The sequence below is a fragment of the Nocardioides jensenii JCM 1364 = NBRC 14755 genome, assembly GCF_001552535.1.
In the GTDB taxonomy this organism is placed as follows: Bacteria; Actinomycetota; Actinomycetes; order Propionibacteriales; family Nocardioidaceae; genus Nocardioides; species Nocardioides jensenii.
Map to the genome: position 1 here is coordinate 1 of NZ_BCRJ01000059.1, position 55850 is coordinate 55850.

Annotated in this window: 59 protein-coding genes (1 of these 59 running past the window's edge); 43 read left to right on the forward strand and 16 right to left on the reverse strand. The window is 68.0% G+C overall.

Annotated elements, in window-relative coordinates:
• Window positions 1–128: 128 nt before the first annotated feature.
• Genes NJ4_RS13490 through NJ4_RS13510 form a run of 5 tightly spaced genes read right to left on the reverse strand, consistent with a single transcriptional unit; the run spans window position 129 to window position 3431 of the window.
• On the reverse strand, window positions 129–434 hold the full coding sequence (locus NJ4_RS13490) for an MmcQ/YjbR family DNA-binding protein (RefSeq protein WP_067435878.1): 306 nt from the start codon (window positions 432–434) through the stop codon (window positions 129–131).
• 29 nt (window positions 435–463) lie between these two features.
• Window positions 464–1498 (reverse strand): S-adenosylmethionine:tRNA ribosyltransferase-isomerase, encoded by a 1035-nt coding sequence (locus NJ4_RS13495; protein WP_067435881.1) that lies wholly within the window; start codon window positions 1496–1498, stop codon window positions 464–466.
• The gene (locus NJ4_RS13500) at window positions 1495–2181 is read right to left on the reverse strand and encodes an SDR family NAD(P)-dependent oxidoreductase (RefSeq protein ID WP_067435884.1); all 687 of its coding nucleotides are present in this window, start codon (window positions 2179–2181) and stop codon (window positions 1495–1497) included. Before NJ4_RS13500 ends, NJ4_RS13495 begins: the two co-directional genes overlap by 4 nt.
• Before the next feature lie 57 nt (window positions 2182–2238).
• On the reverse strand, window positions 2239–3198 hold the full coding sequence (locus NJ4_RS13505; protein ID WP_067435887.1) for a hypothetical protein: 960 nt from the start codon (window positions 3196–3198) through the stop codon (window positions 2239–2241).
• On the reverse strand, window positions 3195–3431 hold the full coding sequence (locus NJ4_RS13510; RefSeq protein ID WP_067435890.1) for a hypothetical protein: 237 nt from the start codon (window positions 3429–3431) through the stop codon (window positions 3195–3197). Before NJ4_RS13510 ends, NJ4_RS13505 begins: the two co-directional genes overlap by 4 nt.
• 186 nt (window positions 3432–3617) lie before the next feature.
• Here NJ4_RS13510 and NJ4_RS13515 point away from each other — a divergent pair, with 186 nt between their 5' ends.
• From NJ4_RS13515 to NJ4_RS13535, 5 genes are all read left to right on the forward strand, one after another.
• Window positions 3618–3923, forward strand: a complete 306-nt coding sequence (locus NJ4_RS13515) for a thiamine-binding protein (protein WP_067435894.1) — start codon at window positions 3618–3620, stop codon at window positions 3921–3923.
• Window positions 3923–4543 (forward strand): DUF3105 domain-containing protein, encoded by a 621-nt coding sequence (locus NJ4_RS13520; protein WP_067435897.1) that lies wholly within the window; start codon window positions 3923–3925, stop codon window positions 4541–4543. Before NJ4_RS13515 ends, NJ4_RS13520 begins: the two co-directional genes overlap by 1 nt.
• 76 nt (window positions 4544–4619) lie before the next feature.
• Complete coding sequence (locus NJ4_RS13525) at window positions 4620–4991, forward strand: hypothetical protein (protein WP_067435901.1); 372 nt, start codon at window positions 4620–4622, stop codon at window positions 4989–4991.
• A 78-nt stretch (window positions 4992–5069) separates the two neighbouring features.
• On the forward strand, window positions 5070–5516 hold the full coding sequence (locus tag NJ4_RS13530) for an NUDIX domain-containing protein (RefSeq protein ID WP_067435904.1): 447 nt from the start codon (window positions 5070–5072) through the stop codon (window positions 5514–5516).
• Entirely contained in the window at window positions 5513–6439 is a 927-nt protein-coding gene (locus NJ4_RS13535; protein WP_067435907.1) for an SMP-30/gluconolactonase/LRE family protein, read from the forward strand. The genes NJ4_RS13530 and NJ4_RS13535 overlap by 4 nt, the downstream gene beginning before the upstream one ends.
• Here the strand turns inward: NJ4_RS13535 and NJ4_RS13540 are convergent.
• Window positions 6436–7548 (reverse strand): hypothetical protein, encoded by a 1113-nt coding sequence (locus tag NJ4_RS13540; RefSeq protein WP_067435910.1) that lies wholly within the window; start codon window positions 7546–7548, stop codon window positions 6436–6438. The genes NJ4_RS13535 and NJ4_RS13540 overlap by 4 nt on opposite strands.
• Before the next feature lie 171 nt (window positions 7549–7719).
• On the opposite strand from NJ4_RS13540, the gene dxs reads away from it, so the two are divergent.
• From dxs to NJ4_RS13555, 3 genes are read left to right on the forward strand one after another with little or no spacing between them, the layout of a single operon-like run.
• Window positions 7720–9624, forward strand: a complete 1905-nt coding sequence (gene dxs / locus NJ4_RS13545; protein ID WP_067435913.1) for a 1-deoxy-D-xylulose-5-phosphate synthase — start codon at window positions 7720–7722, stop codon at window positions 9622–9624.
• Between the two features lie 42 nt (window positions 9625–9666).
• Complete coding sequence (locus NJ4_RS13550; RefSeq protein WP_157551127.1) at window positions 9667–10929, forward strand: gluzincin family metallopeptidase; 1263 nt, start codon at window positions 9667–9669, stop codon at window positions 10927–10929.
• Window positions 10930–10975: 46 nt separating this feature from the next.
• Window positions 10976–12478: an amino acid permease gene (locus tag NJ4_RS13555; protein ID WP_067435920.1), complete on the forward strand. Its 1503-nt coding sequence runs from the start codon at window positions 10976–10978 to the stop codon at window positions 12476–12478.
• An 82-nt stretch (window positions 12479–12560) separates the two neighbouring features.
• Here NJ4_RS13555 and NJ4_RS13560 read toward each other — a convergent pair whose 3' ends face one another.
• On the reverse strand, window positions 12561–13307 hold the full coding sequence (locus tag NJ4_RS13560; protein ID WP_082748555.1) for a L,D-transpeptidase family protein: 747 nt from the start codon (window positions 13305–13307) through the stop codon (window positions 12561–12563).
• 358 nt (window positions 13308–13665) lie between these two features.
• On the opposite strand from NJ4_RS13560, the gene NJ4_RS13565 reads away from it, so the two are divergent.
• From NJ4_RS13565 to NJ4_RS13575, 3 genes are all read left to right on the forward strand, one after another.
• Window positions 13666–14577: a PAC2 family protein gene (locus NJ4_RS13565; protein ID WP_245644564.1), complete on the forward strand. Its 912-nt coding sequence runs from the start codon at window positions 13666–13668 to the stop codon at window positions 14575–14577.
• An 18-nt stretch (window positions 14578–14595) separates the two neighbouring features.
• Entirely contained in the window at window positions 14596–15465 is an 870-nt protein-coding gene (locus NJ4_RS13570; RefSeq protein ID WP_067435923.1) for an acyl-CoA thioesterase, read from the forward strand.
• 140 nt (window positions 15466–15605) lie between these two features.
• On the forward strand, window positions 15606–16841 hold the full coding sequence (locus tag NJ4_RS13575) for a M23 family metallopeptidase (protein WP_169799260.1): 1236 nt from the start codon (window positions 15606–15608) through the stop codon (window positions 16839–16841).
• Between the two features lie 63 nt (window positions 16842–16904).
• On the opposite strand, the gene NJ4_RS13580 is transcribed toward NJ4_RS13575, so the two are convergent.
• The gene (locus tag NJ4_RS13580) at window positions 16905–17786 is read right to left on the reverse strand and encodes a MaoC family dehydratase (protein WP_067435935.1); all 882 of its coding nucleotides are present in this window, start codon (window positions 17784–17786) and stop codon (window positions 16905–16907) included.
• Between the two features lies 1 nt (window position 17787).
• Entirely contained in the window at window positions 17788–19116 is a 1329-nt protein-coding gene (locus tag NJ4_RS13585) for a 3-oxoacyl-ACP reductase (protein WP_067435940.1), read from the reverse strand.
• A 176-nt stretch (window positions 19117–19292) separates the two neighbouring features.
• On the opposite strand from NJ4_RS13585, the gene NJ4_RS13590 reads away from it, so the two are divergent.
• Window positions 19293–20576: an acetyl-CoA C-acetyltransferase gene (locus NJ4_RS13590; RefSeq protein ID WP_067435943.1), complete on the forward strand. Its 1284-nt coding sequence runs from the start codon at window positions 19293–19295 to the stop codon at window positions 20574–20576.
• Window positions 20577–20677: 101 nt separating this feature from the next.
• On the opposite strand, the gene NJ4_RS13595 is transcribed toward NJ4_RS13590, so the two are convergent.
• Window positions 20678–21373, reverse strand: a complete 696-nt coding sequence (locus NJ4_RS13595) for a TetR/AcrR family transcriptional regulator (RefSeq protein WP_067435946.1) — start codon at window positions 21371–21373, stop codon at window positions 20678–20680.
• A 113-nt stretch (window positions 21374–21486) separates the two neighbouring features.
• Between NJ4_RS13595 and NJ4_RS13600 the strand changes: the two genes are divergently transcribed.
• The 9 genes from NJ4_RS13600 to NJ4_RS13640 all read left to right on the forward strand — a co-directional run bounded on the left by NJ4_RS13600 (window position 21487) and on the right by NJ4_RS13640 (window position 30359).
• A complete protein-coding gene (locus NJ4_RS13600; protein ID WP_245644565.1) occupies window positions 21487–22392 on the forward strand; it encodes a DNA-3-methyladenine glycosylase family protein in 906 nt (301 codons plus the stop codon).
• 110 nt (window positions 22393–22502) lie between these two features.
• Window positions 22503–23348 carry an MlaE family ABC transporter permease gene (locus NJ4_RS13605; protein ID WP_067435952.1) on the forward strand — a complete coding sequence of 282 codons (846 nt, stop codon included), beginning with the start codon at window positions 22503–22505 and terminating at the stop codon, window positions 23346–23348.
• Window positions 23349–23358: 10 nt separating this feature from the next.
• A complete protein-coding gene (locus tag NJ4_RS13610) occupies window positions 23359–24165 on the forward strand; it encodes an MlaE family ABC transporter permease (protein WP_067435955.1) in 807 nt (268 codons plus the stop codon).
• On the forward strand, window positions 24165–25190 hold the full coding sequence (locus NJ4_RS13615; RefSeq protein ID WP_067435958.1) for an MCE family protein: 1026 nt from the start codon (window positions 24165–24167) through the stop codon (window positions 25188–25190). Before NJ4_RS13610 ends, NJ4_RS13615 begins: the two co-directional genes overlap by 1 nt.
• 1 nt (window position 25191) lies before the next feature.
• Window positions 25192–26199: an MlaD family protein gene (locus tag NJ4_RS13620; RefSeq protein ID WP_067435961.1), complete on the forward strand. Its 1008-nt coding sequence runs from the start codon at window positions 25192–25194 to the stop codon at window positions 26197–26199.
• Window positions 26196–27170 carry an MCE family protein gene (locus tag NJ4_RS13625; RefSeq protein WP_067435965.1) on the forward strand — a complete coding sequence of 325 codons (975 nt, stop codon included), beginning with the start codon at window positions 26196–26198 and terminating at the stop codon, window positions 27168–27170. Before NJ4_RS13620 ends, NJ4_RS13625 begins: the two co-directional genes overlap by 4 nt.
• Window positions 27170–28243 (forward strand): MCE family protein, encoded by a 1074-nt coding sequence (locus tag NJ4_RS13630; protein WP_169799261.1) that lies wholly within the window; start codon window positions 27170–27172, stop codon window positions 28241–28243. Before NJ4_RS13625 ends, NJ4_RS13630 begins: the two co-directional genes overlap by 1 nt.
• Before the next feature lie 23 nt (window positions 28244–28266).
• Window positions 28267–29256, forward strand: a complete 990-nt coding sequence (locus tag NJ4_RS13635) for an MCE family protein (RefSeq protein WP_067435971.1) — start codon at window positions 28267–28269, stop codon at window positions 29254–29256.
• Entirely contained in the window at window positions 29253–30359 is a 1107-nt protein-coding gene (locus NJ4_RS13640; RefSeq protein WP_067435974.1) for an MlaD family protein, read from the forward strand. Before NJ4_RS13635 ends, NJ4_RS13640 begins: the two co-directional genes overlap by 4 nt.
• 13 nt (window positions 30360–30372) lie before the next feature.
• Here the strand turns inward: NJ4_RS13640 and NJ4_RS13645 are convergent, their stop codons facing one another.
• Genes NJ4_RS13645 through NJ4_RS13655 form a run of 3 tightly spaced genes read right to left on the reverse strand, consistent with a single transcriptional unit; the run spans window position 30373 to window position 33087 of the window.
• Entirely contained in the window at window positions 30373–30912 is a 540-nt protein-coding gene (locus NJ4_RS13645) for a carboxymuconolactone decarboxylase family protein (protein ID WP_067435979.1), read from the reverse strand.
• The gene (locus NJ4_RS13650) at window positions 30909–31808 is read right to left on the reverse strand and encodes an SDR family oxidoreductase (RefSeq protein ID WP_067435983.1); all 900 of its coding nucleotides are present in this window, start codon (window positions 31806–31808) and stop codon (window positions 30909–30911) included. Before NJ4_RS13650 ends, NJ4_RS13645 begins: the two co-directional genes overlap by 4 nt.
• Before the next feature lie 19 nt (window positions 31809–31827).
• Window positions 31828–33087, reverse strand: a complete 1260-nt coding sequence (locus NJ4_RS13655; protein WP_245644566.1) for a phospholipase D-like domain-containing protein — start codon at window positions 33085–33087, stop codon at window positions 31828–31830.
• A 63-nt stretch (window positions 33088–33150) separates the two neighbouring features.
• On the opposite strand from NJ4_RS13655, the gene uvrB reads away from it, so the two are divergent.
• The 3 genes from uvrB to NJ4_RS13670 all read left to right on the forward strand — a co-directional run bounded on the left by uvrB (window position 33151) and on the right by NJ4_RS13670 (window position 36190).
• Window positions 33151–35274 (forward strand): excinuclease ABC subunit UvrB, encoded by a 2124-nt coding sequence (gene uvrB, locus NJ4_RS13660; protein WP_067435987.1) that lies wholly within the window; start codon window positions 33151–33153, stop codon window positions 35272–35274.
• Between the two features lie 146 nt (window positions 35275–35420).
• Window positions 35421–35792 carry an MmcQ/YjbR family DNA-binding protein gene (locus tag NJ4_RS13665; protein WP_067435992.1) on the forward strand — a complete coding sequence of 124 codons (372 nt, stop codon included), beginning with the start codon at window positions 35421–35423 and terminating at the stop codon, window positions 35790–35792.
• Window positions 35789–36190: a DivIVA domain-containing protein gene (locus NJ4_RS13670; protein WP_067435999.1), complete on the forward strand. Its 402-nt coding sequence runs from the start codon at window positions 35789–35791 to the stop codon at window positions 36188–36190. Before NJ4_RS13665 ends, NJ4_RS13670 begins: the two co-directional genes overlap by 4 nt.
• Before the next feature lie 9 nt (window positions 36191–36199).
• Here NJ4_RS13670 and NJ4_RS13675 read toward each other — a convergent pair whose 3' ends face one another.
• Window positions 36200–36757, reverse strand: a complete 558-nt coding sequence (locus NJ4_RS13675) for a DUF1707 SHOCT-like domain-containing protein (RefSeq protein ID WP_067436002.1) — start codon at window positions 36755–36757, stop codon at window positions 36200–36202.
• Between the two features lie 190 nt (window positions 36758–36947).
• Here NJ4_RS13675 and NJ4_RS13680 point away from each other — a divergent pair, with 190 nt between their 5' ends.
• The 15 genes from NJ4_RS13680 to NJ4_RS13750 all read left to right on the forward strand — a co-directional run bounded on the left by NJ4_RS13680 (window position 36948) and on the right by NJ4_RS13750 (window position 50740).
• The gene (locus NJ4_RS13680) at window positions 36948–37721 is read left to right on the forward strand and encodes an MlaE family ABC transporter permease (RefSeq protein WP_067436085.1); all 774 of its coding nucleotides are present in this window, start codon (window positions 36948–36950) and stop codon (window positions 37719–37721) included.
• Entirely contained in the window at window positions 37721–38560 is an 840-nt protein-coding gene (locus NJ4_RS13685; RefSeq protein ID WP_067436006.1) for an MlaE family ABC transporter permease, read from the forward strand. The genes NJ4_RS13680 and NJ4_RS13685 overlap by 1 nt, the downstream gene beginning before the upstream one ends.
• Window positions 38561–38564: 4 nt before the next feature.
• The gene (locus NJ4_RS13690; protein ID WP_067436009.1) at window positions 38565–39911 is read left to right on the forward strand and encodes an MCE family protein; all 1347 of its coding nucleotides are present in this window, start codon (window positions 38565–38567) and stop codon (window positions 39909–39911) included.
• A complete protein-coding gene (locus NJ4_RS13695; protein WP_067436011.1) occupies window positions 39908–40978 on the forward strand; it encodes an MCE family protein in 1071 nt (356 codons plus the stop codon). Before NJ4_RS13690 ends, NJ4_RS13695 begins: the two co-directional genes overlap by 4 nt.
• Window positions 40978–41961, forward strand: a complete 984-nt coding sequence (locus NJ4_RS13700; RefSeq protein ID WP_067436014.1) for an MCE family protein — start codon at window positions 40978–40980, stop codon at window positions 41959–41961. Before NJ4_RS13695 ends, NJ4_RS13700 begins: the two co-directional genes overlap by 1 nt.
• An 11-nt stretch (window positions 41962–41972) precedes the next feature.
• Window positions 41973–43148, forward strand: a complete 1176-nt coding sequence (locus NJ4_RS13705) for an MCE family protein (protein ID WP_169799262.1) — start codon at window positions 41973–41975, stop codon at window positions 43146–43148.
• Window positions 43148–44509, forward strand: a complete 1362-nt coding sequence (locus NJ4_RS13710) for an MCE family protein (protein ID WP_067436020.1) — start codon at window positions 43148–43150, stop codon at window positions 44507–44509. The genes NJ4_RS13705 and NJ4_RS13710 overlap by 1 nt, the downstream gene beginning before the upstream one ends.
• The gene (locus NJ4_RS13715) at window positions 44506–45780 is read left to right on the forward strand and encodes an MlaD family protein (RefSeq protein WP_067436023.1); all 1275 of its coding nucleotides are present in this window, start codon (window positions 44506–44508) and stop codon (window positions 45778–45780) included. The genes NJ4_RS13710 and NJ4_RS13715 overlap by 4 nt, the downstream gene beginning before the upstream one ends.
• Complete coding sequence (locus tag NJ4_RS13720) at window positions 45777–46343, forward strand: hypothetical protein (protein ID WP_067436026.1); 567 nt, start codon at window positions 45777–45779, stop codon at window positions 46341–46343. The genes NJ4_RS13715 and NJ4_RS13720 overlap by 4 nt, the downstream gene beginning before the upstream one ends.
• A gap of 5 nt (window positions 46344–46348) precedes the next feature.
• Entirely contained in the window at window positions 46349–47197 is an 849-nt protein-coding gene (locus NJ4_RS13725; RefSeq protein ID WP_067436036.1) for a DUF4864 domain-containing protein, read from the forward strand.
• Window positions 47198–47323: 126 nt separating this feature from the next.
• Entirely contained in the window at window positions 47324–48316 is a 993-nt protein-coding gene (locus tag NJ4_RS13730; RefSeq protein ID WP_067436039.1) for an NAD(P)/FAD-dependent oxidoreductase, read from the forward strand.
• A complete protein-coding gene (locus NJ4_RS13735; protein WP_067436042.1) occupies window positions 48316–48804 on the forward strand; it encodes a pyridoxamine 5'-phosphate oxidase family protein in 489 nt (162 codons plus the stop codon). The genes NJ4_RS13730 and NJ4_RS13735 overlap by 1 nt, the downstream gene beginning before the upstream one ends.
• Window positions 48805–48810: 6 nt before the next feature.
• Entirely contained in the window at window positions 48811–49005 is a 195-nt protein-coding gene (locus NJ4_RS13740; protein ID WP_067436045.1) for a ferredoxin, read from the forward strand.
• A 4-nt stretch (window positions 49006–49009) separates the two neighbouring features.
• Complete coding sequence (locus NJ4_RS13745) at window positions 49010–49912, forward strand: 3-oxoacyl-ACP reductase (RefSeq protein ID WP_067436048.1); 903 nt, start codon at window positions 49010–49012, stop codon at window positions 49910–49912.
• 72 nt (window positions 49913–49984) lie between these two features.
• Window positions 49985–50740 carry an SDR family NAD(P)-dependent oxidoreductase gene (locus tag NJ4_RS13750; protein ID WP_067436051.1) on the forward strand — a complete coding sequence of 252 codons (756 nt, stop codon included), beginning with the start codon at window positions 49985–49987 and terminating at the stop codon, window positions 50738–50740.
• Between the two features lie 118 nt (window positions 50741–50858).
• Here NJ4_RS13750 and kstR read toward each other — a convergent pair whose 3' ends face one another.
• Window positions 50859–51464, reverse strand: coding sequence for a cholesterol catabolism transcriptional regulator KstR (gene kstR / locus NJ4_RS13755; protein ID WP_067436054.1), 606 nt, complete (start codon window positions 51462–51464; stop codon window positions 50859–50861).
• Between the two features lie 199 nt (window positions 51465–51663).
• On the opposite strand from kstR, the gene NJ4_RS13760 reads away from it, so the two are divergent.
• Genes NJ4_RS13760 through NJ4_RS13770 form a run of 3 tightly spaced genes read left to right on the forward strand, consistent with a single transcriptional unit; the run spans window position 51664 to window position 54737 of the window.
• Window positions 51664–52917 (forward strand): glycosyltransferase family 4 protein, encoded by a 1254-nt coding sequence (locus NJ4_RS13760; RefSeq protein ID WP_067436057.1) that lies wholly within the window; start codon window positions 51664–51666, stop codon window positions 52915–52917.
• Window positions 52904–53662: a class I SAM-dependent methyltransferase gene (locus tag NJ4_RS13765; RefSeq protein WP_067436060.1), complete on the forward strand. Its 759-nt coding sequence runs from the start codon at window positions 52904–52906 to the stop codon at window positions 53660–53662. The genes NJ4_RS13760 and NJ4_RS13765 overlap by 14 nt, the downstream gene beginning before the upstream one ends.
• Window positions 53652–54737 (forward strand): prenyltransferase/squalene oxidase repeat-containing protein, encoded by a 1086-nt coding sequence (locus NJ4_RS13770; protein ID WP_067436063.1) that lies wholly within the window; start codon window positions 53652–53654, stop codon window positions 54735–54737. The genes NJ4_RS13765 and NJ4_RS13770 overlap by 11 nt, the downstream gene beginning before the upstream one ends.
• Here NJ4_RS13770 and NJ4_RS13775 read toward each other — a convergent pair.
• The gene (locus NJ4_RS13775) at window positions 54724–55395 is read right to left on the reverse strand and encodes a class I SAM-dependent methyltransferase (RefSeq protein WP_245644567.1); all 672 of its coding nucleotides are present in this window, start codon (window positions 55393–55395) and stop codon (window positions 54724–54726) included. The genes NJ4_RS13770 and NJ4_RS13775 overlap by 14 nt on opposite strands.
• A gap of 93 nt (window positions 55396–55488) precedes the next feature.
• Between NJ4_RS13775 and NJ4_RS13780 the strand changes: the two genes are divergently transcribed.
• On the forward strand, window positions 55489–55850 hold the start of the coding sequence (locus NJ4_RS13780; RefSeq protein WP_067436087.1) for an acyl-CoA dehydrogenase. It continues 1759 nt past the right edge of the window; 362 of the gene's 2121 nt are visible here — the first part of the coding sequence; its start codon is at window positions 55489–55491; the stop codon falls past the right edge of the window.

The following is a 55850-nucleotide window of genomic DNA, read 5'->3' on the forward strand; positions in this document are numbered from 1 at the left end:
CACCGATCTGCGGCATAGCCTGAGTGAACTGGCCGACGAGGCGCCACGCACGTTGGACGCCAGCGAGCTCTGGGCCTACCGGCATGTCGTGACGCCCTTGCGGTGAACGCCTGGGGCTCCTGGGGGAGTCAGGCCTTGCGCTGCATGCGGTACGCCGCCTCGAGGGCGCGCCGCAGCGCCATGTCGTTGCCATGGGTCAGCGAGGCCTGCACCTTGTGGTGCGCCTCCATCGCGGGCGGCACCCCGAACGTCTCCGGGTGTGCGGCCGTCAGCTCCTCGCGCAACGACGGAGCGCACCGGATGGTCAGGGTCGTCCTGTCCTCGAGTCGTGCCACCAATCGGTTGTCGACGTACCACGCCGGCCGTTCAGCGGTGCCCTTGCGCCGGCACCGCGCCAGTGACTCGAGGAACTCCGCGACGGTGTCGGCATTCATGCCGTCGACCGTACGCCGCCCACGCCCCATCAGGGGAGCAGCAGCATCACGTCGCCGAACTCGTGCCAGAGGTAGTCGGGTGAGCCGGTCTCGGTGACGGCGGCGTACCCGGCGTCGACCAAGGGGCGACCGGCGACCGCCTCGAGCAGATCGAGGTGGCTGGCCTCGGGCTCGTGCAACCCGCTGAGCAGGCCGTCGACGACGCGCGCTGGGCGATCGGGTCCGAGCACGAGCGAGGTCCAGCCGTCGGTCGGCACCACGCGTCCGGAGGAGCCGGCCGTCTCCAGCGCTCGTACGACGGTCGTGCCCACCGCGACGATGCGTCGCCCGACGGACCGGGTGCTGTTCACCAGTCGCGCGGTCGCCTCAGGCACCATGAACCGCTCCGGCTGCGGCGGTTCGTGAGCCTCCTGGCTGGACACGCCGGTGTGCAACACGATCGGAGCCACCGCGACGCCGCGGGCCATGAGCCTGACCAACAGCTCGGCGGTCAGTGGTCGACCCGCGCTGGGCATCTCGGCGCTCCCGGGCTGCTCGGCGTACGAGTTCTGCAGCATCGACAGCGGCCATGCGCCCTCGACGTACGGGTAGCGGATCGGCCGTCCCTGCTCCCACAGGTAGTCGGCCCGGTCCAGCCGAGGCGTCGGGGCCGCGCGCCAGAGCCGGGACTGGCCCGCGGGATGCGGCCCCAGGAGCCGCAGACGGACGCCGCCGGGAAGACGCAGCTCCTCGTCGGTGCAGACCAGGTCGGGTCCCAGTTGGTCGGGTCGGCGCACCTCGACCACCCAGGTGCCGTCATCGAGCTCGGTCGAGACGTGGAGGACGGCGTCTCGGCCGCGTCGGTGGAAGTCGACCGCGGCCGGCAGAGTGGCGCTGGTGTTCACCACGAGCAGGTCGCCGGGGTGCAGCAGGTCGGGGAGATCGCTGGCACGTAGGTGCTGCACCCTGGCACTGCTCACGGAGGCCAGCCGTACGGCGTCCCGGGCGATGCCTCGAAGCTCGGGTGGTACGGCGGCCTCGTGGCTGCTCGGAACGTTGAATCGCTCGGTGGGCTGGGCGCTCATGCGACCACCTCCACACTCAGCTGATGCCGGCCGGAGGCGTCGTCGTCGAGGAGGAGGGAGACCAACGCGGGAGCCACCGTCGTGGGCAGGGGGCGATCGCTGATGTCCTCGCCGGGGAACGCCGCCTGGTGCATGGCCGTGCGCATGTCACCGGGATCGACCGTCAGCACCCGGACGTCGGGCTCCTCGACGGCGAGGATCCTGCCCGCATGCTCGAGCCCGGCCTTGGCGCTGGCGTAGCCGCCCCAGCCCTCGTAGACCTCGACGGCGGCGTCCGAGGTGATGTTGAGGACGGTGCCGTGCCGCTCGCGCAGTGAGGGCAGGAGGTCGCGGACGAGGGCCAGGGGCGCGACCAGGTTCACCTCGAGCACGTGGGAGAAGACGGCCGACTCCAGATCGGCGAACCGGGGGAGTGGACTGGCGCCGAGCGTGCTGGCGTTGTTGGCCAGCAGGTCGACGCCGCCCAGTGCTTGGACGGCAGACCGCAACGCCAGGCGGTGTCCCGGGTCTGACACGTCCCCGGCGATGGCCACATGGTCGACGCCGGTCAGGGTCGCCGTGGCTGCCCGGAGGTCGGTGTCGTTGCGTGCGTCGAGGACCAGGGTCCATCCACGGTCGGCGAGTTCGCCGGCCAGGGCGAGACCGAGTCCGCGGGAGGCACCGGTGATGAGTGCGACAGGCATGGTGGTCGGGATCTCCTTGATCGATGTGATCGGACACCACGAGCCTGCAAGTTGAAGTTAAGTTGAAGTCAAGGCCTTGCCGGCAGCTTTCTTGTGCTCGGCGTCAAGGACGCCCGGAAGGCGGTCGACCAAGTCGCTCAAGCCCAGTTCGGTCGCCACCTCGACCATGCGCGGCAACATGCCCGGGCTCAGGGTCGCCTCGCAGTTCGCCAGGGCGCCCAGCGCCGCATCGTCAAGTCCCGCGAGTGCGGGCAACGCCGCATCCCAGGCGTCATAGTCGTGCAGGGAGCGGGCGAAGGCGTTGAGTCCTGACGCGTCGAGGGCGGTGATCAGCGGCACCAGTCGCTCCTGACTGGCCGGCGAGACTGAGGCGACCAAGGTGACGGCGTCGGCGTAGAGCTCGTCGGCATGGGCGGCCCGGATCGCCTCGACGAGGCGTTCGTCCTCGATGCGCTGGACCAAGGTGTCGAGCGCGTCGAGATCCTCGGCGAACAGCGCCACCTGGAGCAGGTCGCGGCCGGTTGCGGCACGCACCACCCCGAGCGCCGTGTCCGCCTCGATGACCGAGACGAACCTGCCCAGGGCGACGTACTCCTTGCGCTCGACGAGTGTGCGGCCGACCTCGAGAACGGTGGCCGACGGAATACGGCCCAGGATCGGCGCGGCGCGGACAGGGTCGAGCGCGGTGGCGAGATCGGCGAGGTAGGTCGAGCTGAGGTGTCCCGCGAGCTTGACCGCAACGTCCGGCTCCATCACGGCAGCGACGCGCGCGCCCAGCAGCGGGGAGAGGGCGAGCTGTGCGATGCGTGCGCTCAGGGGCGCCGGCACGGCGCCGGCGAGCTTGGCGATGCGGCGGAAGCGGGACTCGTGCTGGTGGAAGATCGCCTCGCCGACCGCGACGCGAAGGGTCTTGATGTCAGCGGGCGGCACCTCGACGAGCGCCGAGAGCTCGGCATCGGCGACGTTCAGGACGTCGGCCAGCTTGATGATCTCGACGCGGTTCGCGAGGGACGTCATGCGTCCTCCCCGGGGAAGAGCAGGGCCTTGGCGCGGCCACGCAGGGGCCGGGGGACCGCGGTGAGCGTGGCCCGGAGGCCTGACTCCACGGCCTCCGCCTCGGCGGCGAATACGGCCGCGACCAGCATGTCGAGGTGCGCGACCTCGTCGGGACTGCAGGCGCTGAACGCGGCCAGCTCGTCGACGCTCGTGCCGAGCCGTTCGGCGAGTGCGGAGACATCGGTCGATGCCATGGTGGTCCTCTCCTCGATGACGAAGCCCGCTCACGGTACTCGTTGCCGGGGGGCACGAGCGGTAGATCCGCCGGCACGGGACTCGGTGTCGAGCCCCGCGTCGGCAGGGTTGCCCCGGTCGGGGGACGGCCTCGGGCATCAGGGAGCCAAGGGAGTGGCGGCCGCACGAACGGGTAGGTTGACGTCATGATCGTGGCGTTCAGCATCTCTCCGACGGCGGGCGACGAGACGGGTGGCGTGGCCGAGGCCGTCGCTGCCGCCGTGCGCGTGGTCCGCGAGTCCGGCCTGCCCAACGAGACGAACGCGATGTTCACCAACATCGAGGGTGAGTGGGACGAGGTGATGGCGGTCGTCAAGCGCGCCGTCGACGTCGTCGCCGAGGTGTCGCCTCGCGTCGGTCTCGTGCTCAAGGCCGACATCCGTCCCGGGTACGACGGCCAGCTCACCGCCAAGGTGGAGCGGGTCGAGCGCGCCCTGGCCGAGGACCAGTGATGGCTGGCCGCCTGCTGCTGGCCGCGATCGCTGCCGTTCTGGTGGTCTTCGGCGCCGTCGCGATCCCGCTGGTCCTTGCCGATGACTCCTCCGGATCCGGTGACGATCTGGCCGGAGTGATGGGGCCGGCGAACGGCGTCCACGACCAGGACTTCGACGAGGAGTCCGCGAACCTCTCCGCGGTGAAGACCTTCCAGGCCGAGGGACTGATCCACGAGACTGGTGAGATCGAGTACGACGAGTCGCCGCCGACTGGTGGCCCCCACGACCAGGTGTGGCTCGAGTGCGGCGTCTACGACCGTGAGGTGCGTGAGGAGAACGCCGTGCATGCGCTCGAGCACGGAACCGTCTGGATCACCTACGACCCGGCCCTTTCCGACGACGAGATCGACCAGCTCGCCGACGCGCTTCCGGACGAGGGCATCCTCTCCCCGTACGGCGACCAGGAGGCGCCCGTGGTGGTGACCGTCTGGAACGCCCAACTGGCTCTCGACGGTCCCGACGACCCGCGGCTGGCCCTCTTCATCGAGAAGTACGGCGACGGCAGCACCTCGCCCGAGCCGATGGCGAGCTGTCACGGCGGTGTCGAGATGTTCGAGGACGCCGGCACCGGCGCCTGATCGACGTGACGCATTCGACCGCCACTTTTCCGTCCGATCGTTCGAACAGGTGATCGAACAGGCGTAGTCTGGCGGCATGGCCGCGCACGTTCCACCACCGGGTTGGCCGGCCCGCGTCCGACCACCGGAGGCCCCACTCTGGGAACGCAGTGCGGAGAACTGGCTGCTCGACGTCTGCCCACCCGAATACCGCGGCTACCCCACGTTGCGACGCCACATCGTGGTGCTGGCTCGCTTCGCCGTGCTCCATGTCGCCGGAGCCCAGGTGGCCTGCGACCGCGGCCTCAGTGAGGCCCGCGCCGAGCTTCGCGACGTCACGGATCCCGATGTCGTCGAGGCGGCCATCGAGACCTGGCACCGCGAGTCGGCCCGGTTGCTGCGCTTGCGACGCGAGGTGGCGCTCGTGGAGGACGCGTTGCGCGGTCGGCGATTCGTGGCCCGTCTCTGACCGATCCCCTCACCCGGCCCGACTCGCCGCCTTCGCCCGGGACGCCAGCCGGTCGAGGGGAGCAGTAGCCTCGCCACCATGCATGAGTTCTCGAGCGTCCTGCTGGTCGATGCCCGCGGCTGGATCCTGATGCAGGAGCGCGACGAGCATCCGGTGATCGATCCGGACTGCTGGGGCTTTCCGGGCGGCCACCTGGAAGGTGCCGAGGACCCGCTGGCCGGTGCCCTGCGTGAGTTCGTCGAAGAGACAGGTGTCGCACTCGCCGTCGGCGACGTCGTGGCCTGGCGCGACGTGCACGTGCACCACGAGGCCTACGGAACCGACGACGTGATGCACCTGTTCGTCGGGGCCACCGCCCTCACCGACGCGGACATCACCTGCAACGAGGGCCGGCGGATCGTCTTCGTCGACCCACACGACGTCACTTCTCTTCCCCTGACCGCGGCCACCGGACTCGTGCTGCCCGACTTCCTGGCCTCCCCGGACCACGCCCGACTGAGCACCGCTGCGAAGGAGCTGTCATGAGCATCACCGTGATCCAGGTCCCCGGGCCCGGCGCCGAGGACGTCGTGGTGGGCACCTCCGGCCCCGATGAGGGAGCCGTCTTCACCGGCACCGCGGACGGCATGCTGTTCCGTGTCTCCCACGACGGCCGCCGGATCACCCGGGTGGCCGAGACCGGGGGCCGGCCACTTGGCATCGAGCTGCTCCCGGACGGACGGCTGTTGGTCTGCGATGCCCACGCCGGACTCCTCTGCGTCGACCCACGCACCGGGTCCCTCGAGACCCTGGCCGACTCGGTCGACGGCCTGCCGTTCGTCTTCTGCAACAACGCGGCCGTCACGGTCGACGGAGACATCTGGTTCTCGGACAGCTCGACGCACTTCGGCATCGAGCAGTGGAAGGACGACTTCGTCCAGGACACCCGCACCGGACGCCTGCTGCGACTCGACAGCAGCGGCACGCTCGAGGTGGTGCTCGATGGTCTCGCCTTCGCCAACGGCGTCGCCCTCGCGGCCGACGAGTCGTTCGTCGCGGTCGCGGAGACCGGCGCGCGCACCGTCGTACGCCACTGGCTCACGGGGGAGCGGGCCGGTCGGCGTGACTACCTGGTGCAGGACCTGCCGGGCTACCCGGACAACATCGCCCGCGGCAGCGACGGCCTGATCTGGGTCACCATCGCCTCACCCCTCGACCCGGTCGTCGAGCGCCTGCAGAAGGCCCCGTTGTGGCTGCGGCGGACCGTGACCAAGGTGCCCGTGGCGCTGCAGCCCAAGCCGAAGCGCACCGTCCGCGTCCAGGCGTACGACGACCGCGGGGTGCTCGTGCACGACGTCGACGCGGACACTCCCGACTTCCACATGGTCACCGGAGTCCGTGAGCACGAGGGCCGGGTGTGGATGGGCAGCCTCCACGAACCGGCGATCGCCCACGTCGACCTCCGCTAGGGGGTCGGAGCGCCTGGGATCGGGTTGCAGGCGACGATGCCACCGCTCTCGAACGCCATCTGGGCGCCGAGCCTCTCATCGCGGAACGTCGCCTCGGTGATGACCGCGGAGCCGTCGGCCTCGACCGAGTCCACGTCGACGAAGTCGCTCAGCGGTTCCAACGTCCTGGGGTCTGTGCCGTCGCGCAACCACTTCTCACGCGCCTTCGCGTCGCTCACGGCCGCGTCGCCGGAGGAGAAGAGGAGGACCGACTGTGAGACCACGTCGTCGCCGTCGGGCACGAGGAAGTAGGCGGACGCCTCCGGGGTGCCGAGCTGGTCGGCTCCGGTGTCCTTCATCGGCTGCTCGAGGGCGTCGGGGTCTGTCGTGGTGGCGGCCCTGCCGAGTCGACAGGCCCGGTCGCCGAGGGCCACATGGGCGAACTCGGGGCGGTCGGCTTCGGCGAACAGGTCGGGGACCGTGTCGCTGTCGGCCAGGGAGTCCGCGTCGCCGTCCACCACGTCGACCACGGGCCCGGGGTCACGACTGACCACGAGCAGGTGCTCGTCCTCGATGACGGTGACGTCCAGGAAGGTCCCCGGGTAGTGGTCGGCCATGGTGCCGTTCACGTCGGCGAGGTCGGGGCCACCGGTGAACCGGTCGTGGCCGCCCACCGAGCTCTTCTCGTAGCCTGAATCGGCCAGGTCGTCGGTGACGTCGTCCAGGTCGATCTCGTCGTCGAGCCGGTAGACCTCCCAGTAGTCACCATCATCCTCGCTCTCCCCTCGGGTGCCGGAGACGTACCAGTCGACGTCGAACTCGTTGAACGGAGCCTCCTCCATGACCTGGAGGTACTGGGCCAGCGGAGTGGCGACCAGGCTGTCGCGGGCCTTCGAGCGGAATCGGTCGAGGTCCCGGTCCGAGAAGTCGTGCCCGATGTCGTCGAGCCCCGTGCGTTCGGCCCAGGCGTCGCGGTCGACGAACTCGATCGTCGTGGTGTCCTCGGGGAGCACCCCGAGGGCGGCCGAGGCACTCCCGGGGCCGGTCAGGAGAACGACGGCCAGGACACCGCCGCCGACGACAGCGACTCCACAGCCACCCGCGATCAGGGCCTTCGTGCGCTTCTGCATGGTTCCTCCGAGAATCAGGGGGTCGGCCGGGTTTGCGGACCGGACCCGGCCGGGTCAAACTACCCGGGTCCGACCGGCTCACACCTGGACACGGGCACGACTAGACTCGGTCGGGCAACCCGGTCGACCGGGTGCCGCGCCCACATCGCCGACAGACGTAAGGACCCCCGCATGGGATACCTGGAGTCGATCACGACCCCGCGTGACCTGCGTGACCTCTCCACCGATCAGCTCACCGCGCTGGCCGACGAGATCCGTGACCTGATGATCCGGACCGTGGCCACGAACACCGGTCACCTCGGGCCCAATCTCGGGGTGGTCGAGCTGACCCTCGCCATGCACCGCGTCTTCGACAGTCCTCACGACAAGGTCGTCTTCGACACCGGGCACCAGTCCTACGTGCACAAGCTCGTCACAGGGCGTGCCGGAGCCTTCGACACCTTGCGCAAGGAGGGCGGCCTCAGCGGCTACCCGAGCCGGACGGAGTCCGAGCACGACCTGGTCGAGAACTCGCACGCCTCGACGGCGCTGTCCTACGCCGACGGCCTGGCCAAGGCCTTCCGGATCCGCGGCGAGGACCGCCACGTCGTCGCGGTCATCGGCGATGGAGCCCTCACCGGGGGCATGGCGTGGGAGGCCCTCAACAACATCGCGATCGCCCATGACAGTCGTCTGGTGATCGTGGTCAACGACAACGAACGTTCCTACACACCCACCATCGGCGGGCTCGCCACGGCCCTCACCTCGCTGCGCACGAATCCCCGCTACGAGGCTGTGCTCGAGCAGGTCAAGAGACGGCTGAACGCGGTCCCGGGCGTCGGCCCGGCGGCGTACGACGCCCTGCACGCGATGAAGAAGGGCATGAAGGACGCCCTGGCCCCGCAGGGCCTCTTCGAGGACCTCGGCCTGAAGTACGTCGGCCCGGTCGACGGCCATGACCAGGTTGCGGTCGAGCAGGCTCTGGCCCATGCGAAGCGCTTCGGTGGTCCGGTGATCGTGCACGCGATCACCCGCAAGGGCGAGGGCTACGACCCGGCCGTGCGACACGAGGCCGACCAGTTTCACTCGCCCGGACCCTTCGACGTCCAGACCGGCAGGGAGAAGCCGAAGGCCCCCATCTGGACCGACTACTTCGCCGACGAGATGGTGGAGATCGGCCGACGTCGCGAGGACGTCGTGGCGATCACCGCCGCGATGATGCACCCGGTCGGGCTGCACCGCTTCGCGCAGGAGTTCCCCGACCGCACCTTCGACGTCGGCATCGCCGAGCAACATGCCGCCACCTCGGCTGCCGGCCTGGCCATGGGCGGACTGCACCCCGTGGTCGCCCTCTACGCGACCTTCCTCAACCGAGCCTTCGACCAGGTGCTGATGGACGTCGCACTACACAGGTGCGGCGTGACCTTCGTGCTCGACCGCTCCGGCGTGACCGGTGACGACGGCGCCAGCCACAACGGCATGTGGGACATGTCGATCCTGCAGGTCGTGCCCGGCCTGCGCGTGGCGGCTCCGCGTGACCGGACCCGGTTGATCGAGCTGCTCAACGAGGCGATCGAGGTCGACGACGCGCCCACGGTGGTGCGCTTCCCGAAGGGGCCGCCACCCGACGACATCCCCGCACTGGACACGGCCGGCGGCACCGACGTCCTCGTGCGCACCGGCAAGCATGACGTGCTCATCGTCGCCATCGGATCGATGTGCACCACGGCCGTCGAGGTGGCGGACCGTCTCGTGGCCCAGGGCATCGGTGTCACCGTGATCGACCCGCGGTGGGTCAAGCCGGTCGATCCGGCCATCGTCGGGCTGGCCAAGGAGCATCGTCTGGTCGTCAGCATCGAGGACAACGGGATCGTCGGCGGCTGCGGTGCGGTGTTGCTCCAGACCCTCAACGAGGCCGGCGTCGATACCCCGTTCCGGCTCCGCGGGATCCCGCAGCAGTTCCTCGACCATGCCAAACGCGGCGCCATCCTCGAGCGCATCGGGCTCACACCTCAGGCACTCGCACTGGGCATCGTCGAGGACATCACGGCGGTCACCGATGGCAGAGCCTTGGTCGATGCGGACCGGGGTCGGTAGTGAACTTCACCGAAGATTCGTCGTGCGGCCCACGGTCCCCCGGTGATGAGCACTAGCGGGTTCCGGGAGGGAATCGCGCAGCTCATTGCGGGAGTGCTGCTGCTGGCAGGACTCACCGGGTGCTCCTGGGGAGGGGACGAACCGGAGGCGGCAGCGTCGGCGGAGACGGCGGATCAGGCCACGTCGATCACGCAACTGCTGCAGCGCCGTGCCGCAGCGGTGCGAGCCGGCGACAGGACTGCCTTCCTGGCCGACGTGGACCCCACCCGCACCGCGTTCGTGAAGGCGCAGACACGCTACTTCGACAACCTGCGCGAACTGCCCCTGGGCCGCTTCGCGTATGTCGTCCCGACGGGTGCTGTGACCCCGGCGGCCAACGGTCGTCTGCGAGCGACGATCTCCGTGATGCTCCGGTTGCGCGGCTTCGACGCAGTGCCGGTCGAGACCCCGGCCCGCTACACGTTCACCAGCACCGACGATGGCCGCATTCTCCTGGCCGGCGTCCGAGACCGTCGTTGGGAGCAGCAGAACGACATCGACCCCGCTCCCTGGGACCTGGGCCGGATCGAGGTCGAGTCGACCCCGCACGTGCTCGGGATCTTCGACCCGGACAGCGTGGACGCGGCCTACCAGATCATGGACTCGGTCGAGGACGGCATCACCGTGGTCAGCCAGGAGGTGCCGTTGAGGTGGTCCGGCAAGGTGGTGGTCTACGCACTCTCAGACATTGATGTGCTGCGAAGTCTCGACAACCTGCCCGGCGGTGACCCTGACCGGTTGGACGGCGTGGCCTTCCCGGTGCGGGCCGGACCGGGTTCACACAAGCTGGCCAGCACCCGCTTCATGCTCCACCCGAGGATGATCTACCGCAATGACGCCACCCGCGACCGTCTCATCCGGCACGAGCTGACGCACGTCGCGATCGGACGGCGCGACGACTCCGTGCCGACCTGGCTGTCGGAGGGCATTGCCGAGTACGTCTCCGTGCAACCGATCGCGACCTATGACCGGATGATCTCGCGCGATGCGGTGGAGGTCGCTCGGCGTGGGCTCGACGTGCTTCCGGCTGACGCCACCTTCAACGGACCCGAGTCGGGCTCGAACTACGGGGTGGCCTGGTATGTCTGCGAGTACATCGCGAGCACGTGGGGAGAGGAGTCCCTCTGGCGACTCTTCGACGAGATGCGTCGTGGGCAGGGAACGAGCGAAGCGGGCCAGGACACGGTGCTCCGCGAGGTTCTGGGCGTCGACTCCGGTGAGCTGGCCCGTGGGGCCGGGAGCAAGATCCTGGCCACGTTCGGCTGATTCCGCGATCGACGCGGAGCCCTGTGACGGCCTACGTTGGTCTGCCATGAACGTCTTTCGAACCAAATCGGTCGAGCAGTCAATCGCCGAAACCGATGAGCCGGAGCACCGACTGAAGAAGAACCTCGGGGCTCTGGATCTGGTCGTCTTCGGTGTCGGCGTGATCATCGGTGCCGGAATCTTCGTCTACACCGGGCAGGTGGCCGCTTCCAATGCCGGTCCCGCCATCGCGATCTCGTTCCTGATCGCCGGTGTCGCATGTGCCCTGGCGGCGCTGTGTTATGCCGAGTTCGCCTCGACCGTGCCTGTCGCCGGTAGTGCCTACACGTTCTCCTACGCCACCCTGGGCGAGCTCGTCGCCTGGATCATCGGTTGGGACCTCGTGCTTGAGTTCACCGTCGGTGCCTCCGCCTTGGCCGTCGGCTTCTCCGGCTACCTCCAGAACGTCCTGTCCGACACCCCGTTCGCCATCCCCGAGCAGATCGCCAGCGCGGACGCGGGTGTGGTCAACCTGCCCGCCGTGGTCATCTCCCTGTTGGTGGCCTGGGTGCTGATCATGGGCATCAAGCTGTCCAGTCGGATCAACCAGGTCGTCGTTGCGATCAAGCTGGTCGTGGTGGCCGCAGTGATCATCGTCGGCATCGGCTTCATCAAGGTCTCGAACTACACGCCGTTCATTCCGGCGTCCAAGGATCCGGGAGAGACCAAGGGCGGGTTCATGGATCTGCCCCTGGTGACCAGCCTGTTCAACCTCGAACCGGCGGTCTTCGGCGTGGCTGGCATGATCGCCGGCGCCTCGATCGTGTTCTTCGCCTTCATCGGCTTCGACGTGGTGGCCACCACCGCGGAGGAGACCAGGAACCCCCAGCGCGACGTGCCGATCGGCATCCTCGGCTCGCTCGCCATCGTGACCGGGCTCTACATCGCGGTCAGTCTGGTGATCACCGGAATGCAGCCCTACACCGAGATCGATCCGAAGGATGCCGCGCCGCTCGCGACGGCCTTCGACGCCGTCGACATGTCGTGGATGGGCGACCTGATCGCAGTGGGCGCCTGCATCGGCCTCACCGTCGTCGTGCTGATCCTGATGCTGGGCCAGACCCGGGTCGCCTTCGCCATGGCCCGCGACGGGCTGCTGCCCCAGGGACTGGCCAAGGTGCACCCGACCCACGGAACGCCGTACCGCGTCACGATGATCACCGGTGTGCTGGTCGCCGGCATGTCGGGCTTCGTCTCCTTCGAGACCCTGGGCCACCTGGTCAGCATCGGCACGCTGTTCGCCTTCATCCTGGTCAGCATCGGTGTCGTCGTGCTCCGTCGCCAGCGCCCGGACCTGCCGCGCTCGTTCCGGACGCCGGCGGTCACCCTGGTGGCGACCCTGGCCGTCCTGCTCTGCCTCTACCTGATGCTCAACCTGACCGGTGGCACCTGGGTCAGGTTCGGCGTCTGGATGGTGATCGGTCTGGTCGTCTACTTCGCGTACGGCGCACGCAACAGTCGCGTGGCCACCGGAGAGACGGCGCCGGTCCCGGCACCCGAGAACCTCTGAACGGCGACGACGCAGCTGCCCGTCGTGCGGGCCGGGGCGTCAGCTCTCGGTCTCGGACGATGTCGTCTCGGGCGACGCGGTCTCAGACGACGCGGACCGGCGTACGGCCCGCAGCCGTGAAGTCCCAGACCTTGAACGACATCGCCCGGCTCAACCGGATGCAGCCGTGGGAGGCGGCCATGTTGGTGCCGAGCATCCAGTCCGCGTGGATCTGGGCGCCCGACGACATCGACCGCGGAATCTGGTGGAAGCCGAACCCGCACGCGGCGAAGCGGATGAAGTTGTCCAGCCAGACGGAGCCGCTGCGGTTCAACCGGATCCGGGCAGCGCGACCGCAGTAGGAACCGGTTCCGTAGGAGCCCCGGGCGAGCTCCCCGGCGTTGTCGATCATGCCACCCTGGGCGATCGTGCGGCCGGCCGGGCCGACCAGCCAGACCCAGTTCTGCTTCTGGCTGATCACGATGCGGCGACCCGTGCCGGACCGCGCGGGCACCGGTCGTACGTCGCACCTGCGGGCGTTGTCGGCGTACAGCCTGGTCCTGGTGGTCGTGGTGAGCGTGCCGGTCTGGGCGAAGCCGTGACGCGACTGGAAGCGGATGATCGCTGACCTTGTCCAGTTGCCAGCCTGGCCGTCGACCGGCCCGGCACTGCAGCCGAGGGCGTTGAGCCGTCGCTGGGCGCGCTCGGTGGCCGTCAGCGCGGCGGCTGGCTGGGCAGGGGCGTCGGCCGAGACGGTGCCCGAGGCGGAGAGGCTCGACGCGTGAGACGGGGCGGGCCCAGCGAGTGCGGTGACGATCGCCAGGGCCAGGACTGCCAGGAGCTGCTTCATGGTCGTGGTCTCCCGAAACGTGTGAGGGGCGCCGGGCGAATACGCCCGACACCCCTTGAGACGCACCGGGGGACCGAAAGGTTGCCGAAGGTCAGAGGTTCTCCCCGAGCGGAAGGCGGGTCCTTCTCGTCGAGGTCGGGCAGGTCCTGTGGCCGCTGCCGGCCCCCGACGATCAGGTACGCCGCCCGGTGCAGCGCAGGGGCGCGGAATGGTTCGCCGCGAATCGTGGCAGGTCGGCGACCGGTCCGCCACGAGTGACGTGTGGCACTGGGCACGTGCGGTTCGAGGAACACATCGCCCGCGGAGGGCGTTGCGCCACTAGGCTCGTAGACGACCGTTGCTGTGGGAAGGGATATCCGTGAAGTTGGTACACGTTGTGGACGAGGTGCCCGGCCTCGAACCCGGCACCAGGCTACCCATGGTGCTGGCGCTCCACGGGTTCCTCGATGCCGGCAACGCCGGGTCCGTGGCGGCGGAGCACCTTGCCCTCGCCGGCACCGGTCCGGTCGTCGCCACCTTCGACATCGATGTCTTCCACGACTACCGAGCCCGGCGTCCTGCGGTCACGTTCGTGCGCGACCACTACGAGGACTATGACGCGCCGCGACTCGTCGTCCGCCTGATGAGGGACGCGGTCGATCAGCCCTACCTGCTGCTTGCCGGCCCCGAGCCCGACACACGGTGGGAAGGATTCACCGAAGGGGTGCGCGAGGTGGTCGAGCGCTTCGACGTCGATCTCGTGGTGGCCATGGGATCCGTGCCGATGGCGGCGCCACACTCGCGACCGCTCGCGGTCACCCAGCACGCCAACCGCACCGAGCTGCTGACCCGCCGCAATCCCTGGCTCGGTGAGATCCGGGTGCCGGCCTCGGCCCAGGCCCTGCTCGAGATCCGGTTGAAGGACCATGGCCACGACATGACCGGCTACGTCGCACACGTGCCCCACTACCTGTCCCAGTTCGACTACCCGGTGGCCGCACTCAGGCTGCTCGAGGGCGTGGAGGAGTCGTCCGGTCTGTCCTTCGACCTCGACCCGCTCAAGATCGCCGCCGACGACAAGGAGCAGGAGATCGCGACCTATCTGGCCGACAACTCCGACGTCGCCGAGATCGTGGCGGGCCTCGAGCAGCAGTACGACGCCTTCGCCCGCTCCGAGGACGCCGGCAGCAGCCTGCTCGCCGAGGACGGCGAGATTCCCAGTGGCGACGAGATCGGCGAGCAGTTCGAGCAGTTTTTGGCCGGGCTCGAGGGCCCGGACGGAACCAACTGACCAAGAGAGGTTCACCCGGTGCCCAAATCGGCGGAGGAGCTCAGCGAGCTCCTCGACATCGAGAACATCGACGTCAATCTCTTCCGCGGCCGCCAGCCGGACACAGAGCTGCAGCGCGTCTTCGGCGGCCAGGTCGCGGCCCAGGCCCTGATCGCGGGAGCCAGGACCGTCGACGAGCGCTTCCGTGCCCATTCGTTGCACTCCTATTTCCTGCGGCCCGGCGACACCGCGGTGCCGATCGTCTACGACGTGGAGAACCTGCGTGACGGCCGCTCGTTCGCGACGCGCCGTGTCGTCGGTCGACAGCACGGCAGGCCGATCTACCTGATGTCGGTCAACTTCCAGGTCGAGGAGGAGGGTCTGGAGCACCAGGACGTGATGCCGGTGGTGCCGGCGCCCGACGAGACCCGCCCGCTGGCCGACCTGTTCCGGGCGCGGGGCGCCGGGCACTCCGACGGGTGGGAGCGCGAGTGGGCCGCGATCGACGTCCGCTACATCGGGAACTCCCGCGTGGGCGGCGTCGTGGTGGACGACACCGAGCCGGCACGGGCACAGCTGTGGGTGCGCATCGGTGGACGGCTCTCCGATGACCCGCTCGAGCACCAGGCCGCCTTCACGTATGCCAGTGACATGACGTTGATCGGGGCGGCGTTGATCCCGCACGACAAGTACGTCGTCTCACCCGGCATGCAGGTGGCCTCCCTCGACCACACGATCTGGTTCCACCGCCCGTTCCGTGCCGATGAGTGGTGGCTCTTCGACCAGCACTCGCCGTCCGCATCGGGTGGTCGCGGCCTGGCCCTGGCCCGGGTGTTCACCGAGAGCGGAGACCTGGTGGCCACGGTCGCCCAGGAGGGTCTGATCCGCGACCACGGAGACCCCGCATAGCACTACACGGTTGTGATTCGTGACAGACACGCCGTGCTCGGGTTATGTTTGAGCGCTCCTGTGGCTGGAGGCATCTGGTGTTGCACTTGTGACGTGTGTGACCGGCCACGAATGTCTTCGTGGAAGGTCACCGAATGCACGTGCGCGGAACAACGATCGGCCTTGCCGGCGCGACGGCGCTCGCGGTCGGGTTGGCCATGGTCCCTGTCGGATCGGCAGCCACGGCGGACCCGTCGGCACGCAAGGTCACCCTGGTCACCGACTACGAGATGCCCTTTCCCTGCGGTCAGACGTGGTCCGGCACCAGCCGCCGCAACCACAGCCCGAGCAGCCTGGCGATCGACTGGAACCGGGCCGACGACATCGACGACCCGGTGGTGGCCAGTGCTCCGGGCGTGGTCACCACGGCCGACAAGGTCGACAACAGCGGCTACGGCCGTTGGGTGGTCATCGACCACGGGAACGGCGAGGACTCGTTGTACGCCCACCTGCGCACGATCACGGTGACCGTCGGCCAGCGCGTCGACCAGGGCATGCAGATCGGTACCGTCGGCTCCACCGGCAACTCGACCGGCGCCCACCTGCACTTCGAGGAGCGCAAGTCACGCACGGTGGTGCAGCCGTTCCTGCACCGTCTCCAGTTCAGGTTCGGCACCTCGCTGGCCTCCAGCAACTGTGTCGACGTGCCCGTCGCGGGCAAGTGGCTCAACCGGCGCACCGCGTCCCTCGGCGTCTATCGGCGTGCCAAGGCCGGCCAGTTCCTGATCAGGCGACCTGACGGCTCGACCCTGGCCAAGCAGATGGGCACGGTGACCGACGAGCCAGTGGTCGGTGACTGGGAGGGCAACGGGGTGGTGAACCCCGGGGTGTGGACACCGGCGACCCGCACGTTCCAGCTCAGGATCGGCTCCCGCACCACCCGGATCGTGTATGGAGCGGCGACCGACAAGCCGGTCGCGGGGGACTGGGACGGCGACGGCACCTGGGAGGTCGGCGTACGACGCCCGTCGACGTCGACGTTCCTGCTGCGCTCGGCGACGGGTTCCTCGAGGAGCGTGCGCCTGGGCGATGCCAACGACCTGCCGGTCCTGGGCGACTGGGACGGTGACGGTGTGACCGACCTGGGTGTCTATGACCAGACCACGTCGCGGTTCACGCTGCGCAAGGTCGACGACGAGGGCACCGTGTGGTTGGGCGCCATCACGTTCGGCGCTCGCGGCGACCTGCCGGTCGCGGGGGACTGGGACGGCAACGGGCGCACCGATCTCGCCGTCTGGACGCCTTCGACCGCGACGTTCACCCAGCGGATCGCGACCACGGCGACCACGGCCGACGCCCGATCGCTCACGACGTTCCGTTACGGCCGCCGCCGCTGAGTCGAACCCGAGTCGAGTGCTGAAGTGGTTGCCGGAGCAGCCGGCTCAGCACTCGACCCGGGGTCAGAGTGCGGTGGTGCGACCCAACAGGTGGGGGGCGCCCGACTTCGGGTTGGTCACCGCGAACTCGACGCCGTTCACGTCCTGGCGGGAGCCGAACTGCACCGTTCCGGGCAGGAAGATCGGCTTCTTGAAGCCGACCTCGACCTGGACCGCGTCGGGCAGACGGTTCTCGATCGCGGCGATGGCCCGCGCCTTGGTCCACATGCCGTGGGCGATGTGCCGCGGGAAGCCGAAGGCTTTCGCGGTCAGCGGGTGGAGGTGGATCGGGTTGCTGTCACCCGAGACCGCGGCGTAGCGCCGACCGAGGTCCGAGCCGAGACGCCAGGTGGCGGCGCCGTGCTCGACCGGGCTGAACTCGGTGCCCTTCTCCCCGTTCTCCTTGTCGCCCTTGCCGATGCGCAGGTAGGTCGACGTGCTCTCCCAGACCGTCTCTCCGTCGGCCTCGACGGTGACGGACATGTCGAAGACGCGACCCTTGCTGTGTGCTCGCAGGTTCTCGGCCTTGGCGGTCGCGGAGACCGTCTCGCCGATGCGGACCGCGCGCAGCTGGGCGATCCGGTTCTCCAGGTGCACCGTGCCGATGGCCGGGAACGGGAACGCCTGGTCGGTCATGATCGCCATGTGCAGCGGAAAGGCGACCATGTGCAAGTAGGGGACCGGCACGGTGTCCTTGACCGGGAACCCGCAGACCGCGGCGTACGCCGACACGTGGTCGCGTTCGATGAGCACGTCGTCACGGCGTACGGCGAGATCGGGCAGCTCGCGACTGGTCTTCTTCACACCGGGCAGCTGGTTGACCACGGGCAGGGTCGGCAGGGCTGCGCGGAGCATGCTGCCCACGCCGCCCGCGGAACCGGACAGGTGTCGCACCTCGGTGGCCATCTCAGGCACCGAGCATCATCTGGCCGCAGACGCGGACCACGTTGCCGTTGACGGCGGTGGAGGCCGGATTGGCGTACCAGGCGATGGTCTCGGCGACGTCGACCGGCAGGCCGCCCTGGCTCATCGCGTTGAGGCGCTGGCCGACCTCGCGGGTGGCGAAGGGGACCGCGGCGGTCATCGCGGTGATGATGAATCCGGGGGCCACGGCGTTGATCGTGATGCCGTTCTTCAGCTCTCCCGCGAGCGAGTCCACGAAGCCGATGACGCCGGCCTTGGAGGCGGCATAGTTGGTCTGGCCCACGTTGCCGGCGATGCCTGCGATGGAGGCGACGCCGACGATGCGGCCGTTGTCGTTGATCGCACCCGCGGCGAGCAGCTCGCGGGTGATCAGCTCGGGAGCGGTCAGGTTCACCGCGATCACCGAGGACCAGCGGTCCTCGGCCATGTTGGCGAGCTTCTTGTCGCGGGTGATGCCGGCGTTGTGCACGACGATGTCGACACCGCCGTGGTTCTCCTTGACGTAGTGCGCGATGCGCTGCGGGGCGTCGGCGTGGGTGATGTCGAGGGTCAGGCTGTCGCCGTTGAGCTCCTTCATCACCGACTGCAGCTCGCTGGCCGCCTGGGGCACGTCGATGCCGAGCACGGTGGCGCCGTCACGGTGCAGCACCCGGGCGATCTGCTCGCCGATGCCGCGGCTGGCGCCGGTGACGATCGCGATCTTGCCGGCCAGGGGGCGCTCCCAGTCGCTGATCGCGACGGCCTTCTTCTCGCCCTGGGTGCCGATGCGGACGACCTGGCCCGAGACGTAGGCCGACTTGGGGGAGAGCAGGAACGCGAGAGTGGAGTCGATCGACTTCTCGGCACCGGGCGCGACGTAGACGAGCTGGGCGGTGGAGCCCTTGCCGACCTCCTTGCCGAGCGAGCGGGTGAAGCCCTCGAGCGCGCGCTGGGCGACCTTCTCGCCGTCCTTGACCAGTTCGGGCGCGGTGCCCAGCACGACCAGGCGCGAGCACGGGGCCAGGCTGCGCATCAGCGGGGTGAAGAACTGCTGGAGTGCGACCAGGTCGGCCGACGAGGTCAGGCCAGTGGCGTCGAAGACGAGGCCCTTGTACTTCTGACTGTCTTCGGCCTGCTCGGTGTTGGAGATGCCGAGTCGGTCCAGAGCCTCGGTCAGGGCCAGCCGGCCGGCGCCACCCACGACGACGGTGCCGTCGACCAGGGGTGCACCCTCGGTCCAGCGGTCGAGCTCGACCGGGTTCGGGAGGCCGAGGTTCTTGACCACCAGCTTCCCGATGGTGGACTTGGTGAAGGACTGGTAGCGGTCGCTCATGGTTGATCTCGTCCTTGTCGACGTTGGGGTCGGGGTGGCCCGCAAGGAGCCTGATGACATCGTATGTAACTAGAGGTGTAACTCGGAGTCCACTTTTCGTGATCTCTGACTCATTGCTTTCCCTGGCTTGCCCTCAGCGGCAAGGATAGGCAGACCCGAACCAACAGGAGTGACACATGCAGGCCAAGACCCGCCGCGTGGCCATCATCGGTGGCAACCGGATTCCGTTCGCCCGGTCGAACACCGTCTACGCCGAGGCGTCCAACCAGGAGATGCTCACCGCCGCCGTCGACGGTCTGGTCGAGCGCTTCGGCCTCGAGGGCGAGCAGCTCGGCATGGTTGTCGGTGGCGCCGTCATCAAGCACTCGCGTGACTTCAACCTGGTCCGCGAGGTCGTGCTCGGCTCCAAGCTCAACGCCCGTACGCCAGCCGTGGACATGCAGATCGCCTGCGGCACCGGCCTGCAGGCCGTGATCACCGTGGCGAACCTGATCGCCCTGGGTCAGATCGACTCCGCCATTGCCGGTGGGTCCGACACCACGTCCGACGCCCCGATCGCGATCAGCGAGAAGCTCCGCAAGAAGCTGATCAAGGTCAACCAGCAGCGGGACACCAAGGAGAAGCTCAAGAAGCTGCTCGCGATCCGGCCCGGCGACATCGGCGTCCTCCCGCCGGCGAACATCGAGCCGCGCACCGGCCTCTCGATGGGCGACCACCAGGCCCTGACCGCGCTCGAGTGGGGTGTCACCCGCGAGGCCCAGGACGAGCTCGCCGCCGCGTCGCACCAGAACCTCGCCCGTGCCTGGGACGAGGGCTTCATGGACGACCTCGTCACCCCGTTCCGTGGTGTCGAGCGCGACAACCACATGCGTCCCGACTCCACGGTCGAGAAGCTGGCCAAGCTCAAGCCGGTCTTCGGCAAGGGCGAGGCCGCCACAATGACCGCGGGCAACTCGACGCCGCTCAGTGACGGCGCGTCCGCCGTACTGCTCGCCTCGGAGGAGTGGGCCAAGGAGCGAGACCTTCCGGTGCTCGCCTACATCACCGCCTACGAGACGTCGGCCGTCGACTACGTCGGTGGCGACGAGGGTCTGCTGATGGCCCCGGCGTACGCCGTCTCCGACATGCTCGAGCGCGAAGGCCTGTCCCTGCAGGACTTCGACTACTACGAGATCCACGAGGCCTTCGCGGCCCAGGTGCTCTCCACGCTCAAGGCCTGGGAGGACCCGGTGTTCTGCAAGGAGCGTCTCGGCCGTGACAAGCCGCTCGGCGTGATCGACCGCAGCAAGCTCAACGTGAACGGCTCCTCGCTGGCCGCGGCGCACCCGTTCGCCGCGACCGGCGGCCGGATCGTTCCGGTGCTCGCCAAGCTGCTTGCGCAGAAGGGCTCGGGCCGCGGCCTGATCTCGATCTGTGCGGCCGGTGGCCAGGGCGTCGTCGCGATCCTCGAGCGCCCCTGAGGTTGACCTGACCGTCCGTTACTGCCCGATCGACACGATGTTTCGTGTCGATCGGGCAGTTTCACAGGCGGGCCTGTGAAACTGCCGGGCTCGAACCAGGCTCAGTGGATCGGGCTCCCGGCCAGGGCCAGGCTGGTGTCCACCAGGTAGCGGCGTACCTGGTCGACCGAGATCGGGGCGATGGTCGGGATCCCGGGAGCCAGCTCCTTGATCAGCATGCCGACACGGGCCAGCTGCAGTGCGCCGAACCCGGTCGCATACATGTGGTTGGCCAGCAGGTTGGTGTCCTCGACGGCGAAGACTCCGTCGGCGACCCCCTCGTCCAGGGTCGAGCTGAGCATCGTCAGGCAGGCGGCGATGCCGCGGCCGAGCCGGAACAGTGCGGACTCGCTGATCTCGTCGAGCAGCTCGGGACCGGGGCGGCGCATCAGCGCCTGGGCGCAGTCGACGAAGGCGGGGAACTCGATGCCGAAGTCGACGAAGCACTCGACGAGGGCGGCGAGACGTGCGCGGGGCGGACCACCCGCGGCAACGACTGCCTCCATCCGCTCGCGCAGCTCGTCGAGGTAGCCGACCAGGGTGAGGGCGAAGAGCTCCTCCTTGCCGGAGAAGTGGCGGTAGAGGATGGCCCGGTTGGTGCCGACCGTCTTCGCGATCTCGTCGATGTGGACGTCGCGCACTCCGCGCTCGTCGAAGAGGGCCCGGGTGGCGGCGAGGATCTCCGCCTCCCGCTTGCGACGGCGGGTGGCCGCGGCGGTCCGTCGCGTCGGTGCCTCGGCGGTGGTCTCCTTGCTCATGGAAGCAGTCTACGGGTTCGTGTAACTGGGTGTCGCACAGCATGTTGACGGCTGTCTCGAAGTTGGTGCCCCGGCGCCGGGCCGCACGCCCGGGTGGGCGATAGGTTGTGGCGGTGCAGGAGCGTGAGTGGCGTCCGGACTGGCCGTGCCCCGTCGGTCAGATCCTGGCTGTGGCGCGACGTGGCGCCGGCGACCCGACGTACCGCATCGAACCGGACGGAGCACACTGGCGCGCGGTCCGAACTCCCGAGGGCCCCGGCACCCTGCGGGTGGAGCAGGGACGGGGGACGCCGGCCATCCGCGCCTCGACATGGGGTCCGGGTGCGACCTGGCTGCTCGAGATGCTGCCCTCCATGCTCGGTGCGGACGACGACTGGACCGGGTTCGAGGCGCGTCATCCCGCGGTCGAGCGGGCTCGGCGCAATCACCCGCACTGGCGGATCGGCCGCACCGGGTTGGTGATGGAGGCGTTGCTGCCTGCGGTGTTGGAGCAGAAGGTCACCGGCCAGGAGGCGTTCCTCGGATTCAGGCGGCTGGTGCGGCGGTACGGCGAACGCGCGCCGGGCCCGCACGAGGATCTGTGGCTGCAGCCGACTCCTCGACGACTGGTGGAGATCCCGTCCTGGGAGTGGCTCGCGATGCACGTCGACGGCGCCCGCTCCCGCACGGTCGTCGGTGCGGCCCGGGTGGCGCGAGCGCTGGAGCGGACCACGGGACTCGACCGCCTCGAGGCCGACCGGAGGCTGCGTTCGGTGCCCGGCATCGGAGTCTGGACCAGCGCGGAGACGCGGGTCCGGGCCCACGGCGATCCCGATGCGGTCAGCTTCGGGGACTACCACGTGGCCAAGGACATCGGGTGGGCACTCACGGGCGCTCCGGTCGACGACACCGGTCTGGCCGAAATCCTTCGGGAGTGGAGCGGGCATCGCCACCGTGTGCAGGCGCTGCTCGCCCTGGACGGTCAACATCGACCACGCCGGGGACCGCGAATGGCGCCGCGGCGTCATTTACCTGGATAGGTTTACGTCAAGCAGTGAGACGTCAGTGGCTTACATGTCCAAGTTGGCGTAACTTCGTTTCGGCTCAGGCGTTGGCACAACGACGGATCGACCTCAGAGAGCGGGAACCTATGGCATCGCAGGCAGGTGGATGGGTCTCCGGCTCGTTGCCGGGACGCGTCGCATCAGACCTGGGTGGCCGGATCCGGAAGGGCATCGAGACGGCGGGGGCGATGATCGTCCTGGCCATCGAGGCGACGACCAGTGCTGCCAAGGACATGGTCGCGCGCAAGTTCTCCTGGTCGGAGTTCCTGCTCCAGGCCTGGTTCATGGCGCGGGTCTCGGTCCTGCCCACGATCCTGGTGGCGATCCCGTTCGGCATCATCGTCTCCATCCAGGTGGGCGGCGTGGCGGCCCAGATCGGTGCCCAGTCGTTCTCGGGTGCGGTCAACGGCATCGGCGTGCTGCGTCAGGGCGCTCCTCTGGTCACCTCGATCATGATCGCCGGCGCAGTCGGTGCGGCGATCACCTCCGACCTCGGTGCCCGCACCATCCGCGAAGAGGTCGACGCACTCAAGGTGATGGGCATCAACCCGGTCCAGCGCCTCGTGGCGCCGCGCGTGGTGGCAGCCCTGGTCGTCGCCTTCTTCCTCAACATCATCGTGGCCGCGACCTCGATCACCACCGGCTACATCCTCAACGTCGGCGGTGGTCAGGTCAGCTCCGGCACCTACATCGCGGCGTTCGTCTCCTTCGCCCAGCCCACCGACCTGTTCCTGGCCAGCTTCAAGGCCCTGATCTTCGGGTTCATCGCCACGATCGTGGCCTGCCACAAGGGGCTCACTGCCAGCGGTGGCGCCAAAGGGGTGGCCGATGCGGTGAACGAGGCGGTGGTGATCAGCGTCATCGCCCTGGCCATGGTCAACGTGGCCCTGACCCAGGCCTACGTCATGCTCGCTCCGGCCAGGATCGCGTGAGGAGCCCGCGATGACTGGTGTGCAGAGCGCGCTCGCGCGGTTCAGTGACTTCGTCTGGTTCACCTGGACCACGTTCCGGGGCACGCGCTTCACGTTGCAGCGTTACTACAAAGAGGTGCTGCGCCAGCTCGCCGACATCAGCTGGGGCTCCGGTGCGCTCCTGGTCGGCGGCGGCACGGTCGGCGTGATGATCCTGCTCTCCCTCTCGGCCGGCACCTCGCTCGGCATCGAGGGCTTCAACGGCCTGGAGATCATGGGTCTGGCGCCGCTGACCGGTTTCGTCAGTGCCGGCGTGAACACCCGCGAGCTCGCCCCCTTGGTCGCCGCCCTGGCCCTCGGTGGACAGGTCGGATGTCGTTTCACCGCACAGATCGGGTCCATGCGCATCTCCGAGGAGATCGACGCGCTGGAGGTGATGGCGGTCGAGCCGATGCGCTACCTGGTCACCACCCGGGTGCTCGCCTGCATGTTCGCGATCCTTCCGCTCTACCTGATCGGCCTCCTGGGTGCGTACGCCGCCTCCGAGGCGTCGGTGGTCTTCATCTTCAACCAGTCGCGTGGCACCTACGAGCACTACTTCTTCTCGTTCATCGACGGCCGCGACGTCTTCCTCTCGATCATCAAGATCCTCGTCTTCGCCACGATGGTGGCGGTCATCCACTGTTGGTTCGGTTTCCGTGCGGGCAGCGGCCCCCAAGGTGTGGGCGAGGCCACCGGTCGCGCCATCCGGTGCAGCATCGTGTGCGTGGTCCTGGTCGACATGCTGCTCACACTCGTGTTCTGGGGCAATGATCCGGGATTCAGGGTGGCGGGCTGATGAGCGCCCCGGCATCCGTGCGCACCCAGGCCCTCCGCGGTGCGGTGTTCCTCTGCATTCTCGCCGTCGCGGTGGGGCTGCTGCTGGCCAAGTCGTTCGGCAAGTTCGACGAGACCGTCCCGGCCACCGCCGTTCTCGACACCGCCGGCGGTGCCCTCGAGATCGGAGCCGAGGTCAAGCTCGACGGCATCGTGGTCGGCAAGGTGGACGAGATCGAGCCGGCGGCCAAGGGCGTCAAGGTCGGCATGCAGTTCGATCCCGAGCAGGCCGAGAAGGTCCCCGGCAACGTGACCGTGCGGGTGCTGCCGGTCAGCATCTTCGGTGCGGCCTACGTCGAGCTGCTCCGTCCCCGCGCCCCCCGCGGTGTGGTGACCACGAACGCCTCGCTCAAACAGGATGCGTCGGCCGAGACCATCGAGCTCGGCGACCTCCTCGAAGAGACCCAGGCGCTCGTCGACGCACTCGGCCCGGCCGAGCTGGCCACCATGCTGGAGACCTTCGCCTCCACCCTCGACGGCAAGGGCGACGACATCGGCTCGATGATCGAGACCGCCAACCGGGCCGTCTCACGGATCGAGCCGTTCATGCCGCTGATCCGCCAGGACATCCGCCTGGCCACGGTCGTGATGTCGACGTTCTCCAAGATCACGCCCAACCTGTTCACCGCACTCGACGGGGTGATGGCAGCGGGACAGACCATGATCGACATGGAGAAGGAGTTCCAGTCAGTGCTCTCCGGTCTGACCGACGTCAGCGGGTCCATCGACAACGTCGTCACGCACAACCAGGCCGCCCTGCAGTACGGCCTTCCCTACCTGCGCCGGGTGATCCACACGCTCTACATGAGCCGGGGCGACATCCCGCGCACGTTCGCCGCGGTGATCGCACTGGGCACCAACGGTGGCGAGGCGTTCAAGTTCGGCCCCTACATGCGGATCGACGCCGACCTGCGACTGACCCCGGAGTCCGAGTACGGCCCGGGTGACTGCCCGTCGTACGCCGGTCTCCGTGGCAGGGGGTGCTGACATGAAGGCCATCGGCATCAAGTTCGGCATCTTCAGCCTGATCTCGATCCTGCTGTTCATCGCGCTCTACAACACGATGACCAACAAGGTCGACGGCGACACCAAGACGCTCTACGCGGAGTTCACGAACATCAGTGGCCTGCGCACCGGTGACGACGTACGCATCTCAGGCGTCAAGGTCGGCCGCGTCGAGGGCGTCGAGGTCAAGGACAACCGCACCGCCCAGGTCGAGTTCACCGTCCAGGACAGCCAGAAGGTCAGCGACACCACCCGTGTGGTCATGCGCTACCAGAACCTGCTGGGCCAGAAGTACCTTGCGCTGACTCCCGGTGCCCAGCCCGGCAAGCGGCTCGAGGACGGCGACAAGATCGGCCTGAACCGCACCCGCCCGGGATTCGACCTGACCGCGCTCCTGAACGGGTTCGAGCCGCTGTTCAACGTCCTCTCGCCCAAGGATCTCAACACCCTGGCCACCAACATCGTCTCCGTCCTCCAGGGTGAGTCGGGCAGCGTGGAGTCGTTGCTCTCCGAGACCGCCGAGCTGACCACGTTCCTGGCCGACAAGGACCAGGTCTTCGGGGAGGTCGTGGAGAACCTCACCCCGGTCATCGACAACCTGGCCGCCAACTCCGACGAGTTCGACACAGCCCTGGTCGAGCTGCGCGAGCTGGCCACCGAGCTGAACAAGGGCAGTGGTCAGTTCTTCGGGGCCCTGGACAACATCGGCACCAACCTCGACTCGACCACCAGCCTGGTCAACGACCTGCGGCCGACGATCGCGGCGGACATCCGCTCGTTGCGCCGCCTGGGCGCCACGATCGGACGGGGCACACCCGTGATCGAGAACGCCCTCGACGCCCTCCCGCAGCTGGTCGGTGCGTTCGTGCGCTCGCAGTCCTACGGCAGCCACCTGCAGGTCTACCCGTGTTCCTTCGGCATCAAGCTGCTGGGGGACAAGACGACCTGGCTCGGCAACCCGAACCGCCCACACTCGGAGGCCTGCCGATGAACATCGCCAAGACTCCCGAGAACTACCGCCGCATCGGCCTGATGGGCGCGGCCGTGGTCGCGATCCTGGCCGCGCTGATCATGGCGACCACCATCTTCCCGTTCGGCTCGAACACCTACACCGCCGAGCTCGAGCACTCGGCCGGCCTCCGGGTGGGTGAAGAGGTGCAGGTCGCCGGGGTCGGTGTGGGTGAGATCCGCAAGATCGAGCTCGACGGGCAACACGTCAAGGTGGAGTTCACCGTCGACAAGGACATCGACCTCGGCAAGAACACGACCGCCGAGGTCAAGGTGGCCACCCTGTTGGGCACGCACTTCCTGCTGCTCTCCCCGGCCGGGAACGGTGAGCTCACCCACGAGCACATCCCGTTGGCCCAGACCCGCGTGCCCTTCAACCTCCAGGACGTCATCAACGAGACCGGCGACCTGTCGCAGAAGCTGGACGTCGACACGATCCGCAAGGCACTCAACACGGTGGCCAAGACGATGGATGCCTCGCGTGAGGAGTTCATCCCCGCGCTGAAGGGCATCTCGGAGCTCTCCGAGATGTTCGCCAACCGCTCCGACGACCTCGGCACGCTGCTCGAGTCGACGAGCACCTTCAGCGAGCAGCTGGCCAATAGCAGTGACGACATCACGGTGCTGATGAAGCAGGCCAACGTGTTGATGGGCGAGCTGCTGACCCGTCGTCAGGCGATCCACAACCTCCTCGTGGACCTGCGGGCGATCGGCACCCAGCTGACCAGCCTGATGAAGGAGAACCGCGACGAGGTCGGTCCCATGCTCGACAACCTGAACACCACGATCACGCTGTTGACCCGCAACCACGCCAAACTCGGTCAGGTCGCGGAGCTGCTCGGCCCCACGGCCCGCTACTTCGCCAACGCCACCGGTGCCGGTTCCTGGCTCGACCAGTACATGCCCGGAGCCACACCGGACAATCTCCGGTGCGCGCTGAAAGGGGCATGCTGATGCGCTCCTCGTTCGCACACGTCGCCCGGTTGGTCGTCGTACTCGCCCTGCTGCTGGCCGGTCTCACCGGCTGCGGGCCCTTCGGCAAGGAGAAGACGACGATCACCGTCGAGCTCTCCAACAGTGCCGGGCTGTTCGTCGGCAACGACGTCGGTGTGCTCGGCGTGCCGGTGGGCGAGGTCACCAAGATCGAGCCCCACGGCGACCGGGTCTCAGTCAGCATCGAGGTCGACCCTGACGTGAAGATTCCCGCCGACGCGGGCGCCGTGGTCGTCTCCCGGTCGATGGCCACCGACCGGTACGTCGAACTCACGCCGGTCTACAAGAGCGGTCCGGTGATGAAGTCGGGCGCCGAGATCGACCAGGCCAAGACCCGCACCCCGGTCGAGTGGGACGAGGTGCTCGACGCCATCGACGTCCTCGCCGAGGGGCTCAACGGCAAGGGCAAGAACAGCAAGCCGCTCAAGCGGCTGCTCGACAAGACCGCGGCCTCCCTCGACGGCAACGGCAAGGTGATCCGCAGCACGATCACCAACCTGGTCAACGGCACCGGCGCGTTCGCCGAGCACAGCGACGCCTTCGCCACGACGCTGGCGAACCTGGACACGCTGACCGCCTCGATCGCCAAGAACGACAAGCTGGCCCGCACCTTCATCAAGAACATCTCCGCCACGACCAACCTGGTGCGTGACGAGCGGATCAACCTGCAGACCGCGGTCGACAGCCTCAGCGAGACGATCAGTCTGCTGGCGATCTTCGTCAAGCACCACAAGGGCGACATGCGATCGGCCGTGTCCAACATCGAGGACCTCTCCCAGCGCATCCTCAAGCACAAGGGATCCCTCGGCGAGTTCCTCGAGGTGATGCCGGTCGCGATGGAGAACCTGGGCCGCGCGATCAACGACCGCAAGCGCCTCGACATCCGCCTTCCGATCGACAAGCTGCTGCCCGGCACCGAGCTCATCCACGCGCTGTGCGGGCTGGTCCCGGGGCCACTGTGCGAGGCCCTCTCCGGTGCTCAGGACATCGGCCGTGTGATCGACATCCTGCTCGGAAGGGGGAACCAGCCGTGAGTCGTCCAGGTCGTCTCCCTCTGATGCGGATCCTTGCATTGCTCGTCGCCGCCCTTCTGGCCGCGACCGGTTGCTCGGCACTCAATGCCGAGAACATCCCGGTCTCCACGGGGGTGGAGAACCCCTATCAGGTGACCGTGGCGTTCCCCGACGCCCTGAACCTGGCCAACGGTGCCGCGGTGAAGATCGACGGCGCCACCGTGGGACGGGTCGAGGAGGTCGCCACCGCCGACTTCCAGGCCCGCGTCACCCTGAACATGGACGGCAAGACCAAGCTTCCCGAGGACACGCTGTTCCGGCTCCGTCCCACCACGGCGCTCGGTGAACTCTTCGTGGAGGTGATCCGCGGCAAGAGTCCCCAGCTGCTCAAGGACGGCGCGGCGATCACCATCGACCAGACGCGGTCGGCACCGACCGTCGAGGACGGTCTGGCCGCGGCGTCACTGCTGATCAACGGCGGCAGCCTCAGCCAGATCAAGACGATCGTCAACGAGGTCAACACCGCACTCGACGGACGCACCGGGACCGTGCGTGACTTCATCAACAACACCGAGTCCCTGGTCGGCACGCTCAACGACAGCAAGACCGACATCGACGTCTTCCTGACCGCGTTGGCACGCACCTCCAAGCTGCTCAACGCTCGCGAGGCGCAGATCAACCGTGCGCTCAAGCTGGCGGGTCCGGTGGCGAAGGTGGTTCGACGCAACAGTGGCCGGATCACCTCACTCCTCCAGGAGCTGCAGGGGATGAGCAAGAAGGTCGACGGGCTGGTCACCGCCACCAAGGGCGACATCAGCGCGTCGGCGGCCGAGATCGGTCCCGTGCTCGACACGCTCCAGAACAACAAGGCCCAGGCCAAGACCATGCTGATCAAGGCGACCGAGCTGGCCGGGTTGATCGATCGGGCCGTGCCCACCGAATACCTCAACCTCGCGCTCGAGATGCGGCTCAGTGGCGACTTCGGTCTGCCCACTCCCGGTGCTCGTACGACGACCGAGCGGGGGCAGCAGTGAAGAACAAGAAGGCCGCCAAGGCCTCACTCGGGAAGCTGATCTTCGGCGCAGCCGTGCTGGCCGGCGTCCTGGTCCTGTGCCTGATCCTGATCTTCGCGTGGATCCTGCAGGCGCCGCTCGGCAAGGACCAGGATGAGATCACCGTGACGATGCCGCGCACCGGTGGCCTCTTCGAGGGGTCCTCGGCGAGCTATCGCGGCGTCGAGGTCGGCGAGGTCAAGAGCATCGTGCTCGACGGCAAGGGCGTGAAGGTCACCGTCAAGCTCAAGTCCGACGTCCAGATCCCCCAGGACGTGGAGGCCAAGGTCCGCTCACTCTCGCCGGTCGGCGAGCAGTACATCGACTTCCGGCCCCGCACCACGGGCGGTCCCTACCTCGCCGACGGTGACCGGGTCACCGCGACCGCGGAGGACCTCCCGGTCTCGATCGCGAAGATGGTCAGCGGCCTCCAGGCCGCGATGCGTCAGGTCGACCCCGACAAGGTGCGCTCGGTCCTGCACGAGATCAACACCGCGTTCGACGGCAGCGGCGAGGAGCTGCGTCAGCTGCTCGCCAACACGGAGACCCTCCTCGACACCGTCGACACCACGTGGCCGACGGCCGAGAAGGTCTTGACCCAGGGGCGCACGACGCTGAAGATCTTCGCCGACAACCGGCAGCTGCTGACGGACTTCGCCGCATCCGCGGCCACGGTGGGCACCTGGTTCCTGCAGTGGAACCCACAGCTGCGTGAGGTGCTCACTCGGATGCCCGGTGACCTGGCCGACGTGATGGTGCTGATCGACGGTGTCGACCACCGCCTGCCCGGCCTGCTGAAGAACGTCAACCCGCTGACCAAGTTCCTGGCCCTGCGCGGACCGCACCTGCAGGCCACGCTGTCGATGACGCCCTACGGCCTGGGCCGCTTCGCGAGCGTCATGTACAACGGCTACATGAACGTCACGGCCAGCCTGGAGGAGACCCCGTCGATCTGCACCTACGTCGACAACAAGGGTGACCCGATGGAGGGCACCGGCGGTCGCGATCTCTATCTGAACGGCCACTGCGGCGATGGCGCTCCGTGGCGCGGGGCGAACCACGCGCCCCCGGCGTTGACTCGCTGAGCCCCGCTCAGCGTCAGCGGCGCCGGTCGGGCTGGACCCGCAGGGCGGTCAGGGTGGTGGCCAGCATGCGGTAGTGGCCGACCAGCATGAGCAGCTCCACGCTGGTGCGCTCGTCGAGGTGGTCACGCACTCGTGCCCAGGCGGCGTCCGACAGGTCGGCGTCGCGCAGCAGCTCGTCGGTGGTGGCGAGGAGCATCGCGTCGCGCTCCGGCCATGCGTGGGTGCCGCGATCGGCCAACGCCTCGATCTCGGGCGCGGTCAACCCCGCCTTGCGGCCGAGGCCCTCGTGCTGGCCCCATTCGTACGCCGAGCCGGCCCGGGCCGCGACGCGCAGGATGACCAGCTCGGTCTCCCGGCGAGGGAGGCGACCGCCGGGCATCAGCCGTCCCGCGAAGTGCAACCACCCCCAGAACAGCCGACGGTTGCGGCCCAGGGTCAGGAACACCGCGGGCGGCTCGGTGCCCGAGACCCGGCCGGCCAACCGGGAGAACGCCCAGATTGCCGGGCCGACCTCGCGGACGCCACCGGGGGACAGTCGTGCCTGCGGGCTCACGCAGTGCCACCGGTGCGACGGGCCCTGCCCACCGCGGGAAGCGCCTTGTTGGCGCCCGCGTTCATCACCCGCATCGCGACGACGTACGCCGGCGAGCAGTGCCGCTGCAGGAAGTGGATGAACCGGATGTCGTTGGAGGTGTAGACCCAGTACTTGTTGCGGCGTACCCCGTCGAGGATCGCCGAGGCCGCCACGTCGGGACTGACCGCGCGCTTGCGGAAGTGGGCATGGGCCCGCTCGAAGGACGGTGTCGACTTGTCCACGCCGGCGATGTCGATGGTCTCGGTGAGGCCGGTGTCGACGCCGCCCGGACAGACCAGGCTGACCCCGATCCGGTGTCGCCGCAGGTCGAAGCGGAGGACCTCAGAGACGCCGCGCAGCCCGAACTTGCTGGCCGAGTAGGCCGCGTGCCACGGCATCCCGATGATGCCGGCAGCCGAGGAGACGTTGACCAGGTGACCGGGGCGCCCGGACTCGATCATCGGGGGGATCAGCTCCTCGATGACGTGGATCGGGCCCATCAGGTTGACGTCGACCAGCTTGCGCCACTGGTCGTGCTCGAGGGACTGGACGGTTCCCCACGACGAGATCCCGGCGACGTTCATGACGACGTCCATGGCCCCGTGGGCGGCGGTCAGCCGGGTGGCCAGGGCCGCCACTGCTGGATAGTCGCTGATGTCGACCGCCTCGGTGAACGGCACCGAACCGCCGCTGGCGCGGATTTCGGCGGCCGTGGCCGCGAGCTCGTCGGTGTTGCGGTCGGTGAGGAAGACCGAAGCCCCCTCGGAGGCGGCCAGGAGAGCGCAGGACCTGCCGATTCCGCTGGCCGCACCGGTGACGAAGATCTTCTTGCCGGACAGGTCCCGAAAGGAAGAGCTGAAGGGGCGGCGGAACATGTGTCTCCTGAGGTGGGGGTCAGAGAAGCGGCCGCAGCGGCGCCAGCACGGACTCGGTGAAGCGTCGGTAGATGTCGCGGGACTCCCATTCGTCCCGGGTCAGCTCGGCGCTGTTGGACAGGTCGACCTCGTAGATCTGCTCCATCGCCCGGGCCATGCCCGGGTCGATGATCTCGACGTTGATCTCGTAGTTGCCCTGCATGCTCAGCCGGTCGATGTTGGCGGTGCCGATGGTGGCCCAGCTGCCGTCGATGGTGGCCGTCTTGGCGTGCACCATGGCGTCCTTGAACCGGAAGATGCGCACGCCGGCGGCGATCAGCTGGCCGAAGTAGCCTCGGGAGATCCAGTCGGCCACGATGTGGTTCGACTTGGCCGGCACCAGCAGGCGTACGTCGACCCCACGCCGGGCCGCGTTCGCCAGGGCGTCGACGAAGTCCTGGTCAGGGATGAAGTAGGCGTGGGTGAGCCAGACGTTGTCGGTGGCCCGGTTGATCGCCTCGAGATACATCGAGCGGATCGGGAACATCCACAGTCGCGGCACGTTGCGGTGGAAGCGGATCCTGGGCTCCCACTGCGACGCGGTCTCCAGCAGGAGGGGGCGTTCGCTGGCCCGGAAGCGCTTGCGTCGGTAGAGGTTCCAGAAGTCGGCGAACGCACGCTTGAGGTCCCACACACCGGGCCCGGTGATGCGGCAGTGGGTGTCGCGCCACTCGGTGGCGTAGGGGGTGCCGATGTTGTAGCCGCCCACGAACCCGACCTCGTCGTCGACGACGAGGATCTTGCGGTGGTCGCGGCCGTAGTGGCGGAGGTCGAAGAACCGGAGCCCGGCGTTGTAGACCGGGAAGCGCAGCACCTTCAGCCGGGGGCTGAAGTTCTTGAACGTCGGCTTCACCACGATGTTGGCGAACGCGTCGTAGATGATGTGCACGTCGACGCCGCGCTCGGCCGCCTCGGTCAGGGCCTGCTTGAACCGCTCGCCGACCTCGTCGCCCTTCCAGATGTAGGTCTCGAAGAGGATCTGGCGCTTGGCCCCGTCGATCGCCGCCAGCATGTCGTCGTACAGGTCCTGGCCGAAGGTGTACGTCGTCACCGTGCCGTCGCCCACCTCGACCGTGCTCGGGCTGGTCGTCGGGAACGGCTTGGGCTTCTTGTTCCGGCGCCGATAGGAGTCGACCAGGGTCAGACCCATCGCGAGCAGGAGCTGCGCGCCGAAGAAGGACAGCAGAGTTCGCCGCACGTAGGTGAGCAGCCGATCCCGGCTGCGGACTGTTCGGGGCACGGCGTCAATGTAGCCGCTCCTCGGGCGGACGCGTTGTCGGTGCCGGTGGTTAGGCTGGACGACATGCGACCAGTGACCGATCTCGAGCGTCGGGTGGCGCCGTTCGAAGTGATCTCCGACTACCAGCCGGCGGGCGACCAACCGGCGGCGATCAAGGAGATCTCCGCCCGGGTGCGCGACGGCGTCGACGACGTCGTCCTGCTGGGCGCCACCGGCACCGGCAAGACAGCGACCGTGGCCTGGGTGGCCGAGGAGCTGCAGCGACCGTTGCTGGTCCTCCAGCCCAACAAGACGCTGGCCGCGCAGTTCGCCAACGAGCTGCGCTCGCTGTTCCCCAACAACGCCGTCGAGTACTTCGTCAGCTACTACGACTACTACCAGCCCGAGGCCTACGTCCCGCAGACCGACACCTACATCGAGAAGGACTCCTCGATCAACGAGGAGGTCGAGCGGCTGCGGCACTCCGCGACCAACTCGCTGCTGACCCGGCGCGACGTCATCGTGGTCTCGACCGTCTCGTGCATCTACGGTCTCGGCACCCCCCAGGAGTACGTCGACCGCATGCTCCGGTTGCGTGTCGGTGAGGAGCACGACCGCGACTCGATCCTGCGACGACTCGTCGAGATCCAGTACACCCGAAACGACCTGGCCTTCACCCGCGGCACGTTCCGGGTGCGCGGCGACACCCTCGAGATCTTCCCGGTCTACGAAGAGCTGGCGGTGCGCATCGAGTTCTTCGGCGACGAGGTCGAGCGGTTGATGACGCTGCACCCGATCAGTGGCGAGGTGATCACCGACGACCAGGAGCTCTACGTCTTCCCGGCCACCCACTATGTGGCCGGGCCGGAGCGCATGGAGCGTGCGATCAACGGCATCGAGGCCGAGCTGACCGACCAGCTGGCCACCTTCGAGCGCCAGGGCAAGCTGCTCGAGGCGCAGCGGTTGCGGATGAGGACGACGTACGACATCGAGATGATGCGCCAGGTCGGGTCCTGCTCGGGCATCGAGAACTACTCGATGCACATCGACGGCCGAGCCCGTGGCACCGCGCCCAACTGTCTGCTCGACTACTTCCCCGAGGACTTCATGCTGGTCGTCGACGAGTCCCATGTCGCGGTGCCGCAGATCGGTGGCATGTACGAAGGCGACATGTCCCGCAAGCGCAACCTCGTCGAGCACGGCTTCCGTCTCCCCAGCGCGATGGACAACCGCCCCTTGAAGTGGGAGGAGTTCCTCGAGCGGATCGGTCAGACGATCTATCTCTCGGCCACCCCGGGCAACTACGAGCTCGACAAGGTGCAGGGCGATGTCGTCGAGCAGATCATCCGGCCGACCGGCCTGGTCGACCCCGAGGTCATCGTCAAGCCCACCAAGGGCCAGATCGACGACCTGATCCATGAGATCCGGACCCGCGCAGAGAAGAACGAGCGGGTGCTGGTGACCACCCTGACCAAGAAGATGTCCGAGGACCTCACCGACTACCTGCTCGACGCCGGCATCCGCACCCGCTACCTGCACAGCGAGGTCGACACCCTGCGCCGCATCGAGCTGCTGCGCGAGCTCCGCATGGGCGAGTACGACGTCCTGGTGGGCATCAACCTGCTGCGTGAGGGCCTCGACCTGCCCGAGGTGTCGCTGGTGGCGATCCTCGACGCCGACAAGGAGGGGTTCCTACGCTCCGACAAGTCGCTGATCCAGACCATCGGCCGTGCGGCGCGCAACGTGTCGGGCCAAGTGTTCATGTACGCCGACAAGGTCACCGACTCGATGGAGCGGGCGATCGACGAGACCAACCGACGTCGTGCCAAGCAGGTCGCCTACAACACCGAGCGTGGGCTCGACCCGCAGCCGCTGCGCAAGAAGATCGCCGACATCACCGACATGCTGGCCCGCGAGGACGAGAACACCCAGGAGCTGTTGCAGACCTGGGCCGACGTCGGTCAGAAGGGTCGGGCCGGGGGAGTGAAGCCGAAGGTAGCGCCGACCCCGTCCCTGTCCCGGATCCACGCCGAGGCTCCCGACACGTCGGGGATCCCCTCCAGCGACCTGGCCGAGCTGATCCAGGCACTGACCGACCAGATGAAGACCGCGGCTGCCGAGCTGCAGTTCGAGGTGGCCGCCCGTCTCCGCGACGAGATCTCCGACCTCAAGAAGGAGCTCCGCCAGATGATGGAGGCGACGAAGTGAGGAGGGAGCGCCGAGTGAGGAACGAGCTCGAGTGTTCCCGACGAGCGAGGAGCGCGCGAGCGAAGCGAGCGCCGGCGACGCGCTGAGCGCCTGGTACGCACGCTGGCGGCGTTCTCGTCACTCGTGGTGCGGCCTAGGGTGAGCGCATGGATGTCGAGCAGATGCAGGCCTTCGCGCTGGGGCTTCCGGGCGCGTGGTCGGACAACCCGTGGGGCCACGAGCACCCCGTGATCAAGGTCGGCCCGGGGGAGCGGGGCCAGATCTTCGCGTTCCTCGGAGCCGGCGGGGTCGGCGTGAAGTGTGGTGCCGACCGGGACGTCGCCGACGAGTGGCTGCACCGCTACCCCGATGACGCGTCAGTGATGCGCTACATCGGCCGGTCGGGGTGGAACGACCTGGCCTTCAACGGCGCCATTCCCGACGACGAGCTGCTCGCGGCCGTCGAGGAGTCCTACACCACGGTGGTGTCAAAACTGCCGAAGAAGCTTCGCCCCGACGCACAGGAGACCGATCGATGAGTGACAACCAGGCCCTGATCGAGCGGATCCACTCGGTGATCTTCACGCCCGTCCGTGGCCAGGCGGGCTACGAGATGGGCCACGTCGACGACTTCCTCGACGGCGTCGTCGTCGCGCTCAGGCAAGGGCGTCCGGTCGAGCCGCTCATCGACATGGTGCGCTTCTCGACCACCCGGTTCCGCGAGGGATACGACATGACGGAGGTCGACCGCTTCCTGGCGAGTGTCGTGGCGGAGTCGAACGGGCAGTCCGAGGCGGCTCCGACGGAGGGAGCCTCGGCGCCCGAAGAGGCGCAGCCGCACGCCCAGCACCCCCACCCCGGAGAGGACTCACCCGCCCAGGAGCCGGGCGTGATCCAGGAGCAGCGGGGGCTGCTGAGCCGGTTGTTCGGTCGCTGACCCGTTCGGTCACCGGTCCTCGGGAGGATCCAGCTCGGGAGTGACCGGCCGCTCACTCTTCTCCAGCGCCTTGCGCTCCTTCTTCTCCAGGTGCCGCACCTTCTGCTCGATCAGCTCGTTGCGCATGAAGAGCGTGCGCCCGAGGTTGATGCCCGTGCCGAACATCGCGAAGAGCGGCCACGGGAAGTAGGGGTCGAAGCCGTCCCCGCCGAAGCTCGTTGCCGCCCAGATCACCCAGCACAGCAGCGAGACCGACAGGAACGTCCAGAGGGCGTCCTTGCGGTCCTTGGTGTATTCGCGCAGGGCCTGTTCCTCACGCGGGACGATCGAGGATCTCGCAGCGACGCGCGGCACGATGTCCTCGACGAGCTCCGGGAGCTCACCGAGGGTGCGGGCGGCCAGCACCCGGTCGGTGCGGGCGTCGAGCTCGTCCCGGTCGAGGCGGCCCTCGGCGTAGGCCTCCGTGAGCAGCCGGCGGACCACGTCCCGGTCCCGGTCGGCCGCCCTCAACCCGGCGTTGTCCGCATGACGAGGATCGTGCTCGAACTCTTCCCAGACCGACGGCATGCGCCCAGCCTATTGCGCGGTCGTGGTCCCGTGCGAGCAAGCCTGCGCTCGGCGTCACCAATCGTGGAGCCGTTCGTTACCCGAGGGTAGGACGCGCGCGGCGCATTGCCCATTATGAGAACACGTTCTAGTATTGCGGATCGCCGTCAGGTCGCTGACGGATTCGAAGCTGGACCAGGGAGGTGGCGAGATGGGGTTCTCCGCTGTGTCCGTGGTTCGGGGCCCGGGTGAGATCACCGCGATGGTCGTGCAGGTGACCAAGCGGATCTTCACCCGCCCCTTCCAGTTCCGCGAGTTCATCGAGCAGGCGTGGTTCATCACCAGCGTCACCCTGATGCCCACGATCCTGGTCTCGATCCCGTTCGGGGCGGTCATCTCCCTGCAGGTGGGCAACCTGACCGGCCAGCTCGGTGCCCAGTCCTTCGCCGGTGCGACCGCCGTGCTGGCCGTCGTGCGCGAGGCGGCGCCGATCGCGGCTGCGCTGATCATCGCTGGCGCCGCGGGGTCCGCGATCTGCTCCGACATGGGCGCGCGCAAGATCCGCGAGGAGATCGACGCCATGGAGGTGCTCGGCATCGACCCGCTCGAGCGCCTGGTCGCGCCCAGGGTCTGTGCCACGGTCTTCGTGGCGCTGATGATCAACGGTCTGGTGATCTCGGCCGGCATCGGTGGCGGCTACTTCTTCACGGTGATCATCCAAGGCGGGTCGGCCGGTGCCTTCCTCTCCTCGTTCACCGCGCTCGCCTCGCTGCCCGACCTGTGGATCGCGATGATCAAGGCCGCGGTGTTCGGGTGGTTGGCCGCCGTGGTCGGCGCCTACAAGGGGCTCAACGCGGGCGGCGGGCCAAGCGGGGTCGGCAAGGCCGTCAACGAGTCGGTGATCATCGCCTTCATGCTGTTGTTCTTCATGAACGCGATCATCACCGCGATCTACTTCCAAGTCGTCCCACCCCCGGGGTTGTGATGGCCACCCTCACTTCCCTGGGCACGTCCTTCGTCAAGGGACGCCGCGACTCCCTCGAGGCGTACGGCGACCAGTTCCTGTTCTACGTCAAGGCGTTGAGCTGGACCCCCCGCGCCGTACGCCGCTATCGCCGCGAGATCTGGAACACGCTGGCCGAGGTCACCTTCGGCGCCGGTGGTCTCAGCGTCATCGCCGGCACCGTGGGCGTGATCGCGTTCCTCGCGTTCTTCGCCGGCACCGAGGTCGGCATCCAAGGCTACGCCTCGCTCAGCCAGATCGGTGTGGCCAAGTTCAGCGCGTTCATCTCGGCGTACTTCAACACCCGTGAGGTGGCACCGTTGGTCTCCTCGATCGCGCTGGCCGCCACCGTCGGCTGCGGCTACACCGCGCGGCTGGGAGCCATGCGGATCTCGGAGGAGATCGACGCCCTCGAGGTGATGGGGGTGCCCTCGCTCCCGTTCCTGGTCACCACCCGGATGATCGCGGCCTTCATCGCGGTGATCCCGCTCTACATCGTCGCTCTCTCGGCGTCCTACCTCTCGCCGAGGCTGATCACCACGATGATGTACGGCCAGTCAGCGGGAACCTATGACCATTACTTCATCCAGTTCCTGCCGCCGATCGACATGCTCTGGTCGTTCTTCAAGCTGCTCTTCCTGGCCACCTCGGTGATCCTGATCCACTGCTACTACGGCTACACCGCTTCGGGCGGCCCGGCCGGAGTCGGCCTGGCCGTGGGCCGCGCGATCCGTACGTCGATCGTGTGGATCGTGGTCGCCGACTTCTTCCTGAGTTTCGCGATCTGGGGATCCACCACCACGGTGAGGATCACGGGGTAGCCGCATGCTTCTGGTCAACCTCCACCACGGCAACGCCGCAGAGCACCGGCGTCTGCTCTTCTTCGGCGTCGTCTTCCTGGCCCTGCTGGCCACCTTCATCGGCACCTCGATCGCGGTCTACCAGAAGGTTTTCGAGCCGGTCACGATGATCACCATCAAGGCCGACCGGGCCGGCCTGCAGCTGGCCAAGTTCGGCGACGTGCGCGTGCACGGCGTCCTGGTCGGGCAGGTGCGAGGCATCGACCAGGACGGCAAGCAGGCCTCGATCAAGGTCGGTCTCAAGCCCGAGGCGGCGCGCAACATTCCGGCCAACGTGTCCGTGGAGATCCTGCCCACGACCCTGTTCGGCCAGAAGTTCATCTCGTTCATCGACCCCGACGAGCCCGCTGGCACGTCGCTTGCCGACGGTGACGTGATCCCCGCAGACCGGGTCGAGACCAACGTCGAGCTGAGCCGCATCATGGCCGACCTGTTTCCGCTGCTCCGCTCGGTTCGCCCGGCCGACCTCAACAAGACCCTCAACGCGCTCGCCACCGCGCTCTCGGGTCGAGGTGAGGAGATCGGCGAGACGATGGACAAGCTCGGTTCCTACCTCGACGCGATCGACAGCCACCTGCCCACGCTGCGCAAGGACCTGATCCTGCTCGGCGAGGTGTCACAGACCTACTCGATCGCCGCACCCGACCTGATCGACGTGCTCCGCAACGCCACGGTGACCAGCCGGACCGTCCTGGACAACAAGGAGAACCTCGGCACGTTCTTCGCCGACGTCACCGGACTGGCCGGCACCACCACCCGTATCCTCCGGGAGAACGAGTCGGACCTGATCCAGCTCGGTGAGGTGACCGAGCCGATCCTGAACCTGCTCGCGGTCTACTCGCCGGAGTTCCCGTGTCTGCTCAAGGGCCTCGACAGGTACGACGACTACCTCGGCGACATGTTCGCGGGGGACCGGGTCAAGCAGTACATCGAGCTCGGGGCCACCCAGTACGAGGGGTACACGGCCGCCGACCGACCGGTGTACGGCGAGATCGGCCACGGCCCGTGGTGTGCCGGTCTGCCCAACCCGCCGGTGCCCTACCCGGAGCGGAGGATCAGGGACGGCAACGACCACTCCCTCGACAAGACGCCGACCGCGTTCCTCCAGAACCCGGGTCGCCTGCTCGACCTGCTCGGCATCAGCACCACCAACGGGCGGAACACGACCATGGGCGAGGTGGGCACGGCCGCCGACCAGTTGGTGACCAGCTCGCTGCTTGCCGCCAGCTCCGGTCGCCCGGCCGACTCCTACGGCTCGATGCCGTCGCTGCTCTACGGCCCGTTGGTGCGAGGCGAGGGGGTGACCGGGTGAGTCGCAACTCGACCACGATCGCTGCAGGCATCAAGCTCGGCATCTTCACGGTGGTCAGCCTTCTGGTCACCGGCCTCCTGGCCGCCATCATGGGCAACATCGGCTTCGGCGCGGGCAGGACCTACCGGGCCGAGTTCACCAGCGCGTCGATGTTGGAGAAGGGGGACGACGTACGCATCGCGGGCGTCTCCGTCGGTGAGGTCAAGAAGGTCGAGCACCACGACCGCACCCACGCCCTGATCACGTTCCGGGTGAAGGCCGACGTGCCGATGACGACCGCGACGCGCGCCGAGATCCGGTTCAAGAACCTGGTCGGTGACCGCTACCTGGCCCTGGAGAAGGGCAAGGACGACGCCGAGGCCCAGAAGATGGGCGAGGACGACACGATCCCGATCGCTCGCACCAGCCCGGCGCTCGACCTCACCCAGCTGTTCAACGGCTTCCAGCCGCTGTTCACCGCGCTCAACCCGCAGCAGGTCAACGAGCTCTCGCTCAACCTGGTGCGCGTGCTCCAGGGCGAGGGCGGCACCGTCCAGAGCCTGCTGGCCAACACCGCGTCACTGACGAACAGTCTCGCCGATCGCGACAAGTTGATCGGCGAGGTCATCACCAACCTCAGCCAGACCGCCGACACCGTCAACGACCGGCACGAGGAGCTGACCGAGCTCATCGTCGAGCTGAAGGGCTGGATGACCGACCTGGCGAAGGACCGCAAGACCATCGGCAGCTCACTGGACAACATCTCCGACCTCACCGAGGTGGTGGCCGGCCTGCTCAAGGATTCGCGTCCGTGGCTCAAGGCAGATGTCGCCGAGCTGCGCCAGCTCGCCGAGCTGCTCACCCGCCCCGAGAGCAAGAAGGTGCTCGGCGAACTGCTCGACCGACTGCCGGAGTCGATGACCGACCAGACCCGCACCGGCACCTACGGCTCCTGGTACAACTACTACCTCTGCGCGGCCTCCGTCCGTATCCAGCTGCCGGTGCTCAGCGACATTCCCCAGCTGGCCAAGCTCCAGGACCAGCTCGGCAACTTCAAGATCAAGTCGAATGCCGCAAGGTGTCAGTGATGCGCACCTACAGCGAGGCCCAGATCCTGCGGCTCGGCGCCATCACGCTCGTGGTGGCCCTGCTCATCGTCGCCGCTGCCTTCAACCTCTCCAAGTTCCCCGGCTTCGGCGGCGACAGCTTCCAGGCCGAGTTCAAGAACGCCAGCGGCCTGCACAAGGGGAACATGGTCCAGGTGGGTGGCATCCGCGCCGGCCGGGTCCAGGACGTCGAGCTGAAGGGCAACAAGGTGCTGGTCACCTTCGAGGTCGACCACGGGGTCGAGTTCGGGAAGGACAGCCAGGCCTCGGTGGAGGTGCTCAACCTGCTCGGCGAGAAGTATCTCGAGCTGACTCCAGCAGGCTCCGGGCAGCTCGACACGGACGACGTCATCCCCGTCTCCCGCACCCGGTCGGCCTACGACATCGTCGGGGTGCTCGGTGACCTCACCTCGACCACGGAGCGCATCGACATCGACCAGCTCAAGAGCGCGCTGAACACGGTCGGCTCGACGATCGAGTCCTCCGGACCCGAGCTGCACTCGGCGTTCAACGGCATCTCCAGGCTGTCCCAGTCGATTGCGGGCCGCGACGCCGAGCTCCAGACCCTGCTCGAGGGGTCCGCCTCGGTGAGCGAGATCCTCGACGACCGCAAGGGCGACGTGGTCAAGCTGGTGAAGGGTGCCGATCTCGTCTTCAAGGAGTTGCGCAGCCGCAAGGCCGCGGTCCACCGCCTGTTGGTGAACGCGAGGGTGCTGGCCCGCGAGCTGCGCGGAGTCGTGGCCGACAACCAGGCCGAGATCGGCCCGGCGCTGGCCGAGGTCGACGACCTGCTCTCGTTCCTGGTCTCGAAGGAGAAGGAGCTGAAGGCCACGCTGAACGCCTACGGTCCCTACGCCGACATCCTCGGCAACATCATCGGCACCGGTCCATGGTTCGACGCCTACGTGGTCAACCTCGCCGGCCTCGCGACGGGTGAGTTCAGCCAGGTCGGGTCGGTGAACTGATGCTCCGATTCTTGAACCCCAGGCTCCTCGCGGTCGCGGTCGCCGTACTGCTCCTGGCCGGAACCTTCTACGCGATCCGCGGTAGTGAGGAGACCAAGAGCGTGACCGCCCACTTCCCGCGGGCGGTGAGCATCTTCGAGAACACCGACGTCCGCGTGCTCGGCGTGACCGTCGGCAAGGTCACCGCAGTGGTCCCGGAGGGCAACTCGGTGCGCGTCGAGATGGAGTACGACGCCAGTGTGAAGCTGCCCGCCGACGCCAAGGCGGTGATCATCACCCCGACCCTGGTCGCCGACCGGTTCGTCGAGCTGACGGCCTACGACTCCGGCAAGGTGCTCGCCGACCAGGCCGACATCGCGCTGCCCGACACGGCGGTCCCGGTCGAGCTCGACCGGATCTATGCCGGGCTCCGCGACCTCACCACCGCACTCGGACCGAACGGCGCGAACGCCGACGGCACCCTCAACCACCTGCTGAAGGTCGCGGACAAGAACCTCAAGGGCAAGGGCAAGCTCGGCAACCAGATGATCAATGACCTTGCCGCGGCCGCCACCACCTTCGGCAACGGCGCCGGCGACCTGTTCAGCACGGTGGAGAACCTCGCGAACTTCACTCAGGCCCTGGCCACCAATGACGAGTACGTCGTGGCCTTCATGAAGGACCTGGCCGGGGTCTCGGCCGATCTCGCCGGTGAACGCCGCGAGCTGCAACAGGCACTGTCCTCGGTCGCGACGGCCGTGGGATCGGTGCAGAAGTTCATCAAGAAGAACCGCACCGCGATCAGCACCGACGTCAAGAAGCTGACCCGGGTCGCTGGGAACCTCGCCTCCGAGAAGGACGCCATCGACCTCGCGCTCACCGCCGGACCGGTCGGAATCGGCAACCTCGTCAACGCCTTCGACGCCAAGTCCGGCTCCATCGGCTCGCGCTTCGGGTTCCAGCAGAACATCGCCGACTCCGACGGATTCCTGTGCGCGGTGATCCAGCAGTCCGAGCTGCCGAAGGTCAGCAAGGATCTGGCCTGCAAGATCTTCAAGAACCTGCTCGAGCCGGTGGCCTCCCAGGCCAACCAGAACCTGCCGATGGCCAACGGCGCCACCGCCGGACGTCGGCTCGACGAGCAGGTCTCCGGACAGTACGCCGGAGACACCTCGACGACGCTCGCCGACCTGACGGGAGCCCGATGATGAGGGTGCCCGAGATCAACCTGCGTGCCGGGCTGCTGGCGATGCTGGCGTTGCTGGTTCTGGTCGCCGGATGCAAGTTCGACGGCGCCTACGACCTGCCGTTGCCGGGATCGGGCGTCGACAAGGACGAGTCCTTCGAGGTGACCGCGGAGTTTGACGACGTGCTCAACGTCGTACCCCGCTCGCCGGTGATGGTCGACGACGTCCCGGTCGGAGAGATCACCGAGGTGGAGCGCAAGGGCTGGCACGCCAAGGTCACCATGCGGATCCGCAACAACGTGGAGCTGCCCGGCAATGCGGTGGCGATGATCCGGCAGACCAGCCTGCTGGGCGAGAAGTACGTCTCGCTCGAGCCGGACCCGGTCAAGCCGGCCGTGGGGCGACTCGGCGACAAGGACAACATCGAACGCGCCTCGACCGGCCGCAACCCCGAGGTCGAAGAGGTGCTGGGTGCCTTGTCGTTCCTGCTCAGCGGCGGCGGCGTGGCGCAGATCGGTGAGATCACGACCGAGTTGAACAACGTGATGAGCGGTCGTACCGACCGGCTCAAGGCCCTGCTCTCGAGCCTGGACTCGGTGGTCGGCACGATCGATGACCAGAAGGGCGACATCATCCGCGCGATGGAGTCGCTCAACAAGCTGGCCACGACGCTGAACGACGAACGCGACGTCATCGGGGACGCCCTCGACGTGATGGGGCCGGCGGTCAAGGTGCTCGCCGCCCAGCACGACGAACTTGTGCAGATGCTCAGCGCGCTCGACGAACTCGGCGCCGTGGGCACCCGCGTGATCGGTGCCAGCAAGGACAACCTCGTCGCGTCCCTGAAGTCGCTCAAGCCGATCATGAGCAAGCTCAACGAGGCCGGCAAGTCGCTCCCGGCCGGGCTCTCGCTGATGCTCAGCTTCCCGTTCCCCGACGAGGCTCAGGACATCGTGAAGGGCGACTACGGCAACACCGAGATCCGCCTCGACATCAACCTCGAGAACTTCCTCACTGATGCGCCGCTGATCACGCTGCCCGACCCTGGTCAGGTGGTCCAGGATCTCCAGAAGTGCCTGGCCAGCGGAAACCTGGCCGGGCCGGCGTGCGCCCAGTTCCTCACCAACCTCGACCTGTTCAAGAAGCTGCGGGCGGCCTGCACGAAGCCGACCAACCGGTCGAAGGACATCTGCCGGATCGTCCGGGTCCTGCCCGGTGGCACCCTGCCGAGCCTCTCCGACCTGACCGACCTGCTCGGCCTTCCGGGCCTTCCCGGTCTCCCGAAGCTGCTCGGCCTGCCGGGCCTGCCGGGGTTGCGTCAGGCGGCGACGAGTCCCTACGGCTCGCGCACCCCCGACATCTACGGAACGGGGCTGTCATGACCCACGGCGTCAAGATCCGGCTCATCGCGTTCTGCATCCTCAGCGCGGTCGGCATCGTCTACGTCACCGCGAACTACCTCGGGTTCGTCGACAAGGTGCTCGGCCGGGGGATCACGGTCCACGCCACCCTGCCCGACTCGGGTGGTCTGTTCGTCGGCAGCGAGGTGACCTACCGGGGGGCGAAGGTCGGCAAGGTCTCCGGCATGCACGTGACCGGTGAGGGACTCGAGCTCGACCTCGCGCTCGAGGAGGGCACGAAGATCCCCGAGGGGTCCGCGTTCTACGTCCACAACCTTTCCGCCGTGGGGGAGCAGTACCTCGACTTCCAGCCCGAGGACAAGAGCGGGCCCTACGCCGACGACGGCTACACCTTCACCGGGAACGCGCAGTCCCTGCCCGTGGGTGAGGACGAGGTGCTGGTGGCGCTCAACGACTTCGTCGGGTCGGTGGACAAGAAGAGCCTCTCCTCGGTGGTCAAGGAACTCGGGATCCTGTTCGACGACACCGCACCGGCGCTGGAGAAGCTCCTCGACGGTGGCACCGAGTTCATCGACGAGGCGGCCCTGCACACCGATGACACGATCCGGCTGCTGAACCAGGGGCTGACTGTCCTGAAGACGCAGAAGGGGCAGAGCGAGAACATCAAGTCGTTCAGCCGCGACCTGGCCACCCTGACCGACGCATTGCGCGGGAGCGACAAGGATCTGCGAACGATCCTGCAGGTGAGTCCCGGCGCCCTGCGCGAGGTCGACGGCCTGTTGCAGGATCTCGAGCCCACGTTGCCGGTGCTGCTGGCCAACCTGGTCACGACCAACCAGGTGGCGGTCAACCACCTGTCCGGCATCGAGACCCTGCTGGTCTCGTTCCCGCTGGCCGTGGCCGGCGGGTTCACCGGCACACCGGGTGACGGATGGGGTCACGTGAACATCCAGCTGGCCCAGTCACCGGGGCCGTGCCGTGGCGCCGGCTACATGCCGCCCAGTGAATGGCGGCAGGGCAACGACCTGACCGACACCGCGATCTACCCGGCCCGATGCCTCAACCCGGGCAAGTCGGTCCAGCGCGGGTCGATGTACTCGCCCGAGCGGGGAGCCGGCACGAACTCGCCCGGACGCGCCTACCGGGGCGCCTACGACCCCACAACCGGCCTGACCGACGGCGCCGTCGACAAGGACGGCAATCCCGTATCCGTACACTCGCCGAAGAACCTCTCGATCCTCGGCAACGACTCCTGGAAGTGGCTCCTCGTCGGGCCGGTGGCACAGCAGTGAATCCTGATTCCCAGAACTCTGTCCAGACCCTGCGCGTCAACATCGCGCTCTATCTCGCTGTCCTTCTGGTGGCCTTCGGTGCCGTCCTCGCCGGAGTGTTCCTGGTGTGGCCGGCGGTCCAGGGCGACGACGAACCGAACGCCGAGCACACGGCCTCGCAGAAGACCAAGGAAGATGTTCCCGACGACGTCTACCACGACGTGCTGGCGGCCGCCCGGTCCCAGGTGCTCGCGTTCGTGAATCTCGACTACCGCAACATCGAGGCGTCCACCGAGGCGGTGATGGCCGGGTCGACGGGTGAGTTCGCCAAGCAGTACTCCGCGTCCGAGAAGGGCCTGCGGACGTTGATGAAGCGCAACAAGTCGGTGATGGAGGGCGAGGTGCTCTCCGCCGGCGTGGTCGCGGTCTCCGAATACACCGCCCGGGTGCTGGTGGCCACCAACGGGTCGGTGCGCAACAAGAGCACCAAGGGCAAGGCCGTGGAGCGCAACCTCAGGCTCCAGCTCGACCTGACCCGCAGCAAGGACCGCTGGCTCGTCTCCGACCTCCAGTTCGTGGGGTGAACGCAATGTCGAACAACACGCCTCGTCGTCCGGTTGCCGGCTCCCGGGTGCCTGCATCGGCCCCGCGCCGAGTCGCAGGTCGGGCGGGTGGTAGCCGTCACACCGAGCCCGATGCGGCCTCGATCGAGGGAACCACCACACCCTCGGATGCCTCGACGGATGCGGCCGACCCCGGATCGGCACGCAGTGTGTCCCGCACCCAGCCCGCACCGCAGCAGTCCGACGACCCCACCCCGCGGTCCGCGTCGCCGAAGGGCCCGCTGTCCGTGGCCCAGGAGCAGCGCGGCTTGCTGAGCAACCGCGGCACCACCAAGGTGCTGGCCGTCGTCCTCGCGGTGCTGCTGCTGGTCGGCGTCGCCGAGCTGGTCACCTGGCAGGTCGCCGACGACGACGGTGGCTCGGGTGATGACGCGAAGGTGCTGGCTTTCGACGACACGTACGTCGTCCGTGACTCCCCGGTCAGCGTGCCGATGGCCGACTGGCGCGACGCGACCGACGCCGCGATCAAGTCGGTCACCGAGATTCTCAACGTGTCCTGGAAGGACTACGACAAGAATCTCGACGATGCCGCGGCGTTCATCACCGACGGCTTCGCCAAGGAGTACTCCGCCACCGCCAAGGACACGCGTGCGCGTTTCCTCGAGACCAAGGCCGAGTACGACTTCGCGGTGGTCGGCTCCTCGGTCGTGGAGGCGAGACCCGATGAGGTGGCGAGCCTGCTGTTCCTCAACCAGTTCGTCTACAAGGGCGAGGGCAAGCAGCGGACCGGCCCGGAGATCTATCCGGTCCGGGTGATGGTGCGCATGGTCCGCACCGACGACGGCTGGAAGATCGACGAGCTGCACGCACTCTGACTCCGGCGTCCCGGGTGCTGGACTTTGTCTGCCGACCCGGCTAACTTGGGCAAAACTAGAACACGTTCCACTAGTTCGCCGCGCCAGGTGCTTGAGTCGCCAGTGTCCGGAGGGAAGGATCAGGCCATGTCACCCACCGAGCCTGCCCCCGAACACCTCGAGACCGACCTCGTGATCATCGGCGCCGGCCCCACCGGACTGTTCAGCGCCTACTACGCAGGTTTCCGCGGGCTCCGGGTGGCGGTGATCGACTCCCTGCCCGAATTGGGCGGCCAGATCACTGCGATGTATCCGGAGAAGGCGATCCTCGACGTCGCGGGCTTCCCGAACGTCAAGGGACGAGACCTCGTCGCCGGTCTGGTCGAGCAGGCGAACACCGCGCGGCCGTCGTACCTCCTGGGGCGCACCGCGGTCTCGTTGGAGTCGACGGACGAGCGGGCGACGATCGGTCTGGCCGACGGCTCGACCGTGCGGGCCGGCGCCGTGCTGATCACCGCCGGCATCGGCAAGTTCAGCCCCCGTCCGCTTCCCGCTGCCGATGGCTGGCAGGGCCGCGGGGTCGAGTTCTTCGTGCCCAGCTTCGACCCGTACGTCGGCAAGGACGTGGTCGTGGTCGGCGGCGGGGACAGTGCCTTCGACTGGGCGATCCATCTCGAGCCGATGGCGAAGTCGGTCACGCTGGTGCATCGCCGCGAGGCCTTCCGGGCGCACGAGCGCACGGTCGAGAAGGTGCGCGCATCGTCGGTCGACATCGTCACCCGCGCCGAGGTGACCGAGCTGCGCGGTGCACCCGACCTCGAGGAGGCGGTGATCACCGTCGACGGGGAGGCGACCGTACGACCCGCCCAGGCCGTGGTCGCCGCGCTGGGCTTCGTGGCCGACCTGGGCCCGATGAAGGAGTGGGGCCTCACCCTCGAGAAGCGGCATGTCGTCGTCGATTCCGCGATGCGCACCAATCTGCCGCGGGTCTTCGCTGCCGGCGACATCACCGAGTACGCAGGCAAGGTCCGACTGATCGCGGTCGGGTTCGGTGAGGCGGCCACCGCCGTCAACAACGCCGCGGTCGTGATCGACCCCGCTGCCCATGTCTTCCCCGGCCACTCGAGCGAGGGCAGCTGATGTCAGGTCGTGACGCCGTACGCCTCGACGACGCGGAGCTCGACGCGTTCCTGCGCGAGAACCTCAAGGTCCAGGTGGCCACCGTCGGACTCGACGGCACCGCCCACCTCACCACGCTCTTCTACGTCGTGCTCGACGACGGCCGCCTCGCCTTCTGGACCTACGGGCGCTCGCAGAAGATCCGCAACCTCGAGCGCGACCCGCGGATCACCTGCCTCGTCGAGGACGGTACCGACTACTTCGAGCTGCGCGGGGCCGCGGTCAAGGGAACCGCCGAGCTGGTCCGCGACCCCGACCGCATCGTCGCGATCGGCAGTGCGGTGGCGACCCGCATGGTCGGCGCGGACTCCTTCGAGGAGCTCGGTGAGGTCGGTGCTGCCGAGGTGCATCGCCAGGCCGCCAAGCGAGTCGCGGTCATCGTCACGCCCGAACGGGTCAGCTCGTGGGACCACCGCAAGATGCTTGAACCGGCAGCGAAGGAAGGATGAACAGCGATGAAGGTCAAGGTCGACTTCGACCTCTGTGAGTCGAACGCCCTGTGTGAGGCGCTGGCCCCGGAGGTCTTCGAGCTCGATGACGACGACTACCTGGTCGTGAAGCAGGAGGACGTCACCGACGAGAACCGCGACAACGTCGAACGCGCCGTCGCTGCCTGCCCACGGTCGGCGATCTCGATCGTGGAGGGCTGAACCGGTGGCCGGAGGACTCGATCTGGACGGTCGGGTGGCGGTCGTCACCGGCGCCGGGGCCGGGCTCGGACGCGCCGAGGCAGTGGCGCTGGCCCGCGCCGGTGCTCGCATCGTCCTGAACGACCTGCCGGGTGCGGCCGACGGGGCCGCCGAGGAGATCCGTTCGATCGGTGGCTCGGCGGTTGTTGCCGCCGGTGACGTGGGGGAGCGGAGCACCGCCGACCTGATGGTCGCCACCGCCCTGGACGAGTTCGGCAGTCTCGACATCGTGGTCAACAACGCGGGCGTCACTCGCGACCGCATGCTGTTCAACCTCAGCGACGACGAGTGGGACCTCGTCATCCGGGTGCACCTGCGTGGTCACTTCCTGCTGACCCGCAACGCCGCGGCCCACTGGCGGACGGTCTCCAAGGAGACCGGTGCGCCGGTCTACGGCCGCATCGTGAACACCGCCTCCGAGGCGTTCCTCTGCGGCTCGCCCGGCCAGGCCAACTACGCAGCGGCCAAGGCCGGTATCAGCGCGCTGACCCTCTCGGCGGCACGGGGCCTGGCGAAGATGGGTGTTCGCGCCAACGCGATCTGCCCACGCGCCCGTACCGCCATGACCGAGGTGGTCTTCGGCGAGGACCAGTCCGGCAAGGACGTCGACCCCTACTCGCCGGATCACGTCGCACCGCTGGTCGCCTACCTGGCCTCACCCGACGCCGACGCGATCAACGGTCAGGTGTTCGTCGTGTACGGCGGCATGGTGGCGCTCCTGGCCCCGCCGGTCGTCGAGCAGCGCTTCGACTCGGGTGGCTCCGTCTGGGACCTCGACGATCTCGCCAAGCAGGTCGGCGGCTACTTCGTCGACCGCGACCCGTCCCTCAGCTTCTCCGCCGACTCGGTGATGAAGCTGACCGTCTGACCCTGCTCCGAATGCTGCACCCCGCCGGCTCGCACCGTGCCGGTCACTCATCCTGCTCGAAAGGAACACATCATGGGCCGACTCACCGGCAAGATCGCGATCGTCACCGGAGGTGCGCAGGGCCAGGGTGCCGCCATCGCGCGTGCCTTCGTCGCGGAAGGGGCGCAGGTCGTGATCGCCGACATCGCCGAGGCGGCGGGGGAGAAGCTGGCAGCCGAGCTCGGGGACGCCGTGCGCTTCCAGCGCCACGACGTCAGCGACGAAGCCTCCTGGGCGTCGGTCGTCGAGTTCACCGCCGCCACGTTCGGTGACGTCAACGTGCTGGTCAACAACGCCGGCATCCTGCGATTCGGCGAGATCCACACCATGGAGCTGGACGAGTTCGACCTCGTCGTACGCATCAACCAGCGCGGCACCTTCCTGGGCATGCGCGCCGTCGTACCCACGATGCGGAAGAACAAGCAGGGGTCGATCATCAACGCCTCGTCGGTCGAGGGGCTCGCCGGCATGGGCAGCCTGGCGGCGTACACCGGCACGAAGTTCGCGATCCGCGGCATGACCAAGGCCGCGGCCCTCGAGCTGGGCAGTCGCGGCGTCCGGGTCAACTCGGTGCACCCCGGCATGATCGACACCGGCATGACCCGCGAGCACGGCGGTGACGCGGCGATGGAGTACGGCGCGAGCAAGGTGCCGATGCGACGCGTGGGCACCCCCGAGGACATCGCCCCGCTCTACGTCTACCTGGCCAGCGACGAGAGCGGCTACGTCACCGGCGCCGAGATCGCCGTCGACGGCGGCGTCACCGCCACCCACGCCTTCGGCGGCTGAATTTCTCGATACTCCCTGACGTTCGGACCCCCAATTGGGGTAGTCCCTGACGTTCGGACCCTTGGGCAGGGTCCGAACGTCAGGGACTATCCACGAAAGGGGGTCCGAACGTCAGGGACTATCGGAGAAGGAGGCGGACGGCGACGGACATGGAGGTCTCCACGTCGGTGGCCGAGGATCGACCGGTGACCCAGCCGACCAGTGAGGAGAGCCAGACGTCGCCGATCACGCGGGCGATTGCGATCTCTTCCTCGGTGGGTTCGGCGTCGCCGGTGCGGGTGCCCATCGCCTCGGTCAGCACGGAGGTGAGCATCATGCCGACGTGGTGGATCTCGGTGGAGACGCTGGCGTCGGCGAACATGAACGCTCGGGTCAGGGCCTCGGTGAGGTTGGGATCCTTCTGCAGGATCTTCGTGGTCCGGCCCAGGACGTAGTTGACCCGCGCCTCAGGGGTCTCGCCCGGGATCGGCTTGCCGGCCATCGCCGCCTGCGACCGCTCGAACTCGCGCCCCAGCGCGGAGACCAGCAAGTGAATCTTGGAGGGGAAGTAGCGGTAGAGCGTGCCGAGCGCCACGTCGGCCTGTTCCGCGACCGCGCGCATCTGCACGGCGTCGAAACCGCCGCGGGAAGCCAGCGCGATGGTGGCGTCGAGAATGCGCTTGCGGCGCTCCCTCTGGGCGGCCGAACCGAGCTCTTCCTGGGTGAGGGAGTTCAGGGCATTCATTGCTTTCTCCTCTCATCAGGGATACTCGTGTGACACAACCCACGGGTAACTTAGGGTCATCCATCGTGCGTTCGGGAAACGAAACTGGATTCTACGGCGTTGGACTCTCCACATACGCTACTGCCTCGTGAGCCATAATAGGAACACGTTCCACTTCCCGTGTCGTGGATCCGGGCCGAACAGGAAGAAGGTGACAGTGATGCGAGTCGCACTGCTGTCGTACCGCAGCAAGCCCCACTGTGGGGGCCAGGGCGTCTACATCCGCCACCTCAGCCGTGAGCTGGTCGCGTTGGGTCACGAGGTCGAGGTCTTCTCCGGCCAGCCGTACCCCGAGCTCGACGAGGGCGTGAGCCTGACCAAGGTGCCCAGCCTCGACCTCTACCGTGAGCCGGACCCGTTCCGGGTGCCGAAGCTGACGGAGTTCCGCGACCTGATCGACGTCGAGGAGTTCCTGACCATGTGCACGGCCGGGTTCCCCGAGCCGAAGACCTTCAGCAAGCGTGTCGCGAAGATCATCAAGGCGCGTCGCGACGACTTCGACGTCGTCCACGACAACCAGGTGCTCGGGCACGGCATGGTCGACATCATGGATGCCGGCATCCCGCTGGTCACCACGCTGCACCACCCGATCACGTTCGACCGCCGCGTCGACCTCGCAGCCGCGCCCAACTGGCGCAAGCGACTCACCCTGCGCCGGTGGTACGGGTTCCTGCGCATGCAGGGCAAGGTCGCCCGTCGCGCGGTGAAGGTGCTCACGCCGTCGGAGTCCTCGGCCCGCGACATCGTCAAGGACTTCGGTGTCGACCCGTCGGTGATCCAGGTGATCCCACTCGGTGCCGACGACGTGTTCGCTCCGCCGACCACGCCGCGGGTGCCGGGCCGCATCGTCGCGATGGCCAGCGCCGACGCCCCGATCAAGGGCGTGCACACCCTCCTCGAGGCGTTCGCCAAGTTGCGCACCGAGCGCGACCTCGAGCTGATCATGGTCACCAAGCCCGAGACGGGTGGCCGCACCGAGAAGCTGATCGAGAAGCTCGCCATCGGCGACGCGGTCCGCTTCGTCAACGGCATCTCCGACGCCGAGCTGGTCGCGGTGATGGGCTCCGCCGAGCTCGCGGTCGTGCCGTCGCTCTACGAGGGCTTCTCCCTGCCGACCGCCGAGCTGATGGCCTGCGAGACTCCACTGGTGGTCAGCCGGGCCGGTGCCATCCCCGAGGTGGTCGGCCCCGACGGGCTCTGCGCCGATCTGGTCGAGCCCGGCAACGTCGAGGAGCTGCGCGAGGCGATCGCCGCCCTGCTCGATGACCCCGAGCGCCGGGCCCGCATGGGCCGCGCCGGGCGCGAACGGGTCCTGGAGACGTTCAGCTGGCGAGCAGTCGCTGCGGCCACCGCGGCGGCGTACGACGAAGTGATCGAGAACCACCACGCAAGGGGTACCAATGCTGACCGTTGACTTCGACCGACTCGGCCTCCGCTCGGGTGAGCGCGTCCTGGACATGGGCGCCGGCGCCGGCCGCCACGCCTTCGAGATGTACCGCCGCGGCGCCGACGTGGTCGCCTTCGACCGTGACGCGGACGAGCTGTCCAACGTGCTCGAGCTCTTCGGGGCGATGAAGGAGGCCGGTGAGGTCCCCGACGGTGCCGAGGCGGACATCAAGGAGGGTGACGCGCTCGCGCTGCCCTTCGCCGACGGTGAGTTCGACCGCATCGTCGCCGCCGAGATCCTCGAGCACGTCCCGGCCGACGTCGAGGCGATCAAGGAGCTGATCCGGGTGCTGCGTCCCGGCGGCACCCTGGCTGTCTCCGTCCCGCGTTGGCTGCCCGAGGTGATCAACTGGAAGCTCTCGGCCGACTACCACAACTCGCCCGGTGGTCACATCCGCATCTACACCGACCACGAGCTGATCGACAAGGTCACCAAGGGTGGCCGTGACAACGACGGCACCCCCGGCGACGCGATGATCTTCGAGGGCAAGGACTACGCGCACGGCCTGCACTCGCCGTACTGGTGGATCAAGTGCGCGGTCGGTGTGAACAACGACCAGCACCCGCTGGTGAAGGCCTACCACCAGGTCCTGGTCTGGGACATCATGAAGACGCCCCGTTGGAGCACGGCCACCCGGCTCGCCGAGAAGGCGCTGAACCCGGTGATCGGCAAGAGCATGGTCCTCTACTTCCGCAAGCCGGATGCGGCCTGAGACCCCGTCGCTGCCCGGCATCCTGACCGCCGCCGAGGTGGCTCGCACGGCAGCCTCGATCGCGACCATGCAGGAGGCCGACGGAGCGATCCCGTGGACCGTGGGCGAGCACGTCGACGTGTGGAACCATGTCGAGGGCGCGATGGCGATGCTGGTCGGCGGTGAGGTGGAGGCGGCCGAGCGCGCCTACGAGTGGTGTCTGCGGACCCAGCGTCCCGACGGCTCGTGGCCGATGAAGATCGTGGCCGGTGAGGTCGAGGACGCCAGCGGCGAGACCAACATGTGCGCCTACCTCGCGGTCGGGGTCTGGCACCACTGGCTGGTGCGCCGTGACGTGAGGTTCGTACGTCGACACTGGCCGGCCGTGCAGCGCGCGCTGGACTACGTCGTCTCGATGCAGCTGCCCTTCGGCGGCATCGCGTGGTCGCAGGAGTGGTCCGACGGCCGACCCGCGAGGGTGAACGCCGAAGGCCTGCTGGCGGGCTCCTCGAGCATCTACCAGGCGTTGCGCGCCGGGGTCGCGCTCTCGGAGCTGATGGACGAGCCGCAGCCGGAGTGGGAGCTGGCCGGTGGCCGGCTCGGTCACGCCCTGCGCCACCATCGCGACGACTTCCTCGACAAGTCGGAGTTCTCGATGGACTGGTACTACCCGGTCCTGGGTGGAGCGGTCCGCGGCGAAGTCGGCCTCGAGCTGATCGACTCACGCTGGGACACGTTCGTCGAGAACGGCCTCGGCATCCGCTGCGTCTCAAAGAACCCGTGGGTGACTGGCGCCGAGACCTGCGAGCTGGTCATGGCCCTCGACTCGCTGGGCGACCGCGACCGGGCCCTGCAGCTGCTGGCCGACATGCAGCACCTGCGCTCCGACGACGGTGCCTACTGGACCGGCTACGTGTTCCCCGACGACGTGAACTGGCCAGCCGAGCACACGACGTACACCGCCGCTGCGGTGATCCTCGCGGTCGACGCCCTCGGGCACGGCACCGGAGGCTCCGACATCATGCGCGGCACCACACTGGCCGCGCACTTCGACGAGATGGCCCTCGAGTGCGGGTGCGAGCTCAGTCGACGCTAGTCGCGTCGCCGGCCTGACCCTTCACGCGTGCGAGGATCCGTATGGAGCCGAGGGCGTCGTCCTCCGCGAAGGCTCCACTCGCCAGCGCGCGCTGGAAGACGTGGAACGGCGCCTGCCCGCCGTCGGCCGGATCGGCGAAGACGTCGTGGATGACCAGCTTGCCGCCGGGCTGGATCCAGTGTGCCCATCCGGTGAAGTCGTTCTGGGCGTGCTCCTCGGCGTGGCCTCCGTCGATGAACAGCATCGACAGGGGAGTGCGCCAGTGCTGGCTGACCGTCGTTGACCTGCCGATGACGGCGACGACCTGGTCCTCGAGTCCGGCCCGGGCGATCGCCTTGCGGAAGAACGGCAACGTGTCCATCAGGCCGAACTCCTCGTCGACCACCTGGGTGTCGTGGTGCTCCCAGCCGGCCTGGTTCTCCTCCGACCCCCGGTGGTGGTCGACCGTGAACAGGACACCGCCGACCTCGCGCGCGGCAGCGCCGATGTAGATCGCCGACTTGCCGCAGTAGGTGCCGACCTCCAGCGCCGGCCCCGTGCGGAGCTGCTCGCGGGCGACGCGGTGCAGGAGGAGGCCTTCGTCCTCGGGCATGAAGCCCTTGGCGGCGCGGGCGTGGTCGAGGAGTTCGGACGGCATCACGTCGGACAGCCTATTCATGGCACAATTGGAACACGTTCTAGCTGGTTGAGTGGTGGGGTGGTCGCTTGGACAGCCACGTCAGCACTCGACCGCGACGAAGAAGGAGTGAGTGTGTCTCTCGGCATCAGCGACGAGCACCGCGAGCTGGGCGACTCCCTGCGCAAGTGGGCGGCCTCCGTGCGTCCTCTGGAGCAGGTGAGGGCCGCCGAAGGTGACCCGCAGGCCGGGTTCTCCCAAGCCTGGAAGGCGATCGTGGAGATGGGTATCCCTGCGATCGGGGTGCCGGAGTCGGCAGGCGGCGGCGGAGGATCGTTGCTCGACGTGGCCGTCGCGCTCGAGGCATGCGCGCACGAGATGGTGCCCGGCCCCCTGCTCGGCACGACCGTCGCGGCCGCTCTGCTCGGCGAGACGCCCGGGGTGGCGGCAGCGCTCGCCCGGGGAGAGATGTCGGTCGGTCTGGGGCTGACCCCCTC

Coding starts and splice junctions, on each gene's coding strand:
- NJ4_RS13510 (WP_067435890.1), bottom strand. CDS start 3,431: ATGGCATCGACCGATGTCTCCGCACTCGCCGAACGGCTCGGCACGAGC.
- NJ4_RS13495 (WP_067435881.1), bottom strand. CDS start 1,498: ATGAGCGCCCAGCCCACCGAGCGATTCAACGTTCCGAGCAGCCACGAG.
- NJ4_RS13490 (WP_067435878.1), bottom strand. CDS start 434: ATGAATGCCGACACCGTCGCGGAGTTCCTCGAGTCACTGGCGCGGTGC.
- NJ4_RS13725 (WP_067436036.1), top strand. CDS start 46,349: ATGTCGAACAACACGCCTCGTCGTCCGGTTGCCGGCTCCCGGGTGCCT.
- NJ4_RS13500 (WP_067435884.1), bottom strand. CDS start 2,181: ATGCCTGTCGCACTCATCACCGGTGCCTCCCGCGGACTCGGTCTCGCC.
- NJ4_RS13740 (WP_067436045.1), top strand. CDS start 48,811: ATGAAGGTCAAGGTCGACTTCGACCTCTGTGAGTCGAACGCCCTGTGT.
- NJ4_RS13520 (WP_067435897.1), top strand. CDS start 3,923: ATGGCTGGCCGCCTGCTGCTGGCCGCGATCGCTGCCGTTCTGGTGGTC.
- NJ4_RS13750 (WP_067436051.1), top strand. CDS start 49,985: ATGGGCCGACTCACCGGCAAGATCGCGATCGTCACCGGAGGTGCGCAG.
- NJ4_RS13505 (WP_067435887.1), bottom strand. CDS start 3,198: ATGACGTCCCTCGCGAACCGCGTCGAGATCATCAAGCTGGCCGACGTC.
- NJ4_RS13580 (WP_067435935.1), bottom strand. CDS start 17,786: ATGGCCACCGAGGTGCGACACCTGTCCGGTTCCGCGGGCGGCGTGGGC.
- NJ4_RS13710 (WP_067436020.1), top strand. CDS start 43,148: ATGAGGGTGCCCGAGATCAACCTGCGTGCCGGGCTGCTGGCGATGCTG.
- NJ4_RS13525 (WP_067435901.1), top strand. CDS start 4,620: ATGGCCGCGCACGTTCCACCACCGGGTTGGCCGGCCCGCGTCCGACCA.
- NJ4_RS13635 (WP_067435971.1), top strand. CDS start 28,267: ATGCGGATCCTTGCATTGCTCGTCGCCGCCCTTCTGGCCGCGACCGGT.
- NJ4_RS13670 (WP_067435999.1), top strand. CDS start 35,789: ATGAGTGACAACCAGGCCCTGATCGAGCGGATCCACTCGGTGATCTTC.
- dxs (WP_067435913.1), top strand. CDS start 7,720: ATGGGATACCTGGAGTCGATCACGACCCCGCGTGACCTGCGTGACCTC.
- kstR (WP_067436054.1), bottom strand. CDS start 51,464: ATGAATGCCCTGAACTCCCTCACCCAGGAAGAGCTCGGTTCGGCCGCC.
- NJ4_RS13615 (WP_067435958.1), top strand. CDS start 24,165: ATGAGCGCCCCGGCATCCGTGCGCACCCAGGCCCTCCGCGGTGCGGTG.
- NJ4_RS13515 (WP_067435894.1), top strand. CDS start 3,618: ATGATCGTGGCGTTCAGCATCTCTCCGACGGCGGGCGACGAGACGGGT.
- NJ4_RS13775 (WP_245644567.1), bottom strand. CDS start 55,395: ATGAATAGGCTGTCCGACGTGATGCCGTCCGAACTCCTCGACCACGCC.
- NJ4_RS13760 (WP_067436057.1), top strand. CDS start 51,664: ATGCGAGTCGCACTGCTGTCGTACCGCAGCAAGCCCCACTGTGGGGGC.
- NJ4_RS13685 (WP_067436006.1), top strand. CDS start 37,721: ATGGCCACCCTCACTTCCCTGGGCACGTCCTTCGTCAAGGGACGCCGC.
- NJ4_RS13765 (WP_067436060.1), top strand. CDS start 52,904: ATGCTGACCGTTGACTTCGACCGACTCGGCCTCCGCTCGGGTGAGCGC.
- NJ4_RS13735 (WP_067436042.1), top strand. CDS start 48,316: ATGTCAGGTCGTGACGCCGTACGCCTCGACGACGCGGAGCTCGACGCG.
- NJ4_RS13675 (WP_067436002.1), bottom strand. CDS start 36,757: ATGCCGTCGGTCTGGGAAGAGTTCGAGCACGATCCTCGTCATGCGGAC.
- NJ4_RS13535 (WP_067435907.1), top strand. CDS start 5,513: ATGAGCATCACCGTGATCCAGGTCCCCGGGCCCGGCGCCGAGGACGTC.
- NJ4_RS13560 (WP_082748555.1), bottom strand. CDS start 13,307: ATGAAGCAGCTCCTGGCAGTCCTGGCCCTGGCGATCGTCACCGCACTC.
- NJ4_RS13680 (WP_067436085.1), top strand. CDS start 36,948: ATGGGGTTCTCCGCTGTGTCCGTGGTTCGGGGCCCGGGTGAGATCACC.
- NJ4_RS13595 (WP_067435946.1), bottom strand. CDS start 21,373: ATGAGCAAGGAGACCACCGCCGAGGCACCGACGCGACGGACCGCCGCG.
- NJ4_RS13700 (WP_067436014.1), top strand. CDS start 40,978: ATGCGCACCTACAGCGAGGCCCAGATCCTGCGGCTCGGCGCCATCACG.
- NJ4_RS13625 (WP_067435965.1), top strand. CDS start 26,196: ATGAACATCGCCAAGACTCCCGAGAACTACCGCCGCATCGGCCTGATG.
- NJ4_RS13665 (WP_067435992.1), top strand. CDS start 35,421: ATGGATGTCGAGCAGATGCAGGCCTTCGCGCTGGGGCTTCCGGGCGCG.
- NJ4_RS13730 (WP_067436039.1), top strand. CDS start 47,324: ATGTCACCCACCGAGCCTGCCCCCGAACACCTCGAGACCGACCTCGTG.
- NJ4_RS13620 (WP_067435961.1), top strand. CDS start 25,192: ATGAAGGCCATCGGCATCAAGTTCGGCATCTTCAGCCTGATCTCGATC.
- NJ4_RS13630 (WP_169799261.1), top strand. CDS start 27,170: ATGCGCTCCTCGTTCGCACACGTCGCCCGGTTGGTCGTCGTACTCGCC.
- NJ4_RS13555 (WP_067435920.1), top strand. CDS start 10,976: ATGAACGTCTTTCGAACCAAATCGGTCGAGCAGTCAATCGCCGAAACC.
- NJ4_RS13585 (WP_067435940.1), bottom strand. CDS start 19,116: ATGAGCGACCGCTACCAGTCCTTCACCAAGTCCACCATCGGGAAGCTG.
- NJ4_RS13540 (WP_067435910.1), bottom strand. CDS start 7,548: ATGCAGAAGCGCACGAAGGCCCTGATCGCGGGTGGCTGTGGAGTCGCT.
- NJ4_RS13610 (WP_067435955.1), top strand. CDS start 23,359: ATGACTGGTGTGCAGAGCGCGCTCGCGCGGTTCAGTGACTTCGTCTGG.
- NJ4_RS13715 (WP_067436023.1), top strand. CDS start 44,506: ATGACCCACGGCGTCAAGATCCGGCTCATCGCGTTCTGCATCCTCAGC.
- NJ4_RS13690 (WP_067436009.1), top strand. CDS start 38,565: ATGCTTCTGGTCAACCTCCACCACGGCAACGCCGCAGAGCACCGGCGT.
- NJ4_RS13650 (WP_067435983.1), bottom strand. CDS start 31,808: ATGTTCCGCCGCCCCTTCAGCTCTTCCTTTCGGGACCTGTCCGGCAAG.
- NJ4_RS13530 (WP_067435904.1), top strand. CDS start 5,070: ATGCATGAGTTCTCGAGCGTCCTGCTGGTCGATGCCCGCGGCTGGATC.
- NJ4_RS13770 (WP_067436063.1), top strand. CDS start 53,652: ATGCGGCCTGAGACCCCGTCGCTGCCCGGCATCCTGACCGCCGCCGAG.
- uvrB (WP_067435987.1), top strand. CDS start 33,151: ATGCGACCAGTGACCGATCTCGAGCGTCGGGTGGCGCCGTTCGAAGTG.
- NJ4_RS13605 (WP_067435952.1), top strand. CDS start 22,503: ATGGCATCGCAGGCAGGTGGATGGGTCTCCGGCTCGTTGCCGGGACGC.
- NJ4_RS13590 (WP_067435943.1), top strand. CDS start 19,293: ATGCAGGCCAAGACCCGCCGCGTGGCCATCATCGGTGGCAACCGGATT.